We start from the raw sequence: 57,671 nt of genomic DNA, 5'->3' as shown, positions 1-57,671 counted from the left end.
TTGGATCCTGGAGATCTGAGCGGTTAGAAAATCGGACCAGACATGTAACCTTCTGATCTTCTCCCTTCTCTTTTGATAGGCGGATAATAAACGATAGAATACGGCTAAGATAAGAATAGAAGGCAAATAATATAGATCGGGAATAGTACGTAAAAGATAAACTCCAACGATCCAAGAGATAAAGAATAAGAAGGAAAGTATTCTGAAAGTGGATAATAGGGAAAGGGTGGATTCTTCCTTTTGGATGATCCTGCCCAGGCGGGAAATTTCGGATCCAAGTCGAAGGACCCTAGTAGGGGCGTTCATACCGCTAAAGTAACGTTCTCGTAATTTTCGGTCTCTCTTTTGTATATTTCATGGTCCAAAAGACGAACCAAAGAGCCTACATCTTGCATCAACCATGTGGAGACCATTTTGCCTTTATCGCGGCCCAAAAATTTGTCCACATAGACATAGCCGAATAGATCCGTGCCGTACTCGTATACGACGAATCTTCCCGATCTTTTGCCGGTCCTATTTTCCAGACGGATCTGCATTTTACCGAATTTACTCCGCACTTTCTTTTCGTACAAGAAAAAAAATATCTCAAGTATTTTCGCAAAGTCCCGAAGTACAGTTTGGGAGAAAGCTTCCTTTCCAAGGATGGAAAACCCGGAACTTTCTCCCTTTTTTCCCGAATGGGGTCGCACGGAGGCGATTTATGATATATCCCGAAATGGATCCGGATCTACGGAGTTCCTTCGCAAAAATCGGAAAAACCTTTGCCAATCTTACAAACGACACTGCTTTACCTGAATTCGGTCTAAAAGCTGGGAATTTGCTGGATAGAAGACAAATGAAAATCCTAGTCGAAATTAGAAAAAGAAGGATCAATTCCAAACAATGGAATAGTTTCCAAAAAGATTAAAACCCAAACCAGGAACAAAAAAGCCCCTCGATCTCTCGAGAGGCTCTCTTCCTGAAAACTAAATATTCCGATTTCTTAATATTTAGTCTTGGTAGAAGGAAGTTTCACATTCAGGATAATATCCACTTCAGTAACTTCTCCCTCTCTCACCTTAATATCAGCATTATTCAAGTTCAGATCTTCCGCGAAGGTAGCCTTGATCTCATACTCTCCCGGTTTTAAATTCGTAAACCAGAAATTACCGTTTTGGTCGGTATTCAATTTTTGGATACCGCTTACGCTTGTAATAGTAGGCATGAAGATCGGCTGATTGATCACAGGGTTATCCAAGGTTCTGTAGAATACTTTTCCTCGGATCGCTCCATAACCTGTCATAGAAGTCACAACCTCTAGATCATTTCTCTTATTAGGAAGAACCGCCTGTGTCTTTTGAACTTCAGGATAATCATCCGCTTGGATAGTTACCTTATGAACTCCGGCAGGTACACCTTTTACGGTTAAAGTATAGGTCGCACCTGGGATCAATTTACCCATTCTTTTGACCGCTCCCCAATAGTTTGAAGATTCGGTTGTGATCGTCTTATCCACTTCTTTATCGTCGATCAGCACTCTGATAGAACGATTTCCCACTCTCTTCTTACCGGAAGTTATACGGATCTCAGGAGGAAGATCTGACACAGCATAAGCTCTATCTTGGATGATGGTGGTTTTGATCACCAGATCACCTTTCAGATTTGTAGGAACAACTGGAGGCTCTTCGTTAGTGACCACAGGCGCTTCAGGTTCCGGTTTAGGAGGTTGAACATCCGGAATCGGAGTAGGATTTACGGGAGGTTTAACAGGCTCCACAGGTTTTGGAGGCTCAGGCTTTTTTTCTCCGGCTAAGAAGATACCTGACGCGTTACCCGAAATTTGAGGCACTTGTTCGTGATCGTACTTTTTAGCCATATTCACTGTTTCATCTTTAGAAGCGAAGAATGCTTCGAGCGCAGTGATTACATTATCCTGGTTTAAGTCCCCGTTAGAAAGAGCCTTTCCGAAATTATAAGTAAAGATCCCGTGATTGATCGTTCCGCCGACTTCGATCGCAGTTTGGTTATCATCCGCACTGGAAATGATCGCTTTATCTTGAAAGAAGAAGTCCTGAGAGTCTTGTTTAACAGTTCCATCACTTCCCTCCGGAATTGGAACGTTAGCAGAACCTCTGGTTGCCTTTCCTTTTTTAGCGATCCCTCCGGAGAAGCAGCAGTCGAAAACGAAAACTGTTTTAGGAGATTTGATCCCTTCTAGATAATCATTCAACTCGTCGTCTGAAAGGTGAGGCCTATCATAACAGATGATTAGGTTTCTCATTCCATTCTTTGCTTTTTCATCTCTTTGAAAAGCGCCGTGACCCGAGAAATAAAGAAATACCGTATCATCCGCTTTTGCTTTGGAAGCAAGAGACTTAATTTCTTTTTGGATATTGTCTTTGGTAACATCTTTACCCAGAACAATTTTGATCTCGTCGAATTTTCCTACACGTTTGATCTCATCGTGTAAGTATTTGGCGTCTGCTTCACAAAGATTTAATTCAGGGATTCCGGCTTTGTTTCCTTTATAGTTGGATCCGAAGATAAGGCCGAACCTTTTCTGCGCGAATACATCTGTAGAAAACAAAAAGAGGGAAATTCCGATTATGGAAATTAAGGATTTCAATCAGAGCCTCCTGGCTTGGGTGTCTCAAAATAGCAAAAAGCTAGGCTTTGTCATTATTTTTTTGCCCTAAGGATAGATACCTTCTTTGAGAGAATACCAGACTTAAGACCTGGGATTTTCCGATTTTTTTTCCAAACTTAGAACGATTTTAAGGATTTGGGCAAGAAATTTCCAAAAATTATGCCGTATAAACAAAAAAGGCCGGAAAACTTCCGGCCTTTTAAATCCAAGTATTAGGATTTTATTATTTACTCAGCCATTTCATCATGCTGCGTAATTTTTTACCTACGTCTTCGATTGGGTGTCCTGCGTTTTTCTCTCTCATTTTATTGAACTCAGGATAACCAGCTTTGGTCTCTGCGATCCAAGCTTTTGCGAACTTGGAACCGTTTGCTTTTTGGATGTCCGCAAGAACATCTTTCATGCGAGCTTTCACACCTGCATCGATGATACGAGGTCCGGAAACATAGTCTCCGTATTCTGCAGTTCCGGAAATGGAATAACGCATACGAGCTAATCCACCTTCGTAGATAAGGTCGGTGATCAATTTAACTTCGTGTAAACATTCGAAGTAAGCGATCTCAGGATCGTATCCTGCTTCAGTAAGAGTTTCGAATCCTGCCATGATCAGGTTAGAAAGACCGCCACAAAGAACTACTTGCTCTCCGAAAAGATCCGTTTCTGTCTCTTCTCTGAAAGAAGTTTCTAGGATTCCTGCTCTTCCTCCACCTACTCCGGCTGCGTGAGCGAGTGCTCTTTGTTTTGCTGTTCCAGTTGCATCTTGGTTTACAGCGATCAAACAAGGAACTCCGCCGCCTTCTACATATACTCTGCGAACCAAGTGTCCCGGTCCCTTTGGAGCTACCATGTAAACGTCTACTGTTTTAGGAGGTTGGATGAATTCGAAATGGATATTGAATCCATGAGAGAAAACTAATGCATCTCCATCTTTCAGGTTAGGCTCGATATCAGCTTTGTAGATATCACCTTGGATCTCGTCCGGAGCTAAGATTTGGATAATGTCCGCTTTTTTTGCAGCTTCGGCAACGGAGAATACTTCGAAACCTGCTTCTTCGGCTTCTTTTTTGGATTTGGATCCTTCTTTCAGACCGATGATAACTTTCAGCCCGGAATCTTTCATGTTTTGGGCTTGTGCGTGACCTTGGCTTCCGTATCCGATTACGGCGATGGTCTTCCCTTTTAATACGGAAAGGTCCGTATCTTTATCATAGTATAAATTAGCCATTATGGTACCTCGAATTTTAGTAAACGGGAGTCGAGCCGGTTCCTAAAAGGGTCTTTTTTACAAAACATTGTGAAATGGCCGATTCCACAATCTAAATTTGTTTCAGTAGCCCTTCGATTTCAATAGTTCGTCCAGCTTTCGGACTCCCGGGCTTTCTCCATCTATGGATTCCGCAGCTTCCAGGATCGAACGTGCCTCGTTAAAGCGACCTAATAATCTATAATTATCCGTAAGGTTGATCAGGTTCGCTAGACGATGAGGTTGGGATGAACGGACCTTCTCCGCCGCTTGGCTGGACTTAGTATATTCTTTTAAATGTTTATAACATACCGAAAGTAAGAACCATATGTTCGGAGAATCCGGATCGAACTCTAAATATTTTTCAAACCAACGAGAAGAAGATCCATATTCCTTTCGATCGTAGTACACTTGTCCCAATAATCTTGCGGCGGCTTTGAAAGAAGGAACGGATTGTAATGCTTCTTCCAATAATACTACCGCGGTGCCTATCTCTCTTTGTTGTAGAAGAGCCTTAGCTTCGGTGTATTTTCTTAGTATCGATTCAGGGATCCCTGTCTTAGATTCAGTAATATTCGTAGAAAGTTTTTCATGAAATCCGATACGTATCAAAGAAAGGTCATCGGATAAAGCGCCCAAACTATGGATATGATCCACTAAGTAATCCAGATCTCCTTTGGATTCCTCCACCGTTTTGAGAAACATATTCTCGTCGGAATTCATGATCCAATTTACACCGTCTTCGGTTAAATTTATATCGTCTCTTCCGTCGGAGCCTATATAAAGAATATCGCCAGGCATTAGATCGAATTCCAAGATCCTAAAACTCATCTCGGAAGGAGAACCTAGTTTACGCAAAGTTAATTCTCTTTCTAAGAAAGAAGCTTTTCCATCTCGGAGAAGTACCGCCCAAGGATGTTCCGCATTAAAATAGTACATCTTTCCGGTTTTTTCATTTATGAGCCCGAGAATTGCGGAAGCCATCATCACTCCGTCGAATGTTCTAAAAATATCATCCAATTCTCGATATGCTTCTCTCACCCAATCTTCCGGAGAGATATTTAAAACTTTTCCTTGGCTCGCTGATCTTGCCATGATGTTGTTCATAGCCGTTCCGAGTACGATGGCTCCTCCAGCTCCTTGCATGGATTTTCCCATCGCGTCCCCGTTCAGGAATACGGACCATCTTTCTTTTTCAGGACCGAATAGAAGGTTTCCGCTGATACAAATATCTCCTCCTATCTCCGATTCTTTACTCTTGAAGACGAATTTTTTCTTTTGTTCAATATAGAAGTTAGTCGTAACAGTAGAGGAACGATTCCAATTCGTCATCAAAGGTTTGCTTAATAGAGAAGTTAGAAAATAATCTCCGTCCTGCTGCACCTTTAAGGAATGGATCTCTTCCATTTTTTCGGTAACTTCTTTTGTACGGGCATCCACCTTTTCTTCCAAAGTGTCCGCATATTCTTCCAACTTTGTTCTTCCTTCTAGAATACTTCCCACCATCTTGTTGAAAGATTCCGAAAGATAACCTATCTCATCCTGTACAAGTACAGGAATTCGGATCGTAAGATTTCCTAAATTTACTTCTCCCACTCCTCGGATCAAAGTGTTCAAAGGACGTACCAAACTTCGATTGAAGAAGAATGGGAACAAAACTAAGATCACAAAAACAAGAGAAAGAGTTAAGAATACCAGCCAGCTATTCGTTTCATCCAAAAACTTTCTGTAATGTAGATAAGGAAATGCAACAAGCAGTGTCCTTTCTTCTGCCTCATCTCTCAGATAATAAGAATAAAACAGATCGTTTGGAGAAGGTACGTAATCTTCAGAACTTGTCCTAGGAATATTCGTAGTAGGAGTTCTTTTCAGGAAATTTCCAGACTTTCTATTTTCTAAAATTTCCTTTTGGGCCAGATTTAGGTTCGGTTCTATACCAGCAGATTTTATCAGAACCTTAGGTTTATTGGAAGAATCTCCCAAAGAAACGGCATACGCGATAGAAGAACCTTCCGATTTGCCCGTATTCAAAAATGTAATAGCTTCTTTAATACTGATCTCATCGAATAAGGACTCATTCTTCAAATTCACTACGGTAGAAAATGCCTGGGCGAAAACCAAACAGGTCGCCACGGTTATCCCGATGATCTTGGTCATAAAAGAGGTTTTATCTACCGTATTATTAATAAATAATATAGTTAGAGTAAAATACCCCAAGATCATGAATCCAACGTACAATTGCTGGAATGTATTGAAGGTAATCACTCCTTCACGAAGAAGTAGATTGGAAACTACCGGAACAGTATAAGTGATGTCCATTCCTATGGACATCTGTACCAGTGCCTTTCTCTCTTCTTTATCCGCGCGGAGAATTTTTCTGACCTGGATAAAGATCATTACTAAAAGGAATGCAAGTAAAGAAGCAGCGAGTAGATTACCCACCTTTTGTTGATAATTATATATTTGCCCCTTAAAATCGAATAAAGGTTTGTTCGTAAAAATTTGAAAGTAGGAATAGGAGATCGTAATTAAAGAAATCCCGAGTAAAATTCCGATCACATATCTTGTTTCTTTTGAACGATCGTTCCTTGGATATAAATATGCGAAAATACAAAGAAAGATCGTACCGAATACTGCCGCCGGACCGGTAACAAGTCTATGATACGAAGCGGTTGGATAAGGAAATATCGCAGATATAAAGAATCCGAAATTGATCAGAAAGACGAAAAAGAAAAGAAGAGAGAAGGCACTCGTATAATTCGCCTTCTTCTTTAGCGCGGCTAAAAAAGCAAAGATGATAAAGGTAAAAAGGGAACAGATAAGCGTAGAGATCGCCCAAGAGTTAAAGTAAACCATGGAGCGACTTTTCTAATCCTTAGTGTTTAGAATTCAAGATATTTCCGAACAAACTAGTTCGGAAATTTTATCGAAAGATAACTAACCTTTCGATGCCAATGTTTGAGCTTCGGTTTCCAAAATTTTTATGGTTTCAGCCAACATTTCGCTCTTTCTTAACAAAGAATCCATAGAACTCTGTAAAGAAGATACGGACGTCATGATCGCATTCGCTCCTAACGACTGTTCTTTAGAACCCGCTTCGATATCCGAAGATAAATTTCTTAAAACGGAAAGGCTGTTCAAAAAACGCTCGTTCACTATCTTCTGCTCGCTCAATAATTGATTCAATTGTTTAAAGCTATCTAAAAAGTTTGTGAACAAAGTATCCTGCTCTTTCACTTTTTCATTCGCGGTATGAGCGGACTTTTGTCCGTCTTGGACATACTTAGTACTTTCGTTTATGATTTTAGAAATACGATCCGCATTTTCAGAGCTACTTTCTGCGAGTTTGGAGACCTCCGTCGCGACTACTGCGAATCCTCTTCCTGCTGCCCCGGCTCTTGCAGCTTCAATAGATGCGTTTAAAGATAGAAGGTTCGTTCTATCAGCAACATCCGACATGATCTGGTTCACTTCTCCCACGGAACGGAAAGAGCTTCCTAAAGATTCCAAAGAAGTTCTAAGACCGTCTACGAATTCACTTACCGCTTTTCCTGCATCCAGCACTATATCCATATTACGATTCAAGTCGTTAGAATGTCCCGAGATCCGATCAATCAGAGTATTTAGATTTCTACTTTCTCCCAATAATCCCTCGATCTTTGTGAATTGGTCTTTTACGGTTTCTGTAGATTGTTCCGTTTGAGCCAAAAATTCTTCCATAGTGGAACTGATCTCTTCGAAAGAAGCGGCATGATTACTTATTACTTCCGAAAAATCATCCGAGAAGTCTTTTAACTTTTTGGAATTCTCTTTTAACGAAACTGCGGATTCGGTCATTCTGATCCGGCCATGCTCCAGGTCTTCTTTGGACTTTTCGATGGCTTGGGATTTTTCTTCTTCTACACTTTTTAACTGTAGAAAGATCCGGATCACCGCAACTACGATAAACGCAGTGGTCATTAAGAATAACATCTTAGTGATCTGTTCGGACATAGCAGCATAACCAGGAGTGATCGAAGTAATACTATCTTCCGTAAAAATAACTCCGGTATAAGCTGCATTCACAGTTACTAAACTTTGGCATAGGATGGTTAAAAATCCGGTCAAGTATACGAATCTAGGAGAAAGTAAGAGCCCAGCGTAAACTATGTAAATAACATTGATCGTATAGAGCACAACTTGTTTGATTACGTTCGAAGCAAGCTTTGCATCCTCTGTGGTCGCACCGATCATCACCAAACAAAGAACGATCACATCGGCCACTATAAAAACTTTTCCTAAAAAGGGAGATACTCCGCTCCCGAATCTATTCTTGAGGAAAGAATAAGTGACGTACATCACCATAATAGAAGTCCCTATAATATAGAGCGAGTTTTGGAATATTGTACTTCTTTTATAACCCATAGCAATGGAGGCGAAGTACAATAATGTCAGCCCAAATCTGATTCGATTGATCGTGATCGGACCTTGAGCGAGAATTTTTTCCGTTTCAGAACGTGCTACCATATTAGAAAAACCCGACTTAGGAACATTTTTATTAACTAATATCCAAGACGGTAAAAGGGCGAATAAATCGATCCTTTTTCGGATTTCATTCGTGGAAAATTTATTGCAAAAGAAAGTTAACGTTGTCCTTAATTAACGAGTCACTAATATAATCGATCGTTTAACTGATATAGATCAATGTTCTGTTCCGAGAAGTTCTGCTTCCTCTTCAAGTACTTTTATTGTGTCCGATAAAAGTTCACTCTTTCTCAATAAAGAATCCATCGAGCCCTGCAATTCAGATATCGCTCCCATAATCATAGAGGCTCCGGTGTTTTGTTCATTTGAAGAAGTCTCTATCCCTGCTGAAAGTTTACGTAATTCTGATAAACTAGCCAGAAACTGATCGTTTATTTTCATCTGATCCTCAAGGAGTCCATTCAATTCGTTGAATCTACCTAAGAAAGCGGCAAATTGATCCTCCTGATCCCTGACCTTCTCCGATGTTACCGAGGCTCTATTTCTGCCCTTGTCCACATAATCATTGGATTCACCGATTATTTTAGAGATCCTTGCGGCATTTTGTCCGCTGCTCTCCGCAAGTTTAGAAACTTCAGTAGCAACCACCGCGAAACCTCTTCCTGCAACTCCCGCTCTTGCAGCTTCTATAGAAGCGTTTAAAGAAAGCAGATTGGTACGATCTGCGACCTCGGCCATTATTACAGTAACTTCTCCCACGGAACGGAAAGATTCTCCAAGAGATTCCAATGATTCGGAAAGACCTGAAACAAATTCGGTTACTTCTTTACCTGTATTCAAAACGGAATGAATGCGGCCGTTTAACTCCGAAGAATAACCTGAAATTTTATCGATCAAAGATCTTAAATTTTGACTTTCCTTTACAAGCAGCTCTATCCTTCCGAATTGATCCTTAACACTAGAGGCAGCACTTTCAATTTGAGACAAAAATTCGGTTAAAGTACTTCCTATCTCATCAAAAGAAGCAGCATGATTATTGATCACATCGAAAAATTCATTGGAGAAATTCCGTAAGGATCTGGATTTTTCTTTTAAGGAAACCGCGGCAGAATCCATTCTCTCCTTACTTCTTTTCAATTCGTTCCCGGATATTATGATCGTGTTTAATTTTTCCTCTTCTGCGTCACGCATGAGTCCGAATATATTGATCACACTTCGAACTATAAAAGCGATAACGATCAGGAAAATTAATTTTAAGATTTGTTCGGAGATAGAAGCGAATCCCGGAGAAAGCACCTCTAAAGGTTCTTCCGAAAATACCACTCCGTGAAAATAACAATTTAATACCACTATGCCTTGGGCAATTGCCGACACTAACCCTGCAATAACCACAAATCTCGGCAATAGAAGTAATCCCGAATATACTATTAATATTACATTAATTGCATATAATATAATCTGCCTAATGATGCCGGAAGACATGTTCTTTTCCGTAGAAGCGGCGAAAAACATAACACTAGCGAGTATTAATATATCTAAAATGACCGAGATCATCCCGATCGATTTCGGGATCCTTCCGTTTCGATAAGAAAAGAACAAATTCAACAAAGAGACGACCGCCATAGAGATCGTCCCTCCCAAGTAAGCCATATTTTGTTCAAAAGAACTTTGTTCCCAAGAGGCAGCAAGGGAGGCTAGGATCAAAAAAACTAGTCCGATGCGGATCCGATTGATAGTCAAAGGGCCTAACGCCGCGATCTTTTCCGTGGTTCGTTCGTCATTCATTGGCGCCCCCAATAATGTTTGGTTTTATCTAAAGAATACTCTAAATTCAAACCGAAGGCACATAGAATCGATCTTATTTTTTATAAAGTGAGCAAAAACTCACATTTTAATTCGGTATTCTAAGGACTATATCTTTAAAAGTTGATATTAATCAGAATTCTAAGTGTGTTAACGCCAATTTTTCCTTAGAACATCTCTGATCCTGAGTACTGCCTCGTTTTCAGGTTCTATATGCAGAGCGGATTGGACCATATACATCGCTCTTTCATAATTTTTTAAAGCGATATAAACTTGGGCCAGATTCATTAGGTTTTTAAAATGATCTGGCTCTCTTAATCTCAATCTCTCCCCAAAGTCTAGCGCTTTTTTTAACTGACCTGCCTTTCTTGCTGCAAAGGAGGCGACATATAAAATTTCCTTATCGACAGGCTTGATATTCAGATAGTCTTCCGCGTAATGTGCCGCTTTGGAATAATCTTTAAGTTTTAAGAATAATTTTACGAAATTTTTCTTCACTTCAGGGATGCGGCTGTCCAGGTTCTCCGCCTCTTCCAAATAAGTAATCGCTTCCGCCACATCTTTGTTTTGAGAAGTTTCTTTAGCTCTATTTAACAGTTCTTTTATTTTTTGTTTTTGTTCATTATGAAGTTTCTGATCCGAATCAGCTTCTTTAAATGAAAGCCTGATAAGAGAAAGGTCGTCGGTTAAAGGACCTCTTCCAGTAATACAATTATAAATTCCACCTAGGTCGCCTTTGCCTTCTTCCACAACGCGAAGGAAAAGTTTTTCATCATCATTGATGATCCTTCCCCCGTCTGCGTCCGTTCCGATCAAAATATCATCTCTACCGTCGGATCCCGCAATGATCACATCTCCAGGCTCTAATTGGAATGTTTTGATATAAATACGACCTTCCATTCCGGTGGTTCCCAGTTTTCGGAACATCAACTCGTCTTCTATAAAACTTGCAATGCCATCCCTGTACAAAACCGTCCAAGGATGTTCTGCATTAATAAAATATAAAATACCGACTTCATCGTCCACAAGGCCCATTACGGAAGAAACCAACATGGAACCGTCAAAACTTTCGAAAACTTTATGAAGTTCAGTAAACGCATTTTTCAACCAGCGTTCCGGAGACTGATTTTTCATATTATCCGCAAGTCTTGTTCTTTCTATGATGGATTCAAAAACGGATCCAAGAACGAGAGCACCGCCTGCACCCTGCATGGATTTTCCCATTGCATCCGCGTTCAAGAATACTGTATAAGATCTGCCTATTAATTCTATATGATTGGAGATATTTAAGTCCCCGCCGATCTCATCATGATATCTTCTGAAAGTGAATTTTTTCTTTTGTTCCAGTAAAAAATCCACCTTTACGTTTTCATGAACTGCTTTATTCGCACCTAAAGGTTTGATCAAAAGAGAAGTTAAGAAATAATCCCCGTCCTGTTGTTGTTTGAGTTCTTGCACTTCCCCCAAGGTTTGTTCTAATTCCTTGGTACGTTCCTTTACTTTTTCTTCCAGTTCGTTAGCATATTGTTCTAATCTTTTTCGGGCCGCTTGGATGGACCTTGCCATTCTGTTAAAAGATCTGGCGATAAATCCGATCTCATCTTCTACTCTTGGTTCCAGTCTATAATCCAAGTTTCCTGAATTCACTTCAGTTAAACCTACTACTACTTCGTCCATAGGTTTGATAAGAGCATTTTGGAAGAAGAACCTAAATCCTAGACTGATCACTAACATGATCGCGAGTAAACATACTACTAAGATCAATGCAGGCTCATGTATAAATTTGCGGAAAGATACGTATGTAAAACCTACTTCGTAAACATTTCCGTTTGTAGGGTGTACAACCAGGTAAGAAACATAGTATTGCGGTTTCTCATCCCCGACTTTATAATATTTCGTTCCTCTATAGATCCTTTCCCCCACCTCTCGGATAGGAGTTAAGGGTAGAAGGATCGTTTTATCCAGATCCGATTCCGATATATCCGCCTTAAGATCCGCTTCCGCTTTTATTTTGACTTTTTCTAAAATAGCGGAAAGGCCGACTTCTTCCGATCTTAAAAGTTTATAAATTGCAGGCGCATCCGATTTAGAAGGCAGGTGAGAATATTTGCTTCGAACTACTTTTAATCTTTTGTTCAAATGTCTGAAAAATTCATGTACATCTTCGTCTGAAACCGGATCGCTCCCTTTAGATTCTAAAAATTGTTTCAGTCCTTCTTGGTATGCATAAAACTCTTTGGGAGAATTTTCTAAAATCGTTTTGGATCTTTCCCATCTAGATTTTGCGGGAAGACTTCCTAAACTAGTGAGATTTTTAGAAATATAAAAGAATTTTATCTCTAATCTATCTTCAGAATCGGATCTTGGATCCTTAAAACCTTTTTCCGTTTGAAAACGATTTTCGTTCGGATCATAAGAAGTTAAATACGCGAATCCGCCCGGGGTCTCTCCCTGTAAAACGACCAGTTTAGCTTCTTCTCTTTTTATTAGATCGAAAGAAGAATCATAACCGTTTAATATTGCAAATCCGACCAACTGGAATGCGAGAAGGAAGGTTGCCATACTCACTCCCACGATCCTACTTAAGATCGTAGTTCTTTCCTTGGTCGCGTTTACATAAACGATAAGAATTAAAAATAATCCGGCTACAAGAAGAATGTCCGCTGTTTGCTGATAAACAGCTCTGGATACGGTACCTTCTCTACTTAAAGCATTTGTAATGCCCGGTAAAAGTGTGATGGTAAGGTAGGCGAGAGTGATATAGATTACCGACCTTCTCTCTCCTCCTTTCTCTACGATCGCTCTCCAAATTGCCGCTATCAAAAAGATAAAATTATAAAGGAAAACTATTAGAGAGAAAATTTTATAAAATAAATGAGTTTCGAAATCCCAATAATGGCTCCCCATCACGAAACTTCGGGTGGATTTTAAAGAAAGAAGAATATAAAAGATCGCTAAAGTGATCACTCCCACATACAAAAGAGAATAAAGTGCAAGTCCTAACTTTTCCCTTTTAGGAGTAGGGAAATAGAAGAAGAATATAAAAAGCTGAGTATACCCCACCATCGGGAATGGGATCACGATCCATCTATGAAAGATCGTCCAATCTTCAGGCGAGCAAAAGGCTACCAAATACCCGAAATGAAAAATAGTAGTGGATAAACTCGAAAGTCCTAAGTGAAATGCAGCCTTACTTCTTTCCTTGATGGTCAGAAAGAAAAAAGATACGTATAAGGAAAATAAGGAAGCGAGTAAAGATCCGAAGAAGTAGAAGTTAAAATAAAAAGGGTCCATAAAAAGGGCAGCCTAAGAAATTGATCCGGAGGACCCCTAAGTCAAGGAAAATGCAAAAAGAAGTCCGAACTCTAAGGACGAAAATTTTTTTACAAAACTAACAGAGAGAATTCGAAGTTTTTAAGATCAGCCTTGTCCGCCCCAGCAGATATATTTTATTTCCTGATACTCTTCTATCCCGTATTTGGAACCTTCTCTGCCCATACCGGACTCTTTTACTCCTCCAAAAGGCACCTGTTCAGTGGATAATATGCCTTCGTTTACGGAAACCATCCCTGCTTCCAAGGCTTCTGAAATTCTCCAGATCCTGGCAGGATCGTTTGTATATACGTAAGATGCCAAACCGACGTCGCTTGCGTTTGCAATTTGTAATGCTTCTTCTTCCGTTTTGAAACTTTTGATAGGTGCGAGTGGACCGAATGTTTCTTCTTGGAAACATAATGATTTTTCTGAAATTCCCGATAGAACGCTCGGTTCGTAAAAGTTCCCACCAAGAGAATGTGATTTACCTCCGATCAGAAGTTTTCCTCCTTTTTCGAGAGCATCTTTTAAATGTGAATCCACTTTTTTGACCGCGGCAGAATGGATCAAGGGGCCAATATTCACTCCTTCTTCAAAACCGTTCCCTACTTTAAATTTGGAAACTTCTTCCGATAAACCGTGAGCGAATTCTTCCGCGATCTTTTCTTCTACCAAAAATCTGTTCGTGCAAACACAGGTTTGTCCTGCATTACGAAATTTTGATACAATTCCACCTCGGATCGCTTCTTTAATATTTGAATCCGCGAATACTATAAAAGGAGCGTTGCCCCCTAACTCTAAAGAAATTCTTTTCACTTGGTTTGCTGATCTTTCTAAGAGTATTTTTCCCACTCTTGTAGAGCCCGTAAAACTGATCTTACGAACGATTTTGTTTTCTAAAAATTCATTTGCGATCGGTTCAGGCTGCCCAGTTACGACTTGAAAAACTCCGGAAGGAATTCCTGCTTCTTCTGCAAGAACAGCTAACGCGATTGCGGAATAAGGAGTAAGTTCGGAAGGTTTAGATATCACAACACATCCCGCCGCAAGCGCAGGTCCTATCTTTCGAGTGATCATGGAAGAAGGAAAATTCCAAGGAGTTAAAATCCCTGTAACGCCCACCGGCTCTTTCCAAGCCATCAATCTAAGTTCTTTTCTATGAGTGGGGATCAAATCTCCGTACGCACGTTTTGCTTCTTCTGAAAACCATTCCAGATAAGAAGCAGCGTAATCAATCTCTCCTCTGGATTCAGCTAAAGGTTTTCCCTGTTCCCAGGTCATAATTTTTGCTAAGTCTTCTTTGTTTTGGATCATTAGATCCGCCCAATTCCTGAGAAATCTGGCTCTTTGTTTAGGGATTGTTTTGGACCATTCTTTTTGGGACTTCTCCGCAAACTCCAATGCTTTTCTTACTTCTTCGCGGGGAAGATCGGGCACTTCTCCTATCTTCTCACCTGTTGCCGGATCAAATACAGGGATCGTTTTAGAAAAGGTTCTCCATTCTCCCGAATAAAAATTAGAATTTTTGAATAAAGAAGGTCGATTGAGTTGGATCATATTTTTGCCTGAAAGAAGCTCTTTCTCCAAAGATACATCTTTGTTAGGATGCTGAAAACCGAATTTTATACGGACTAAAAATACAAAATAGTTTAAGGATCAAATCTTCGTGGGACTCTTAAGAGAAGAAAAAGTTCATGGCATTTCGGAAAATAAGGATTGTTATACATCAGTTAAGGGATTAGCAAATAAATGATTACAAATGTATGTGTATTGAAGAAACTCCCCCATTTTTAATAATGGTTGTATGGGAAGAATTTTTGGTATTTCCTCAATCCTCCTACTGATCCTCACTTTTCCTCTCGAATCAATTTTAGCAGTAACGATCCAAATGAATGCGGGTCGCATTTTCAAAAAAGTTTCCATTCAAAAAGAGTCGGAAACCGAGATAGAGGTGGTTGATCCGGACGGAGTCATATATAGAATCCGCAAAGATAAAATAAAACAAATCACGGAAGATACTCCGGATACTATTCCGGAATTTGCCTCCGACGAAAGTGTTCCGACTGGAGCGGTCAAGACGCCTTCTCCAAAAGATTCACTTCCGGAACATTCTATCTTACTTTCTCAATCCTTATCCAATGACGGTGCCTTCCAAGGTTCCGATCTATTCGGAGAAAGACAGGCGAGAAGGAACGGAACTTCTTACAAAGATTTTTACGAAGCTTATTTCTTAACTACCAGCGTGGAAATATTAGGTTTGCCTAAACAATTTAAACTTGGGCTTACCGTTATGAACCCTTTGGTGGACAGAAGTAACACCGACTCGGATCTGAGATTACAATCCGCGCCCGGAGGTCCTGATCAAACTTATCTGTTAGATAAGTCACTTGCCGCTGGAACTTTACAATTCGATCCGAACGAAGTAAAAACCAGAAAGGAAAAAAACGGGCTTTTTGATTACGTCTTCACTAGAGCGATGTACGATCATGAGACCAGACTTGGTACATTCTCCGCTGGATTCTTATTCATCAATCAGAACGATCCTACTTATGTAATGAGAGGATATTGGGTGATCGGATGGAAGGCTCCTTTTTGGGAATGGCTCAATCCTCAGTTCTCGATTAACAATAAAATGTTAAACGATTACGGCGGGACTTTCCAAGGAACTCATAATTATCGTCTCACTCTATCTCATGAATTTTTTAAAGGTGAAACTTTCAGGATCACTCCAAGTTTGGTGGTAGGTTATGCGGAAGTGAACGATAACACGGATCGAAAAAAAGGGATCAGCGATATTAGCCCTAGACTCCAATTCGATTATGGAAAGTTTTTTTTCGCTGCGAATATGATGTATAGAGCTACACCTGCATTGGTGGATAATCCGACTTATACACCGAATATCGGCGCGTATCCGGATAGTAATTCTAACGATGGATTAACTATCGATCCTGCGAAAGCTTATGGATATAAGAATGAACTGATCGTTAACTATCTTTCTTCCTTATCGGATGATCCTGCGGTAAAAAGGGCCTTGGTGGACCATTATCAGCAGCAGCATATAGTTCATGTGATCTTCTTCTATAATATCGGATATACGATCCGAATTTGAGTCTTGTCTCCGGTTCTATCTGAGCCGGAGAATATCATTCCATAAAATATAAAAACTGCAAAGTAGCGGCAAGTTCCATTGCCAGCGCGACACCTATATGTATCAAAATTCCTGCATATACTGATTTAGTCCGATAAGAGATCATTCCTAAGATAAAACCTCCGAAAAAGGAACCCAATGCCTCGAAAGAAGGTTTTGTAAAATGTAAAAGGCCGTACATGAATGCCATGCCCAAAACTGCAGGTTTACTTCCTGCTCTGGAAGCCAGAGGAAAAACCATAAACCCTCTAAAGAAAGTTTCTAAAACCGCAAAGTCTGCTGCATAAGAAATTTCGAACAGAATGATCCATAAAGCGGGAGGATAGATCAAATAACCGTCCGACAGTCTTCCTGCAAATCTAGGATAAACGGAAAGAAAAGAAAGGGAGAAGGATGCGATCGCAATTACAGGAAGCATCAATCCTAATAAGAATAATACCTCACCGAACTTTGGAGATCTACTTAGTCCTAAAAATCTGTCAGGAGAATTTTTGCGGAGAAGGATCCAAGCCAAAGGTAATGCAGTGTACGCAAGGATAGTCCCTACATAATTCAGAGTAAGCATTGCAATCTCTACGGAAGAAGAACCCGCCCAGCGGAATAATTCAGAATCTCTGATCCTTGCGGAACATACGATTGCAAGAACAACTACATAACCTAAGATCAAAGGAATAGAAGGTTTGAATTCGTTTAGTTTTCCATAAAATGCGAGAACGATCGGATAGATGACCATTGCACCTGCGGCAAAAAATAAAAAGTAAAATAGGCTTAAACCTATCTGATTATCTTTTAGAGCCTGGGTAAAAAGCGGAGCAAATCGAAAGGAATAATTATAAGACCAGAAAATCAAAAATAGAAAGAACACTCCCCCGAAAGAGATCCAATCCTTTTTAGTTTGAAAAAAATCCTTTAGACTTTCTTTTAATAGGCTCAAAATCCTTCTCCGGATCGGTGATGTCCGATACGGAGAGAATTTCTTTTAGCTAAGTCTAGGTCTATCGTTTTCGGATCAGATTTTAGGAAACACTACGGATGTGATCCCGAATTGTTTTTCAAATTCAAAACTAGAGACCGGCTTATTCTCTTTGGGAGGGATCATGGACATTGCTCTTTCAGTCATTGCAGTTATCGAAAGAGAAGGATTTACTCCTAGGTTCACAGGGATCATAGAACTGTCACAAACTCTTAAATTTTTATAACCGTAAACCTTGTTCTCAAAATCGATCACACCTTCTTCCGGATCGGAACCCATTACACAACCGCCCATGATATGCCCGGTGATAGGTGCATTCAAAAGAACATCATTTAATGAACTTCTAGGAATACCTCCTATCTTCTTCGCAACCTGTCTAGCTGTTTGGTTTGCGATCGGAATATAAGAAGGTACTTTCTCGCCCGAACTGATAGTGGAGGTCATTGACTTCTCGAAAGGCCAGGACATTCTTCTTTGTCTAACTAACTTTACCTTATTATCCAATGTTTGCATGACTAGAAGAATAAGAGAATTTTTAGCAAAACCGAAAGGCCACGATGCTTTCAAAAAATAAATAGGTTGAGTGAACATTGTAAAAAAATATTTAAGAGGTCTAGGAAAGAGTCCTCCACCATCGGTCAAGACGCTCGCAAGAGTTCCAAAAAAGTCGGAACCTTTAGAATAACGGACCGGTTCTATATGTGTATGTTCATCCGGATGAATAGAAGAAGTAATCGCAACTCCCCTGGAAAAATCCACATCCTTTCCGAATTTAGTAACTCCTAAAACTGTTTCACTATTCGTACGAACATCATCTCCTAAACGAACTGAAAGACGTTTCATATGTCCTGCTTCTCTAGAACGTAAAAGTAAACCTACAGTTCCCATCACCGCGGCAGAAAGTACAACGGACCTGGCTTTAAATTTTCTTTTAGGAGAACCGAACCAGCCTGTAGTAGATCTGGTAGAAAGTTGGTAACCGAATTCTCCATTCGCATCCGGATCCGCTTCTCCATATTCGTTTAATGGAACTATATCGGTTACTTTTGTTTCAGGAAGTACTTTAGTTCCTAATTTCTCCGCAAAAAATAGATAATTTTTATCTAATGTGTTTTTAGAATTAAAACGGCATCCTACCATACAACCTCCGCAAAGATTGCATGTAGTTCTATCCGGACCATCTCCCAGAAAGTAGGGATCTTTCACTGTTTGTCCTTGTTTTTCTCCGAAGAATACTCCTACAGGAGTTGCGGAAAAAGTTTCTCCTCTTCCCATTTCTTGTGCGATCTCTTTTAAGACCGCATCGGACCTATCCAAGTGCGGATTTTGAACGACTCCCAGCATTCTGGAGGCGACTTTATAAAAAGGGAGCATTCCATCCTTACCGCCGATCTTTTTATATGTAGGGTGATTTAACGTTTTATCGGAAGGAACGTAAAGTGTGTTAGCATATACTAAAGAACCTCCTCCTACCCCGGCACCACTGACTAAGAAAAAATCTTTTAGAAGATTGAGTCTTTGGATCCCATAAAAACCTAATCTAGGCATCCATAAATATTTATGAACGGACCAATTCGTTTTAGGAAATTCTTTTGCAGTCCATCTCTTACCGGACTCGATCACTAAGACAGAATACCCTTTTTGGCTTAACCTCATTGCAGAAACACTTCCGCCAAAGCCAGAACCTACTATGATATAGTCGTAATCAAAATGAACGTTTGTTTTCTCTTCTGTCTTCATAAGTCCGACCTAAACATATCGATTTATTAGCTCAATCCATTTTCGGACTTGACTATGCGTTTGAAAAACTTCTACTACTAATTCGTTTTATCAACCTCATAAAAAGATCGGAGAACTATATGCAAGAGCTGCCGAAAGTCTGCGTTATTGGCGCCGGCTCTAGTGGAATCACTGTTTGTAAATCATTGCAGGACAAAGGGATCCCCTATGACTGTTACGAAAAAGGAAGCGATGTAGGAGGTAACTGGAGATATAAAAACGACAACGGTCTGAGTAATATTTATAAGTCGCTACACATCAATACTCATAGAGACAGAATGGAATATAGAGATTATCCGATGCCGGATTGGTATGCGGATTATCCGAATCATGAACCTATCCAAAAATATTTCGTGGACTATGTAGAACACTTTGGACTCCGCAAACATATTAAATTCAAGAATGGTGTCGCAAAAATAGAACCTCAAGACGACGGAACTTATTTAGTTACCAGCGAGAAGGGAGAAAAAATATTTTACGATGCAGTCATAGTCGCAAACGGACATCATTGGTCCCCGCGTTGGCCTGAACCCGACTTTCCAGGTAAATTTAACGGAAAGATAATACACTCTCACGACTATGTAGATCCGGAACACCCGGTCCAATTAACGGGCAAAAGAGTCGTAGTACTCGGCATGGGAAACAGCGCCATGGATATTTCCGTAGAACTAAGTCGTCCCGGAGTCGCCAAAAAAGTTTTCTTAAGTTCCAGAAGAGGTGCTTGGGTGATCCCGAATTATCTTTTCGGGAAACCTTTGGACAAACAAACAGAGCTGCTTCCTCCTGGAACACCTTTTTGGTTAAAACAATTTCTGTTTGGGACCATGTTAAAGATAGGAGTCGGTAAGATGGAAGATTTTGGTCTTCCTAAACCGGATCATAAACCTGGAGAAGCACATCCTACCATCTCCCAAGATATTTTAGTACGACTCGGAAGAGGAGATATCAAATACAAACCTGTGATCCAAGAATATAATGGAAACAAGGTAAAATTTGCGGACGGATCCGAAGAAGAGATCGATGCGATCATTTATTGTACTGGATATAACGTTAAGTTCCCATTCTTCAAACCCGAGTTTATTTCCGCACCGGATAATCATCTACCTTTGTTCCATAGAACTTTTAAACCGGATCTGAATAATTTATTCTTTGTGGGATTGTACCAGCCGTTGGGCGCGATCATGCCTCTTGCAGAATTCCAAGGGAAATGGCTGGCAGAATATCTCACAGGAAATTACAGTCTGCCCACTGCACCGGAAATGCAAAAACAGATCCAAGACTACGAAAAGAAAATGAAGAAAAGATACGTAACTTCTGCAAGACATACGATGCAGGTGGATTACGAAGACTTTTTATATTATATGCAGAAGGAGCTAAAGGCAGGAAAAAAAAGGGCCTCCAAAAGTTTACAAACATTGCCTGTTCCATCCAAAGCAAAATACAAACAATCCGGAAAACAAAGCTCTTCTAACGGAAAATCAGAACCAAGGAAAAAAAGTGCTCTGGCAAAAGTTTGAAACCCTAGCGGCCAGAGCCTTACTTTCACTTCCGAATTCTATACTTAGGATTTTTGGAAAGGATACCAAAAGAGGAAGAACCTTAGATCCAAAGGTCAGAACCGCTTTACTTTTAGCTAAAATAAAACCGAAACCTGAAAATCTCCCTCCACCCAAAGCAAGGGAACTTTTCAAAAACATAATGAGCTTTTTCGATCTGAAAAAAGAAGAAGTTCCCAGGGTGGAGAATTTTTCCATACCTGGGACCGGCCCGAGGATCAAAGTCAGATTATATTCTTCTAATATAACTAAAGAACTGGAGCCTTGTTTACTCTATTTTCACGGAGGAGGATTTGTGATCGGGGATCTGGAATCCCACGATGCGCCTCTGAGATATTTAGCGAAAACTTCGGGTAGAGCGATACTTGCAGTCGACTATAGATTGGGCCCTGAACATACTTATCCTTCTTCTTGGGAAGATGCATACTCTGCTTATAAATGGGTAAAGGAAAATGGAAAGTCAGTCGGTATTGACCCGAAAAAGATCGCTGTGGCAGGGGATTCTGCAGGAGGAAATTTAGCGATTTCCATTTCCACTCGAGCCAAAAAGGAAAAACTCGCTCTTCCCCAATTCCAAATACTCATCTATCCTTGGATCGATCTAATCCAAGAAAGAAAAAGTGTGGAAGAATTCGAAAATGGATATGCTCTCACTCGAGATCTGCTTCGCTATTTTAAATATCATAGTGTGCCAAATTCGAAAGATTGGAAGGACCCAAGAGTCACACCTTTCCAACAAACGAATTTTTCCCATACACCTAAAACCTATATGTTGATAGCAGGCTTTGACCCGCTGCAGGACGAGGGTCTCGCATATACGGACCTTCTTCGGAAAGCAAAAGTAAAACTGGAGATCAAAACCTATGAAACTTTGATCCATGGTTTTTTTAATTTAGGAAGAAGTGTCCCGGAAGCCAAAAATGCCTTGGACCAAATCGCAAAATGGATCCAGACGGGGTTTTTAGGAAAATAACATTAAGCTATTATAAAGTTTATCGCAGTTATTTTTAAAAAGCCCTGTATATCAAATTATGTTGGACTGATTCTACAAAACCGGATTTGGCAGAAGTATTCTTAAGAATATCCAAACCCGGATCGGATTTATATTTAACCCTATATGTATCTTCCATGATCAGTTCTATATTTAGGATCGTAGAATTAGGAGCTAACTCCTTTATTCTTTCCGAACTAGTTCCTGGAACCAATCTAAAAATATACTCATTCGGGACAACTCTCCCAGGCTTCACATATTTACCTTTACCATTAGGAAGATCCTTAGGAAACCTTTGTGCGAATATAGAAAACGCAGATATCGATATAAAAACAAGGACCGAAATCGTTTTTAAAAAAATCTTAAGGAACATCTACACTCAAATTAGTAGGAGCTTCCAAATTTCGGATCGCTCCATTTCCATTCGCGGCCTTACCATATTTAGTAATATTTTGGATAGAACTAGTCGCAGTGCCGCCTGCAACAATTGCATTAATCGTGTCTGCATATGTAAATTTCGGATTAAATGATCTTAATAAAGCGGCAAGCCCAGCCACATGAGGAGTAGCCATAGAAGTTCCGTTAATCGTATTGTACTGAGCTATATTATCAACGTCCAATGTAATAAAATTAAATACGGTAATGGCCACACCCGCCCTATTAATAGTGGAATCCGAAATAAATTCATATCCGAAAGTACAATTCGAGGAGTGAACACAATTCGGTGCAGCAACTTCCAAGTTAGAAATTATATTCCCATCTCTTTCTCCGGAAAGACTTCCTACAACATTTGCCGAATTGAACACTACTGATTCGGACGTTGAACTAGATGCGTACATATTAATTCCGTCATAACCTGCCTCCGTATCTATAAATAGATTCATTCGAGCAGTGACAGCTTCCGCACCTGAAGTAATTGGGATCGAACCGTAAGCCAGAGCATAAGTGTTCGATAAGTATCCCGAATTGGAAATTCCATTGATCGCAGTAGAACAACTAGTGGATAAATATAGAACCAGTGAATAAGGAGCGCAAATTGCCGTACTCCAGCTAGTTCCAAACATATTATCTGCTAGCCAACTAGTGAAGGGAAGATTATAAACAGCTTCTGCACCTGCCCAAGAGCTTCTAATATTTGTGCCTGGGGCACCTATATCCACATTCTTTTTAGAAGAATCATAATTAGAAAAACTCGCTAACTGGAATTTTTGATCCAAGGCAGCCACACAAAGAATATTAGCTTCGTCATATTCGCAAGGGTAAGAGTTATCCGAACTCAAATCACTACCGTCATTCCCTGCAGCAACTACAAATAACGCGTCATATTTGCTTCCAGCTTCTGAGATCGCGGAACGCATAGCGGAATCATAATCCGGACCGCCTAGACTTAAATTCAAAACTTTAGCTCCGTTCCTTACTGCAAAATTAATCCCTTTGATAATGGTGGCTGTATCTCCGGAACCTGATTGATCTAAAACTCGGACCGCCATAATTTTAGCAGTCCAACAAACTCCTACAACCCCGGTTGCATTATTTCCTTTGGCTCCAATCGTACCAGCCACATGAGTTCCATGACCGTTCAAGTCCATAGGATCGGAATTATTATTTACATAATTCCAACCGTTAGAGCAGGAACCTAAAGAAACTCCTTTATCGGAAACACAAGAACCGGAACTCCACATATTCGCGCTTAGATCTTGGTGATTATAATTCACGCCGGAATCCACAACAGCTACAATAGTATTCGTACAATCCGTATTTACATCCCAAGCGCTTTCCATCCTCATATCACTTGCACTTGTTCCAGGATTATTTGTGGGATAAGTATAAGTTATAACGCTCTGGCCCGTATTATTCATTCCCCATAGCTGGTTGTAAATCGGATCATTCGGAGTATTGTTTGCATGATAAATATAATTCGGCTGTACGTATTCCACATCAGGATGAGTAGAATATTCAGCGATAGCCTCTTCTACAGTTTGACCTTCTCTCAATTCTACTTGAGAAATTCCTGTCTCACCTAGATCGTTCAGGACTTTCCCATTAAAAGAACTAACTGCATAAGATTTTACGGAGTCGCCCGCTTTATCTTTGAACTTAACCAAGACCTCGGAAGATTTGAATTTTATTTTGGAGTTTCTTTTATAATACTTTTTATTATCGGTATTTCCCGCCGGATCCAAAAGTTTAGACAAGCCCGAAGCAATATTCTTTTGTTTTTCGGCAAAAAGATAACCGATAGACAAGATCGAAAAAATAAGAGCAAATAAGGTGAATTTATTCTTCATAAGATTTATTTAATATCCTGGAGAACTTACTATAGCTTGGATCGGCTTCGAAAATGCCGATCCTGTTAGATTAAATTGAGAAAACGATCTCACTCGAATATACCAAGTTCCGGCGGAACTTACCGTAATTGTTTTATAATTCGGAGTATACGGATCTCCCGCATACACTACATCCGGATCACAAACCACGGAACCTCCTTCAGAACTAAAATCAGAACCTTTATTATAACAAACTCTATAAGCACCCGAAGCCATATGGACCGCGTGTTCTTTAGAATGTGCCCAGGTTACTATAATATCCCTTCTTCCTCCCGCACCTGAAACATTCAGAACGGAACTCGAAGGATTTCCTCCTTTTCCTGTAGTGGTATTTAAAGTAACGGTCGCAGACTTGGAACCGGTGCTTGCAGGACTAAACTTGACCAAGAAGGTAGCAGAAGCATTTGGAGCGAGGTTAGCGGAAGAAGGCTGGGTTATCGCAAATTCTGCCGAATCTGTTCCACTTAAGGACACTGGAGTTCCGGAAAGATCTAAATTAGAACTTCCTAAATTACGGATCGTAATCGTTTTACTCGAAGAGATAACTCCAGGAAAAACACTTCCAAAAGAATAAGAAAATCCGGTGCTGCTTGTAATATCTCTAGAAATATTATTATTATCGGAGTAAGTCACTGAGATCTGAGGAACATTCCCTGAAGTCCCTACTCCGGAAAGACCGATAGAATAACTTGCTATATTCGGATCATTACTATCGATCGAGATAGAAGCGGAGAACGTGGAAGCAGAAGGAGGACTAAATGAAATCGTAAACGTATACGTTTTTTTAGGAGAGATCGTAACACCGGAACCGGTTTCGCTAAACAAGGCAGCATCCGTCCCACTTAAAGAAATATTAGAAATTACTAAATCTTGATCTCCGCTATTTTTAACGGTAATCGTTTTTGAAGAAGTTCCTCCGGATGCGGCATAAAAGTTCGTCTGCGCATTCGGAATAAAATTAAAACTACCTTCCGAAACCTGAATAGCAGGGGCTGGAGCCTCCGTGCCGGTTCCTTTCAAATACAGAATATATGTGCCTATATTCGGATCATCCGAATTGATGATCAGATACGCGGATTTTACACCGGCTGAACTAGGTTGAAAACCGATCTGAAAAGAACTAAAATCTCCATCCGCCAAACTAGTACTCGAAGGTTGGGAATTGATTGTATACTGAGAAGAATGGATCCCACCTTTAGAGACTGCATCCGGGTTTCCCGTCAAAGTAACGGTAAAGTTCCCGTCATTCTCGATCTTCAAATTATTAGAAGAGGAAGAACTAATTAAAACGGAACCTAAAGAAAGTGTAGAACCGGAAGAATATCTATTGCCTGCCGAATCTGAAACGTGTAGTCCCTTGATACCGGAAGGAGAAAAAAATGGAAATAATTTCATTCCACCGCCCCCTCCTCCGCAATTCAATTGAGGAAGGAGTCCCGCTAAAACACATAAGATAAAAATAAAACGATAATTACCTGAGCCCAATCTCTAATCCTTAATATGTTGGAATTCCTACAAGGAACCCAATATAGGTATGATATTATAAACAACTGGAGACAACGTTTCTCCCATTCTATTGCCAAATGTTTGGAAAGGTACGTCCAGAAAAATATAATCTTAAACTCAGTAAGAATTGGCAGAATAATCCTAAAAAACAGCGAAAAAAGGGAACTTATAAGGGAAAAATCAGCCCACTTATGACTCCAAATAAAAAAGCCGCAGAACCTAGATCCTGCGGCCTTTTAAAACTTCGCAAACAGCTGAGTTTATTTTTTTTCTAAAGGTTTATTCCTTCTGTATTTTTCGAAATCCTCTTTGGACGGAAGAGTTTTCTTTTTAAAAGCGGAATATCTTGCTTCTTGCAAAGAAGAATCTACAGTCTTACCGATCGATTTGTCGTCCTTAAAAGTTCCCAAAAAGATTTCAGCTTTCTGAGGATCTTTTCCGTAAAATGCGGAAGAGTAACTTCTTACGGACAAATTGCGCAAGGATTTATGCAAATTTCCATCTTCTATCTTACCCCTTAGAACCAATTCAGATTCTTCGGTTGGATAAAACTCAAGAAGAGAGATTGCTTTCTCCTTCACATAGATCCTAATAGAAGGATCTTCCGTAATGGCTTTCAAATACGGGATCGGATCCGAAACAATCCTTTCCAAAGAAGTTTTAAACTCCGCCTTAGATTTATGCCTGCTGATCGTAAGATCCGATTTTACTTTGGAGTATATCGAAGGATCGATCGACTGAGCAGTTACCGGCAGCGTAAAAGCTGCCAGTAAGAGAATGAGTAAAGTTTTCTTAATATTCATTTTTGACTCCATTAATATGCCAACGGGTTACTTCTTAGGACCCAACCTTGTTCGCCTGTAAGTTGGATTTGAGGAGTTACTCCGTCCCCCGCCCAGAACATCAGGTTTGAGGCACCAGAGTTGGTGAATCCTGATCCGGAACATTCCGAGATGGATACGAAACCGTCAGTGTTAATATCCTGGGAACTCAAGCAGTAAGGAGTTTCGATCAAAGCATCTCTCGCATTCAGACCGAACATGCTCAACGTGGAGCTTGCTCCTTTTCTTTCGTTCGTATGGAAAAGTCCCAAGAAGTGACCTGCTTCGTGAGCGATCGTATCACCCAAGAACTGTTGGTCAGCCGCGCTTAAAGCAGTCGCAGCGGATCCGGAAGTTCTATGAGGTTCGATCAACACGATCATTCCAGCCTTCTTCGTAGCTACTATTCCAGGAACTCCAGGGATACCCGCGGCCATTCCAAGTAATCCTGCATAATTCGTATTAGAAGTATCCGAAGTTAGGAAGATATTCAAGGAATTAGCATTTTGAGAAGAACCGGTCGTAGTGTACAACTTAGTCAAAGAACTTGCAAGTGTTCCAGTCTCATCTTCGAAATCCGTAAGATCCAAGAACTCGGAAGCATTTACACTCGTAGCCGTGAATTGAACGTCTATTTTCACTGAATCTTGAGAATAGATGCTGGTAATTCTATCAACCGCGTCTTGTAATCCTGCAACGGTATAAGTAGGGTAAGAACCTTGAACGAATATCAATCTGATATTCAATTTCTTTCTGTAAGTCCAAACCTTAGACAAACCGCTGGTACTTGTAGTACCTGTAGTGGTAGTAAATGTTCTTTCTTCGTTCAGTCTTGCATGACATCCTTTCACGATCGAGTAGCTTGCGTTAGTTGCAGCAAAGCTGACCGGAGAATTCACGTCGAAATAAACAGCTTGAGAAGCATTAGGAGTGATTGTGATCGCTCCGGAACCTCCCAGAAGATTTAAGAACTGAGAAGAAGTTGTTCCGTATGGTAACAATCCGGAGAAATTCGTAAGTCCTACTCCATCCCTTGTCTCATAAAGAGCTGTCTGAGTAGAATTATAAATCCCGCTGAACATTCCGAACAATGTAGAAGTCATGCTATGCGGTTGATTGATATAATAGATCGCCGCAGGGTTCGAAGGCCCGATAATTATCGGGATCGTGCTTGAATAATACAATGTTTGGCCGCTTCCACCATAGTTCGCAATACTTCCTAAGTTAGAACTAATGGTTTGATTGGTGATATCGAAACAAGGGGCACTTGGCTCAATTCCATTTGCAGACAAATTGATCACATAACTACCTTCATCCGAATCGTTATTTGCGATCGTTAAAGTCGCAGTTTTAGTTCCGGTAGAAGTAGGAGAGAATGTTACCGTGAAAGTAGATGTTCCACTCGCTGCAACAGTAGCAGCAGGTTGAGAAGCCACAGTGAACAGAGAAGAATCCGTTCCCCCTACGACTACACGAGTGCCTCCTGTTAAGTTCAAGGTTGCGGTTCCAGTGTTTTCAACGGTAAATGTTGTAGTTGCACTAGTAGTACCAATTCTCGTATCAGCCATACCCGAATATGTTCCAGAACTTGCGATACTTGTAGAACCTTGTTTCAAATTAATTTCAGGAGCAGGTGTTGGAGTTCCGGTACCTGTGATCGTAAAATCATAAGGATTCTCGTCTGAGTCGTTATTCGCTATCGAGATAGAAGCGGTTTTTGCTCCGGTAGAAGTAGGAACAAATCGAACGGAGAAAGTAGCGGTTCCGGCGGAAGCAATACTTGAGGTGCTTGGCTGAATAGTAACTTCGAACTGATTCGAATTTGTTCCGGTGACTTCCACAATAGGAGTTCCGGATAAAGTCAATGCAGCAGTACCCAAATTTTGGATCCTGAATTGAACTGCGGAACCTGCAACATTCTCCACTTGGCTTCCAAAATCGAAAGAACCACTTCCATCTGCGATATTTACGGAACCTGTAACTCTTTGGACGTTCATTTCAGGAACAGGAGTTGGATTCCCGGTTCCGGAAAGACCGAAAGTGTAATTAGGAGTTCCGGCATCGTCACTCGGAATAGTGATCGTTGCAGTTTTCGCTCCTGTAGAAGTAGGAGAGAATGTTACGGAGAATGTTGTGGAACCGGAAGCTGCAACAGTGCTGCTTATTCCGGTTGTGTCCAAACTGAACTGATTCGCATTCGTTCCGGTTAGAGTAATCGTACTTAAATTTAAAGCAGCATCTCCGATATTATTGATCGTAAAAGATACGGCAGTTCCGCTCGTATTCTCTTGAACACTTGTAAACGTATGAACGCTAGAACCACTCGTAAAAGTAGTGGATCCTCTTTTTACTTGGATATCCGGAGCAGGTGCAGGATTTGCAGTTCCGCTCAAGTTCAAAATAAAAGTAGGAGTGTTCGGATCGTTAGACGCTATTTGCAGCTGAGCGGATTTAGTACCAGTTGATCCGGAAGGGGAGAAGGTCACTGAAAACTCAGTAGTTTCTCCAGGATCCAAAACATTATCGGTACCTGATTGATCCACAGTAAATTGCGCAGCATCTGCTCCTGTCTTTGCGACGATCGGAGTGCTGGTAAGATTTAAAGTTTGCTCACCGTTATTTTGGATCGTGAAAACTCTAGCAGTACTGCTTTGAGTAATTTTCACACTTCCCAAACTTTCGGTAGAAGTATCCGGTACAGAAGTTACAGTACCACTTCCTCTATAAACTCGAATGGTAGGATCAGGATTGGGAGTTTCTGCAGTTTCGCCGGGCGGCAAAAGCAGAGGCCCCTTTCCTCCGCCCTTCGGACAATTTACGAAGGAGAAAAGAATAACAAGAGTTAATAAACTCTTGAGAAAAAATGTCGTGAGCCGTTTCATATCGGAACTTTTCGACCTCTCTGTTTCCAATTTTATAAGCACCAATCCCGAAAAGGATGAATAATGCCTTCTTTCTACGTTAGCCAGAATTGTATACAATACAGACAAAGGTTCCCAAAAAATTATCAAAAATGTATTATCCAACTTGTTTTATCTAAGTTTTTTCCCTAAACCGCTTAGTATACGAAAAGTTATTCTCTCCTTGATTGATTTTTCTTAAAAATACATACCCCAAATTGGATAAACATAAAAGACGTGTCGGATAACGTATAAAGGAAAATAAGGACCATTCAGAAGAAGGGGCACCTATGCCGAACCAAACGGGCCATCTCCGAGGAGAACCTTTACCCGCAAAAACCCCCAAATTAAGGGGATTTTGAAACCTGATTGTGATAAATTTGGAAAGAAAAATTTCGATATTTTGCTTCGGATCGGCTTATAAAGGGAAAATACTTAAACCTTCGGGGTCGGCATATGCCGATAGATAGTAACAGCCCAAAAACCTCGTCCAATAGAGATTTATGACCCTCAGAAAATATTCCGTTTTTGTTTATATTTCGGTTTTATTCTTCCATTCCCCTACTTTTGCCCTGGGAACCTATTCGGAAGGCTGGACGGTCGCCAAATTAATCCAATTCGAAAGCCGAGGGATCGTATACGAGTCCTATGAGGGAGTGATAGAGGTAATTACCTATGATCCGGCCCAAGAATGTGAAGAAACTCGGGATGAATGTTATGTGCCAATGCGTAAAAAGGCAAATTTCAGCGTTCGTCCGGAAAATGCGGATGCGGTTAACTTCTTAATGAAAAATCTGAATCAGACCATACTGATCCAGTTCAATATCCACAGAATACAGCCAATCGCACTTTCCAGCAGTGTAGAAGTAATCCACGCCCAATATCAAGAAAACATAATACCACATACTGCTCCGGTAAAAGATCCAAGCGGAAGAATTACCGTTTGGGTCCAAGCTCACGATACTTCTCATCCGATCGATAAGATGGTAAGTAAGAAGACCGGAGGAAAAAGGAATTTCTCCGTAATGGGAAGAATACTCAGCCTAGAATATAAGGGCACGATCGTAGGTACTTACGAAGGTCTTTATATGGATGAATCTAAAGGTAGGATACATCCATTCTCCATTACTTCCGAAGAAATGGCTGAGTATGCATGGAAGGCGATGAAGTATACAGGCAAATATTATTTGGGAGTCTCTGTAGCATTCGTGACTGGAGTCAGAGAATCACATTACGATATATTCGAGATCAATTTCAGGGAACCTGCAGGCTCCCAAGAAAAACCTAAAAACTAAAATTGCTTAAGTAAGATTTAGAATCCGAAGTAAATTGCCTGCTGACTAGATAACCTTCACTTCCGTTTCCGGTTAGAACAAGCACCTCTAGATTACCTGAAAAATTTCCTGACAGATCTTCTCTAATATAAACTTGAGCATCCCCAAGTTCTAGAGGAGCTTCCAATCCAAAATGAAGAATGTCCCAAGCCAATTCTTCTTTCCAAAAATTCTCATCAACTGGATTGCTCTTCTTCCAACCTTCTTTCAAAAAAAGTTCGGGAGAAACTTTCAAATTAAAATGAACGTACACATTATGATCGGAAGGCTCGGCAAAAATTCTCAAATTCCGAGTGTCTGTCAACTTGTGAGTCTCTACGTAATAGGCCGCGTCTTTCACCATTCCTAAGGAAGGATCTTGGATCTCGTACAAATCACCCTCACAATTCGAACTCAATATAAAAGAGAGAACGAAAAGCAGGGAATAAAAGAAATGTCTAAACGAAAGTCCCATATCTAAATAATCTTAACATGAATGAATGGAGGTTTTTTCAGAATTTTCGAAGAAAAACCATTTTGGAAATAAATTTCTGAACTTCGAAAGAGACTAAATACTAATCCAAATTATGTAGAAAATGAGACCCCTAAGTATTAGAAATCCCTCCCTTTTTTTTCTTGACAAAACTTTTCAACTATTTCGATGTCTAAATAAATGAAACCGGAGTATGTAATTCATTTATTATCCAGGACCAGGGATCGGATCCAAAAACATTTGTCTGAAGAATTTCTGAAGCAGGGAATCCAAGATTTGGTTCCAGCTCACGGAGGTGTGCTCTTTGTTTTGGGTAAAGAAGGTCCTCTCACTATGAGCGAATTAGCAAAACTGCTGGATAGGACAAACTCTACTGTGACTGCTCTTTTGGATAAAATGGAAGAATTCGGCTATGTTAAAAGATCCAAACCATATGAAGACGAAAGAGTAACTTCTGCGGAATTAACGGATAAAGGAAAACAAACTTTAGAGAAGGTTCAAAGAGCTTCTAAGGCCACACTTACAAAACTTAGCCAAAATTTAGAGCAAAGGGAAAAGGAAGAATTCATGCGAATTTTAACTAAAATCCATTCGAATTTTGATCTGTGATGTAAATTTTTTTGCATCAATATTTCGACATCGAAATAATTAGGAGAGCGTATATGTTAGAAGGTAAAACTGCGGTGATCACCGGATCGGCGAGAGGAATCGGCAAAGAGATCGCAAAAATGTTTTTAGAAAGAGGTTCAAAAGTTATTCTTTCTGATCTAGAAAATTCCAATTGTAAGGAAACGGCAGAAGAGTTAGCAAAATACGATCCGGAAGGAGTTTTCTGGAAAACTTGCGATGTTACTTCTAAGATCCAAAACAAAGAATTGGCTGAATTTGCAATAGAGAAAACCGGAGCCTTGGATATTTGGATCAATAATGCAGGAGTAGTTCAGGACGATCTTCTCTTAAGAATGTCCGAGGAAAAATGGGAGAAGGTACATTCCGTAAATTTGAAAGCCGCCTTCTTCGGCATCCAGACTGCTGCAAAGTTCATGTTAAAGAAAAGTTCAGGTAGGATTGTAAACATCGGATCGGTTTCCGGATTTTACGGTAATGCAGGGCAGGCAAACTATTCTTCCGCAAAGGCAGGACTATTTGCTCTTACTAAGTCCGCGGCCAGAGAACTTGCTTCTAGAAATATCACGGTGAATTGTGTTGCTTCCGGCTTTATCAATAACCGATTTGCCGAGCATGTTCCGGAAGAAATTAGAAATTCTATCTTGGATTCTATTCCTTTAAAGATCAAAAGAAATCCGGAAGAAGCCGTTGCCTCTGCTGTCGCGTTCCTTTCTTCGGAGGAGGCGGATTGGATTACAGGAGCGACTCTTAGAGTGGATGGGGGAATGTTGATCGGTTTTTAGACCGAATACATGTTTTATAGTTTTACGAACAGGCAAGAGAAGAATTCGAAAAATTTCTTGCCTGTTCTTTTGTTAGAAGCGACCTAATTCATAGGATCTTCTTCTTATCATATGAATTCTCTTACAAAATATTGCCATTATGTTCTTTCTCTCGAAAAGGACAAAGATCCTGAAAACAAGATCTATCACGACACAGAGTACGGTTTCACTTTAAGATCGGACGACGAACTATTCGGCAGGCTTATATTAGAGATCAACCAAGCCGGACTTTCCTGGACCACGATCTTAAGAAAAAAGGAAAACTTTCGCAAGGCTTACAAAGACTTTTCCATTAAAAAGATCTCTAAGTTTTCTGAAAAAGATTTTGATCGGCTTTTGAACGATGCGGGTATCATTCGGAACAGGCTTAAAATAAGCGCTGCCATTCATAATGCAAATGTGATTGTCGGCCTGCAAAAAGAATTCGGAAGCTTTCAAGATTGGCTGGCTTCTCATCATCCTAAATCATTAGAAGAATGGACCAAACTATTCAAAAAAACTTTTGTATTCGTAGGCGGAGAGATAGTGAATGAATTTTTAATGAGCACCGGATATTTAGAAGGCGCTCACGGACCAGGCTGTCCCATCTATAAAAAAGTATTAAAGTCCAAGCCTGCATGGAATTCTAAAAAGAAAAAATAGATCTCTCCCGATCTAAAATTATTCCGGAAAAAATTCGATCCTTCTCTTTTAGAGGAATTCGCGAAAGACATCCGAAAATTGGAAGCAAAGAGCAATAAGTAATGCTAAATCTGTAATGAAAAGCAGGTTTTTCTGCTGGCAGACTATCCTAACCCATTATAAAATATCTTTCAGACAAATGAAAGTTAAGTTGTTTTCGTTCTCCATTCTACTTTGTTTCGCACTCAGTTTTCCTTTTTTCTTAGGAGCTCAGTCGGAAAGTAAGACTATATGTTTAAACTGGGAAAAAAATTTTCCCAAAATTGATTCCAAACTTTATTTAGAGATCAGCGGATTAGAATTGATCCTCAGTCCTCCTACAAGTGCCGTAATGAGAAGCAGAAGACCTGGAGAATTAGTACCTATCATACGTGGATCTTATAAGACCGAAGGAAATAAAGAAGTACTGGTCGAATTTCCGTATGAACCTTCCGATCCGGACGAATGTTCTTTCAACTGTAAAGAACAATCACATACTCTTCGTGCCAATCAAAACGTCGAAGAAGAATACGATAGTTGTTTTAAATCATGTAAAAACAATACTAGTTTCAAATTCGGAAAGGATAAATTCAAACTTCATTTAAAATTCAAAATTTACAGGGACGAATCGGATACCCTAAGAATAGATTCCGTTTCTTATAAAGATCTAAACCCGATCATGGGAAAATTAGCATATTCTTTCCCTCATTATTTCGCGGGCGATCTAGTCGAATGTGCTAACTCTATTTGGGATTAATATATTCTAAAAAGATATTATTTATCTAAGGATAAAAGCGCTTTTTCCAATCGATGTATATGTTTGAAATCTCCGGACATTCCATATAACTGTAAAGCGCCTTGGTAATAAAAAAGGATACTTTCGGAAATTTCCTTTAACTCGGATCCGGTTTTGGACTTTTTAGAATTCCAAGTAATATCTTTTAAACAATTTTCGAAATCCTGGACCCAGCGATTTAATGCGACCTTTACGAAATCCGATATCTCGGGCTCGTCATGGGTTTGGTTGGATAAATTCGCGTAAGGGCAGCCGTAAATATAAGTATTTTTAAGTCCTCTTCTCAACATCCTCATCCAAGATTTAATGAAATCCGAATACTTATTTTCTTTTTTAGCGATCCTTTTAACAAAACCTAATATTGCTTCTTCTTGTTCCAAAAGATAAGCCTTACCCAAATCCTTTTTGGAAGGAAAGTGGATGTACAAACTTTTCTTAAAGGCTCCCGCTTCTTCCAAAATTTCATTTATTCCTGTATTGGGATAACCCTTGGAATAGAATAATTTGAAAGCTGCCTTTAGGATCCTGTCCTTTGCAGGGTCTTCCGACCGAATTAAGTCCTTCTGGATTCTCATCTTTTTTCAATTTTGATTATAATTATGGTAGACCGATCTGTCTACCATAATTTATCCTGAATCTTATCGAGTAGACCACTTTGTCTACCGGAGGCTTTTTATGAGACTCATGGAAAAAACGGATAAGATTATCACCTCTTTTGCCGTTCCTGTCCGCAAATCAGATATAGACGTAAACGGACACGTAAACAACGGGACTTACCAAAGTTATTTTGAAGAAGCAAGGATCAAAACCTTCCAACTTTTAAAAGAAGAAGGGGAAACAATCCCGAATTCAGACGGCTTAGTAGTTCGCCAATGCGAGATAGAATATAAAGCGGAGTTAAAATATCCGGAAGATGCGGTCGTTACTACGGACATTCTTAGCACCGATCCTGAATCCACTGAGATTATGCAGGAAATTTTCCGAGCTTCCGATTCGGCGTTAGTATGTAAGGCAAGATTCGTATTAAGTCTTTCCGACAGTTCGGAAGAAGTCTTCTATTCGGAAGAAGATTATCCATATGCGTTCTATCATCCAATCAGCGTAGGATGGGCGGAAATGGATCCGAAAGGTAAGGTAAATTTAGAAACTATCCAATATTATTTGGATGATGCAAGGATCCGTTCTTCTTACCAATGCGGACTAGATTTACATTCATTACAGGCAAAAGGGATCGGCCCGGTAGTTTACAAAGCTGAGTTGAATTATTTCGACACTATGGGTTTTCCGGATGATTTTGTGATCGTTACAGTTTATCAAAAAGCGGAGAAGAATCGATTGGCTTTCCGACATGACGTATTCTCTAAAAAGACCAAAAAGTTGATCCTTACCTCTATGGTGCATGGGCTCTTTATGGATCTTAAAAGAAAAAGACCTCATCAATTCACTGAAGAGGAAATGAAAATGATCTTCAGCGTTAAAACTAAGCCGCTCTTTGATTGAATAATGATTTGAAATTTCACTAACGTAAGGAGAGGGTATCTTCGATGAGATTCGAACATTGGAGCCCTCTCCATTTTATTATACTTTTTCTTACTACATTTCTCGGATTCGGTCTGCCTTATTTCGGCAGAAAGTTCGCTTCTACCAAACTCAAGAACAATATCGGTTATACTTTAGGGGCCATTCTAGTTTTAAACTATTTAGTTTATGTAATATATAGGATCGATTCGGGCTATTGGCAAATTCGTTACGACCTGCCCATGGAGTTTTGTAATTGGTCGGCCATCGTAACTTCTCTGGCATTATTTACCCGAAATAGAACTCTTGCAGAGCTGTCTTATTTCTGGGTGATTGCAGGCTCTATGCAGGGAGTGATCACTCCTGACCTTTCGGTTACCTTTCCTCATATTTACTTTTTTATATTTTTCATCGCACATTCCGGACTGGTGATTTCCGCTCTTTATGTTGTGTTCGGTTTGGAGTTAACTCCTAGAAAAGGAGCAGTGATCCGATCCGTTCTTTACAGTCAGATTTACGTTGTGGCTGCTTTAGTTATAGATTTTGCTTTGGATGCAAATTACGGATATATGAGAGAAAAATCCGCTGCAGGTTCTCTGATGGATTATTTAGGCCCTTGGCCGATTTACATTCTCTGGATGCAAGCACTCGGAATGATCCTATTTACTATATTATACCTTCCATTTTGGAAGAAGAACGTAAGGGTTAATTAAAAAAGAATATAACGAATCCAGACTAAGCGAGAGGATTCGATTCGTATCACGATGCCCGTTAATATATGAACAAATATTATTCGGATTCTATTTTTTCTACAGCGTCTACAGGGATAATCAAGTTTCCATCCGGTCTTAAGACCACATAGAAGCTGTCTTGCTGGTAAACGATCCCTCTTTCCGTAGATCCGTCTTTTAGATAAAGAATACGAACTTGTTGAGAGACAACTTGAGGTGGACCCCCCGGAACTTTGTTATTTAAGATATCCGTAATGGATGCCTTGTCCACCTTCTTGACCATCTCCATCAATTGTTCTCTTTCTTTCAGATCTTTTGGAGGGAAACGGACCATACCCGCAAACTTTCTTTCCAGATCCGCTTTTTCATCCGGAAGTATTTTTTTAAGAGAGTTCTTAAGCTCCTTAGGAGAGATCAAGAATGGATCTTTAGGGAGAGAATCCACATGAGGTTTTAAACTCTTGATCAAAGTCTCATCCAGTTGAGCGCTGGACTGGGACTTTTTGCTGGCCTTGATCGAATCTTCGATCTTTTTAAGACCTTTCATTCTTGCAGGAGATAATCCTTTCCATGCAAGCTGTTGTCCTGATTCTATCGTTAGTTGTTGTTTATCGAATAAGATAGGATATTCTTTTGCGAGAAGTGCAATTTCTTCTTTGGTTAACCAACTTGATACCGATTCCAAGAAGATAGTATCTCCGGATTCTAATCTGACTTTTCCTTCGAGCACTTTTACGGAAAGAGAAGAATCCGTACGCCCTTTGTTGACCGAAACCTTAGTACCTTCTAAGATCAGCCTGAAATCATTAGAACCGATTGAGACATTTTCTCCATCCTTAGGGCCTTGGCTGTCCAAAAGAATTGTGCCGTATCCAAGAGAAACATGGATCTCATTTTCTTTACGTTCGGCAGTGAAGTCCGTATTAGGTAAAGCTCTAACAGCTACACTCTTTTTTCCTTCTAACTGAACGTCACATACGGAAGATTTTCCGGAAACGATCCTTTTACCGGAAACATCATCTCCGGCTTGTGAAGTTTTACCTTCGATAGAACAATCACCGTAAGAATAAGTGAACTTATCTAAAGTGGCCTCGCCCTTTTTGATCGAAGAATTTTGATAGAAGTATATTCCAAAAGACACGAATACCAAGGCTGCCGCCGCGAGATAGACCACAGGTTTAGGAAAAGGTAGGATTTTTTTAGAAGAAGTCTGTGGGGAAAGGTTCTCTAACTCTTTGGATGCACTAGGGGCCCTGAGTTGGGATTGGATCTGAGTGATCTTTCTGTATTCGGCCGCTTTTTCAGGGTCCTTTAATACGATCTCCAAAAGTTGCTTTTTCCCGGCAGCGTCAAGTTCGCCGGAAAGATAAGACTCTAGCAGGTCTTCGAAACTATTTGACTGTTGGATATGTAATGCCATCTTATAGTCCGATCCCTTCCGCTTCAAGATACGTTCTCAATAATCTGAACGCACTAAGCAAGCGACGACTAACGGTCCTCTCGGATATCCCGAGAGCATCCGCAGTCTCTTTGAGAGTTTTCTTTTGGATTTCCTTCAGTAGTATTATACTCTTTTCAGGCTCAGGAAGACGGGAAACTCCATCTTTTAAAGCTAAATTGAGAGAATTTTTCTCTAGTTCCAGAGGATCTTCATGATTTCCGCCGGAAAGTTCGGGAAAGTTCTCTACATTAATTGAGACGTTCCCCGTTTCCTTCTTTGTACGATTGAAATGTTTAAAATAAAGGTTTTTAGCGATCGTACAAGACCAAGAAGAGAAGCTTCCCCTGTCTGGGTCAAAACGATCCATGACCTCAAAGGCTTTTAAAAATGTCTCTTGGGTCAAATCTTCGGCAATTTCTGGATTTCCTGAGAGTTTGAGCAGGAAATGATACACTGTATTCTTGCAGGAGTCGTATAGATTGATGAATTCCGGCTGAGAAAGACCTTGCATTTTTAGTTCAGTTGGACCGAAAAAAAGGATTTCTGCTAATTTTTGGGATATTCCGATTCTGCGGAAGCAGAAAAAATAAGGCCCCCGGAAATCGGGAGCCTTACCTTTCATATAACGCGGCGGATTACCCCGCCCCGGATTTTAGCGCAAGAACTGGAACTTTTCGTTATCAGTCCAAGCACAAGGCCACTGGATCAAGAGACCTCCGTCTCCGGTCGCACCGCCTGCAATATCCAAACACTGGCTGCTATGTTTTGCCTGCAGAGCAAAGAATCCGTCTCCGTAAGAGAGTAATTGGAATCTTTGGTTATTTCCCCCGCCGCAAGAATATTGGATCACATTCATTCCTGCCGCAGTAGATCCTCCCTTTACATCGAAACATTTGCCGCTATGTTTTGCGATAAATCTAAAGTATCCGTCACCTGTAGACTCAAGTGCCCATTTCTGATTGTCTTGGTTTACATTGGTCCATTGGTATAGGTTGACACTGTCAGCAGTACTAATTCCTGGAACATCGATCACCTTACCGCTGTGTTTCGCCATGATCGCTGAATAATCGGAACCTGTAGGATCGTTTACGAAAGGAATGTTCCCTCCCACGGAAGATTTTCCACAACCATCGGATCCGCAGCCTGCGTTAGAACGCCAGTCCCCTCTTTCCATTGGGTGACCGATCCCGTCAAAACATCCGCTTCCTTGGCAATTCATCCAGCTAGGAGCATCTCCGCCTCTTCTCAGCCTCACTAGGTTGTTCCAAGTGTCTTGGTGATAATCGTTTCCGCCTGGATTTCTGAAGTCTTCGAAATATAAACAACCGCCGGATCCGCCGCTGTCATGAAAAGATCCATGTGCGTTTTTACCAACGTATGCAACCGGGTGAGTACCATCTGCAATTTCAAAGTTACCGATCTCTTTGGAATACCATCCGGAGTGCTGCGACCAAGCAACTCGTTTCATTTGTCCATTTACTACTAGGACGCTCATTCCTTCCCAGTCAGCCGCATGGCTTCCGAAACTTAGGAAACAAGTACTTTGCCAAGCGTAGAAGAACCAGTATCTGATCAGAACTGCATTCGTTCCAACTAGAGAAGTCTCATAGAAAATAGGAACTTGGTTATTTGAAATTGTAGAATAATCTTTATTACAAAGATCTTGAGGAGCAACTCCTGCAGCTCTTTGAGTGTAATAAGTCTGAGGATCGCTAGTAAAACATTTTCCAGAATCTCCGGAACCTGTAGTAGTCTCTTGATCGAATCTCAAACGAGGTGCAAATTGTTGTGCAAGTGCATCCTGATCAACGCTTGGTCCGCCGTTATCAGCTTGGCAAAGATATAAGTTCTTATTGTCGCAATAACGACCATTACAACTTACACCTGCGATGTACATTGATTCTGGAGCTACGAATTTTCCACCGTCCTCTTCGGAGATTGTGCCACTCCAATAACATCCTGTTCTTACACCGTTATTGTTCAATTGAGAACATTTTAAGGAAATATTATCACAATAACTTCCGGAACATTTGATACCTGTTACGAATCCGTTATTATCACAAATGCGGGAGTTATTTCCTTCTTCAGAAAACCAATCCGTCCACCAGCTATTAGTCTGAGTGTATCCGGATTCGCTTGCGAGAAGATTTACATCATCGCAATAACGACCGCTACATTTCATACCGCGGGTCAAGAAAGTAGGTCCCGTCTCGATTGGGTTCGCTCCATCGGTGGTCCAATTCAACCAATGTGGAGGAAAAATCTCGTTATGAAAATAAGTGCTGGCTGTGCTCGTTAACTTAGATCCAATTCCGCTTTTAGAAGGAAGAAGGCTGGAAAGCACTCCTAACTCCGCTCCGTTCGACGAAGACTTATCGCTGCAGGCCATGAATGACCCGCCGAGAAGTCCTATGATAACCAGAGTATATACACCCCGGATGATGATTCTCTTCATTATGATCCCTCTTTAGTTTTAATGTGGAGGTTTTATGTATTTAAACGACAAGGTAATATAAGCGTCTTAATTCTCACTTATTTTCGAAACGAGATAATATAATTTCTGAAATAAATAAAATTTTTATTTCTAAAGAGCGTTCGATTTTAATAAGTAAAGTTTGTTCTATAATTTATAAAGAAGAAGGATTGGATCACTAAAGGGATGTATTAAGGCTTGCGGCCCTTCTTCTTTGGAGAAGCAGCTTTTAGATTTTTGGTATCCGTATCTTTACTCATTCGGATCAATTGTGGTCCCATAAATTTTAGGAATTCTTCTAAGAAGGTAACAAATCCTTTAGAAGCTCTATTCTCGCTTATGAAAATTAATATCCTGCGAATTGCGGGATCTTCCGTTAGATCGCCAAGTGCAGTTTCGTGAATATTTTTCTTATCTTTATCTATAAATGCTTTGAGCTCCAAACGAAAGAATAAGCAAAGATTAATAAAATCATGAGTAAGTAGTCTGGATTCTCCTCTTTCAATTTTTCCTAAAAGGTTCGGATTGAATGGAACTCCATATTCTTTTTTAAGAGCGTCCGCAAGTTCCTTTAAAGAGAGTCCTTTATCCATCCGGCAATATCGGAAGACTTCGCCTATTTTTACATAAATTGATTCGATGGAGCCGTTTTCCATATTTTGAACGTTCTGAAAACGTTTAGAATAGAATATGATCTGCGAAGCGGCCCTGCTTCGAATCGAATTATTTTTCTCCGGATTGACTTAGCACTATTTACGCTGAATTTTTTATTCTAGGAGTATTTTTGCTACTTTTGTAAATTTTTTATTCTTTTTATTACTTTTAGGATTTTTATAGAAGTTGTTCGTTCCCTAAATCTTAGGGATTATTTCTTTCCAAGGAAAAATTTCAGACTTCAGAATTTAAGATTCAAAATTTGGTTTGGGGCTTTGTTGTATAATTAGAATGGAAACAGATACAAAAACACTAGACCGTATTATCTCTCATCCTTCCATCTGCGGAGGTAAACCGGTCATCCGGGGGACCTCTATCCGAGTTTTAGAAATATTAGATATGATCTTTTTAGGATTCGGATATAGAGAGATCCTAAATGAATATCCTAATATTAAGGTTTTGGATATCGAAGCTTGTTTGGAATACGCTTCTAAAAGATTACATTCTCCGATATTAGATAAAGCGAATCGAGAACTTCCGAGAGAATTTGCTTCTGAATTAAGGTTAGAGCCTTTCTCCTAAGATCGGTCCTCCGACTTTTTGCATCATTCTTTCTTTAGTTAAGATCAGATCTTCTCTATTGTCCGCAGCCATCTCTGCAGGTCCGTCCAAATAGATCGCGCCCTTAGGACATGCCTCTTCGCACATTCCACAGAATATACAACGTAATAGATCTATTTCGAACTTCTTAGCAAACTTGTCTTCCGGATGAAGATGTTGTAGTTCAGGAGTTACATGTCCTGCTTCTATTTTGATAGCGTCCGCAGGACAGATCCACATACAGCAGAAACAACTGGTACATCTTTCTCTTCCCAGTTCGTCACGTTTCATAGTGTGCATTCCGCGGAAACGAGTAGAGAACTTTCTTTTCTTTTCAGGGAATTCTAATGTGACTGCACCTTTTAGAAAAGCTGCTTTGATAAAATGTTTTAGAGTGATCCAAAGTCCATTCGCAATAGAATACGAATATAATCTTTGGTACCAAGCGGGCTTATGTTTTGCCGCTACATTAATTACATTAACGGTTCCCAACGGCTGCCTCTCTCGTGTTAGAACGTAATTCTAAAGTTTTTGTTACCAATAAGGAAAAAATTTCCTCGGAGCTTGATAACCCCTTTGGCGCTTCCATAGACTTGCTAAAGTTCTGGATCCATCCCTTCTTATTCGTAAAACTTCCGCTTTGTTCCGAATATGCTTTGATCGGTACGGAATATTTTGCCTTAGTCGTATCTTCCGTAAGATTCGTTTCTAAGACTACTATAGATTCGGAAGGAGCACCGGCTAAGATTTCGGAAACTTTTTCTTTGATTACAAAGATCAGATCGAATTCTCCTTTTGCCGCAGCAGAACGAATGGAATCGATCCCTTCGGAAGAAACAAATCCCGCATCTACAGCTCCTTTAGTGTTCGGTCTTTTATCTGTAGTGTACTGGAAATCCACTTGTTCAGGTTCTTTGTATTGTTCAGGGCTTACTCTAGCTTCCGTTACAAATGGAACTCCTAGCTTAGACAAGGATTCTTTGATAGACTTTAAGTTCTGATCAGACTCATGAGCCCCGCCGATCACCGCGATCTTTTTGGATTTGGAAATTTTTTCGGAAATTTCATCCAAAACAGCGGCACTCTTACTTGCTTCTCCATTTTTGTAGAAGGAGAACAATCTATTCGTATTCAACCAATCTACGTTGAATCTTCCTTTGTCACAAAGGAAATACTGGTCCTTCTCCTCATCTATACGAGGCATATAGCGGAACATTTTGTTGTCTCTTACGTTTGTATAAGTTTTACAACCGGTACTGCATCCTGGGCAAACGGATTCTTCGGATTTGTACCACCAAACCCTGGACTTGAATAATGTTTTATGATTTAATAATGCACCAACAGGGCAAATATCCGCAAGAGCGCCCTGGTAATTATGATTGATCGGTTCTTCTTTTGCGAGACCTATAATGGAATGATATCCCCGCTCGAAGAGCCCTAGATTGGATTCTCCCACCATCTCTTCTTCGAAACGGACACAACGATAGCATACGATACAGCGATTATGGTTGATGATCAGGTTGGAGCCGATCTCTTCCTGAGGAATATTCCTTTTTTCTAATGTAAATCTGGAATTCCCTTTTCCTGAACCGAAAGAATTATCCTGAAGCTGGCATTCTCCAGCCTTATCGCAGACCGGACAATCTAAAGGGTGGTTCGCGAGTAGGAATTCCATCGTTCCTTCTCTCGCTTCTTTTACTCTATCGCTCTTTGTGACGATAGAAAGTCCTTCGGTAACTTTAGTATTGCAGGCAACTTGTAAGCGGGGGATCCCTTCTATCTCGATGAGGCACATGCGACACATGCCCACCACCGATAATTTAGGATGATAACAGAAAAACGGAATATCCACTCCGGCATCTTTAGCCGCGGATATTAGATTTTTTTTCTCGTCGACCTCGTATTCGATCCCGTCTATCTTTATCTTGACCACTCGAACCTCCGTTTTTCTAAACAAACCAGGGCGCCAAATTTCATTTGAAACGTACTATTCAAAGTTGGCAACCCGTTTCTAGATCGCAAAGATATGAGAGTCTGTCTCAGGCGCGAAGTCCGCAGAGCGAACTGTAAGACAAGTTTAGAGTTTTAAATCTCTGTAATAATCCGGAACTTTGGCCCATTTCTGGAACCACTGAGGATTCATCGCCCTTTGGTACAGATATGCGTCTACTAGAACTAGGTTTATCGCTGCTTCTACAATCGGAACTGCTCTAGGTAAAACGCATGGATCATGCCTGCCTTTCGCTTCCAATGTAGTTTCTTTTCCGTCGATATTTACAGTATTTTGTTTTTTGAAAATGGTAGAAGTAGGTTTAAACGCAGCTCGAACCACCAAAGTTTCTCCGTTGGAGATCCCACCTTGGAGTCCTCCGGAATTATTTGTGCGAGTACGGACTCTTCCACTTCCTTCTTCCACATAAAACTCGTCGTTATGAGTGCTTCCGGTTAGAAGAGTTCCAGAAAATCCGGAACCTACTTCGAAACCTTTGCAGGCTGGAATGGATAGAATTGCCTTTGCTATGTCCCCATCCAGCTTATCATACACCGGATCTCCAAGACCTGGAGGAAGATTATAAGAAGCAGAGCGGATAATTCCACCAACGCTGTCTCCAGCTTCTTTCATTTGAAGAATAAGAGAACGCATTTTGTCCGCGGCCTGAATATCAGGACAACGAACCTCGTTTACATCCACTTCTTCTCTGGTTTGAGGATATTTGTTTTCTGCAATTTCAGAAGAGATGGTGCCGATCGTGTCCACCCAAGCGACCGTTTTGACTCCCAAATCATCTTCTAGGATCATTCTGGCAATCGCACCTGCGGCCACTCTTGCGATTGTTTCACGCACGGAGGATCTTCCTCCTCCTACGTGAGCACGGAATCCGTACTTGGTTTGATAAGTATAATCTGCGTGAGAAGGACGGAAAGTTTCCCTTAGATTTTCGTAATCTTTGGAGATCGTGTTCTGATTGTTTACGATCAATGCGATCGGACTTCCGATCGTTTTTCCTTCAAATACCCCGGAAAGAACTCGAACGGTATCCGATTCGTCCCTAGGAGTGGTGAGTTTACTTTGTCCGGGTCTTCTTCTGTTTAGATCCTTTTGGATCTCATCCAATCGGATCGGAATTCCTGCAGGAACTCCTTCAACAACAACTCCCACGGCTTCGCCATGAGATTCACCGAACGTACTGACTTTGAATATTTTACCCCAACTGGAAGGCATACAGTACCAGAAAACAGGAGACCACCAACGGAAGAAAGTAGGATTCCGAAGTGAGAAGGAAAAGAAGACTGTTTACGCGACAGATTTCGGAGCTGTTTTGCGGTAACTTTTATCGATCAGATCGAACAAAGGTGGATCTAATTCCGGATCGATAGAATAAATCACCCTTCTTGGGTCCACTGCGTTGGCTAGATTGAAGACAGCCTTTCTAATATCAGGACGGAAAGTTTTACGATCGTAACCTACGATCTTAAGTTTTCCTTTATTGGAGAAAACAGGTCTGATCGTTCCAACCCTTTCTAGAAGAGGGCGGGTTTGATTTTTATTAATCTCTTTGATCACACAGGTCTCGAAGTGGATCTTATGCTGTGAATCCGTGGAAACCACGATCACATAGTCTCCCTCATTCAGAACACTTTTGTTCTCGCATAAACTCAGAGCCATAAAATCGAAAAATTCCTTAACCACTCTTTCATTATATGAAAAAAAGCTGTTATTCAAGATCAGCTTCATGGCGGTAATAGGAGAATATGCCGATCTCCAATGTTGCTGGCTGCTGAGAGATGCAAATTCTCCCGCGATGGAAATAATAGCAGGATCATCTTCACTATAAGAATTATTTTGAAGAATATACAATTGTCTTTGCATATCTTCTACAAGTACACTTCTAGAAGGGTCGTTTTTATATTTTTCGTAATATTCTCCCAGTTTTTTTACCAGGAATGTCGTAGAAGGATAGTTATTGTTTAATCCTTCTCCCCTATACGGCCTATGACTATTTAATACCGCGGTTTTTACTGGGCTTTGTATTGAAGCCATATTCCCTATCATCAAGTAACTAATGATCGGATGATTTTTTACGTATTCGAATTCTTCGGTACTTAAGTTCCCATGCACAGGGAATTTCATTCTGACCTTGCCTATATCCACCATATAAGCTGCCATCATTAGATTCAATTGTTGGGCTTTAGAATTTTCACTGTCCTTGATGGAGATCGCTTTTAAACTCCGAAGTTTCATCGCCATAGAGATGACGGTTCTTTTGGTAAGTACTTCGGAATCTGTTTCGACTCCCGCGGATTTCATTACTTCGATTACGTTGACTAAACCTAATTCAACGTCTTGGCTGTTCGCAAAATCATCTAAGATCCCGTCGATCGCCTTCGCAACATTTTTCACATGATTTCCGTTTAAAGGATAATCTCTCAGGTCTTTGAGAAGATCGGAAGCCTGTCTTGCCATCTGCAAGGTAAGATCAGGATTCACTAATTTGATATAAGAGACTTTTTTGCCGTTTACCGAGTCCGGCTGCTCTACTTGGATCCCGACTTTATGTCTTTCGGATAGAAGGTAATAAATCCCTTGTAGTTCGAACTTTTGCAGCTTATTAATATCCGCTTCGCTAGCGCTGTCTTTGCGGTGGATTAAGATCTGTCCGTTCTTATTGTAAAAATCGACCGGGATGGATTGGCTTTCCTTAAACTGCCTGATTACTTCCGCATTGAACTCAAATCTTTCAAGCCTGAGAGGATCGATTGGGCCGCTTTGGAATTGAGTCATAATAAAAATCCATACGCATTATCAGAGGGCCGAAAATATATGCCCAAAGTATATAACGTTTAAGTAAGATATATGTTTAGTAACAAAGAAATGATTTAACCTTGCTAGTAGGCAAGAATAAATTTCCGAAATTGTGTCAATCGCTTAAGAAACAGGCGCTTTAGAGGCGGAATCCGAATCAGAAGAAGTCCTAGAGGGATATGTTTCCCTAACTTTACGATCCAATGAGTCAAAAAACTCAGGATCTATTTCAGGATCCACTAGATAGATGATCCTTCTAGGGTCGGCATTACGTTCCAAATTGAATATCGCCCTTCTTCTATCCACGGTCAAGCTCCCCATTTCGAAGCCTGAGATCCTGACTTTACCGTTATTTGCAAACTTCGGTCGGATGGTTCCGATCCTTTCTAACATCGGTCGGATGGAATTTTTATGGGATTCTTTGATAATGCAGATCTCGAAGAATACCTTACGATTTGAATCTTGAGAAGCTACAATAACATAATCTCCGATTTTCACGAACGGCTGGTTATCGCATAAGGATAGACCCACATGATCGAAGAAGTCTTTGAGTGTTTTTTCGTTATAAGCAAAGAAACTATTATTCAAGATTAGTTTCATGGCCTTGAGACCGTCCATCGGTTCTCTCCAAGGCTGAGGAGTCGTTAAAGAAGCAAACTCTCCCGCAATGGATAGTATCCCGATATCTTCGTAAGAGATCGCGTTAGTAAGAATAGACTTTACTTGTCTTTGGATATCGCTAGCTAAAAGATTTTTGCGAAAATCGTCTTTGTATTTTTCTCTATAACCTTGGAGCTTTTGTACCAAAGGTTTGGTTTGGGGATAATTATTATTCATCCCTTCTCCGCGGTGAGGTCTATGATGATTCAGGACCACCGATTTGACCGGATCTTCGATCTCAGGAAGATTAGCGATCATCAAGTAGCTGATGATCGGATGGTTCTTGATATATTCCAACTCTTCCGGTTTTAGATTCGCGTGAGTCGGTATCTTCATCTGAGTATAGCCGATATCCGCAAGATAAGAAGCCATCATCAGATTCATCTGCTCTGTCTTCTTCTGCTCCATATCTACTTTGGTAAAAACTTTTGCGGCCCTTACCTTCAATGCCATTGCGATCACAGTTCTTTTAGTAAGAACTTCCGAGTCCACGGGCATTCCGGCATTCTTCATAACTTCTATAATATTGACTAGTCCAGTCTCCATATTCGGAGAGGATTTAAAATCATCTAAGACCGCGTTAATGGATTTATTGATCTCTTTAACATGCTCTCCATTTAAGGGAAACTTTTTGATATCGGATAATAGATCGGTCGCTCCTCTGGACATATCCAAAGTAAGAGTAGGATTAATCAGTTTATCGAAAGAAGGATCTAAAGAACTTTTTTTACCGGAGCCTGGATGGATCTTAGCGATCTCAGCAGTTAAAAAATAGATCCCTTGTTTTTCGAATTTTTGAAGACGACTGATATCGTCTCCGGTGGCCATATCTTTTTTATGAATTAGGATCTGCCCGTGTTTATTATAAAAATCGACAGGTATAATTCTATTTTCTCGAAAGTGTTGGATCACTTCTTCCGTAAAATCGAATTTTTGTAAATCTCTGGCTGCGTCCATCGTCAGGTGGAAGGAACTCCTGCAGTATACTATCGGCAAATTGATCCGATGAATCGAATCATTCCGATACCATAATACATTTCTTTATGGGTTTAATAGTTTGGACGTTTCAAATTTGCCCGATCAAACTTGATTTAGGCTGCTTTGCAGAATATATCTACGGATCCGTTCTTCTGTGGAGCTGCCGGCAAACCCGAGTCCTGTACGAGAGTCGGTTAGTATGAATGTATCCTGGGCTTTTAAGGACTTACCGTCAGTTCTAACTTCGCCGGAGAGAATATTGATCCCCAGATCCTTTAAAACTCCGGTTACAAAGTATAATAATCCTTTTCTATCCGGAGCTTCTAAGTAGAACTTCGTAGCAGAATTACCGGGTAAGTCTTCAAACTCCAATTGAGAATCTTGTCCTAGATAAAATGTATTTCGAATATCTATTTCACTTGAGGTTTGGATCATCTCTTCCAGAGCATTATCATCGGAAAAGACGGAAGACATTAAGACTCCTAGTTTGGATGCCTTAATTTTAGAATCTGTTTCAGGGGATTTAAGAAGAAACTCGTCGTAGCTGATCATGGAGTCGCCGTCTTTGATCGTACGAATATCTCCGGAAAGGATCTCGAATCCCATAAAGAACATTGCCTTCACCATTTTATGAAGTGTTCCAGGGGCAGTTTCAGAAGTCTTAAGAGTAACCCTATAGACTCCATATTCTTCTTTGTAGTTAAATTCTATCATGGTTTCCGCTTTCCTACAAAGCCTGCATATTCCTTGAAAAATAACACTCAAAAACCCTAGTTTTTGAGGAATGTTTTCGAAGTCTAAATGAGTAGTAGCTCCTTTTTAAATATTCTGTCTCCTAAAATTTTTCATCAATGAGACAGAAGTTCTAAGAAAATCCGCTGCTACAGGATATACGCCGAAAGGCCTCCCGAATACACTGGGGAAATCGGAGAAATTTTTTTACTAAACCGATACGCCCTTCTTCCCCCTGGGGATACATATATGACAAATAAACAGAAATTTACCGAAGGATTCAAATTCGGAAAAACACAAGCGACGTACTCTAACTCAAAAGCTGCCGGACCTAAGGTTCCTCCAGGAAGTCAGGCCGCTAGAGGCTCTTATTCTTCTTCTTTAGGACCAAGTTTTGGGGGAAATGAACCTTCTTCCGAATCTCCTTTTCTAGTTCTTCTAGGATTAGGAAGATATTTTAAAAATTATAAAGTACGCTTGGGAATCGTTTTAGGCCTTCTTTTTACCGAAATCATCGTTTATTCCGCGATTCCTTTCTCTTTTAAGTTTTTGATCGACGAAGCTTTGATCGGAAAGAATGAAACGGTTCTTTATATCACCGGTGCACTTTTGATCGGAGGTACGATCTTAATCACCGCCGCAGGAACAGTCAGGGATTATTTATACAATTGGGTCTCCGCTCGTGCCATAAGAGACATGAGAGAAGAGTTATTCATTCATTTACAAAGAGTAAATCTGGACTTTTATGCAAATACTCGTTTGGGAGATGTTCTCTCAAGATTCTCCACAGACTTGTCCGCATTAGAGAACGCAGTACTTGCATTGATCCCTTGGGGAATCTCTCCATTATTAGAAGCAATTTTTGGAACTGCATTATTATTCGCTTTGGATTGGAAGTTAGGCGCAATTGCGACCTTGATCTGGCCGATCACTTTTTTAGGACCTGTATTCTTCTCCACTAGATCTACAGCAGCAAGCTACGAAAGAAAGATAGAAGAAGCCAAGGTCCTCACCGCCGTTGAAGAATCTATCTCCGCTCAGAACCTGATCCGTGTTTATGACTTGGACGGAGCTTTTTGGGACAAATTTAAGGGCAACTGTGAAAAACTATTTCATGTTTCCTTAAGATTAGGATTAACGAATTCTTATTTGGAACGTTCTGCTTCCGGTGGGATTTTACTTTTACAAGCGGTACTTTTGATCTCGGGTGCATGGTTTGCATTCCATGGAATGGTGAGCGTGGGAGCTTTGGCGGCTTTTCTTCCTCCATTCTTGAATTTGTCTTATTCTCTACTTTATGTGTCCCAGTATTTTCCTACAATGAACCAAGCAAGCGGTTCCGCTAGAAGAATATTAGAGATCTTAAGAACTCCAACCTTTGAATCGGAAGGAGAACGTCCGTTTGCGCCTTCTGAATTGCAAAATTCCATCAAACTGGAAGATTTACATTTCCGTTATAAAGGTAGAACTAAAAACCTAAGCGGTGTAAACCTGGAGATCAAAAAAGGAACTTATACTGTGATCCTTGGACCAAGCGGTTCCGGAAAAAGTACCATTCTTAAGTTTATCCTAGGAATGATGGAACCGAACCAAGGAAAAGTTACCTTGGACGGAGTCGCAATGGAGAAAATCCGTTTGGATGCGCTTCATTCCATGATCGGGATCGTATTCCAAGATACTTTCTTATTCCATACTAGCATTCTGGAAAACATTCGTATGGGACGTCCTGACGCAACTCCTGAAGAAGCGATCGAAGCTGCAAAACTTGCAGAGATCCATGAATTCATTTCTGCACTTCCTGATGGATACGAAACGATTGCAGGAGACAAGGGTTCTAAACTTTCAGGCGGAGAAAAACAAAGGATCGCACTTGCGAGAGCATTAGTGAGAAATCCTCAAATCCTTCTCTTGGATGAGGCGACTTCCGCATTGGATCCGATCACAGAAGCAAGGATCTTAAAAACTCTCCAAAAATTGAGAGAAGGAAGAACGATCGTTTCCGTAACCCATAGACTGACCGGTTTGCATGCTGCAGACCAAGTAGTTGTCTTGAAAAATGGAAGTCTGGAACCTTATCCTTCTCCGGAAAATGATTCACTTTCCGCTGCCGCTATCGGATTATAGAAATATGCTAAAAGTACCAACTTATGTTTCCGAGTCTCCAATTGGGGGCCTTGGAGTTTTTGCAGGTAGAGATATAGAAGAAGGCGAACTCGTGTGGGAGTTCCATCCTAAAACCGTTTGGACCCTGACAGAAGAAGAAGTCCAAGCTCTTCCGGAAAGACTTCAAAATCTGATCTATATTTATTCCTATCTATTCGAAGGGCAATGGTACTTCTGCGTGGATAATTCCCGCTTTATGAACCATAGCGATCAAGCAAACACCTTGGAAGATAAAAGTGGAGTCCAGGGAGAAAGTAATCCTTTAGGAAGGGACAGAGCTGTCCGCAAGATCCTAAAGGACGAAGAATTGACCTGTAACTATAAACAATTCGATCAGAACTGGAAGGAAAAACTTCCTTCTTAATAATCTATCTTAAGATCTTTGATCTTCTTATCTAAGGTATTTCTGTTGATGCCCAAGAACTTGGCAACTCTGGTCTTGGTGTATTTGAATTTTTTCATTGCATACTTGATCAGTCTTGCTTCAACTTCGCCAACCACAACTTCCATAGCTCTTCCGTCCAACGCATCCAAATGAGCAGGGGAGAACTTGGAACTTGCAACTTCGGAAGAAGCTTCCGGATCTACGCCGACTTCCACATCTTCTCCCTCATCACCGTAAAGGATACGTCCGCTGATCTCCGAGAAGTCTTGTATATCCAACATTTCGGATTGAGAAAGTACAACTGCTCTTTCGATCACGTTCTCTAATTCACGAACGTTACCCGGCCAGCTATAACTCATCAGAAGTTTATGAGCTTCTCTAGTGATCCCTTTGATCTTCTTAATATTCTCGGAAGTGTACTTGCTGATAAAGTGATTGATCAAAAGAGGAATATCTTCCGGTCTTTCGCGAAGTGGAGGGGTCAGCATATTGACCACATTCAAACGATAATATAGATCCGCTCTGAATAGTTTTTGAGAGATCAGATCTTCTAGATCCGCGTTAGTCGCAGCTATGATCCGTACATCGATCTTTTTAGGTTTAACGGAACCTACCGCTTCTATTTCCTTTTCTTGAAGAACTCTCAAAAGTTTGGACTGAAGATTGAGATCCATCTCTCCGATCTCATCCAAGAAGATGGTACCTGTATCGGCCATCTCGAACTTTCCTTTTTTATCTGCGACTGCACCGGTAAACGATCCTTTTTTATGACCGAATAATTCGGACTCTAAAAGATTTTCAGGAATAGCGGCACAGTTGATCTTGATAAAAGGTTTATCACCTCTGGAAGAGTTGTAATGGATCGCAGATGCGATCATCTCTTTTCCGGTCCCGGATTCACCTGTGATCAGGATCGAAGCGCGAGAATCGGAAACAAGCTGGATCATCTCGAAAAGTTTTTCCATAGACTTGGACTTTCCGATCAAGGAACCGAACTTATACTTATTCTTAAGTTCTCGTTTTAGTAAGATGTTCTCTCTGGAAATCTCTCGTTTTTCTTCATCGATCAGTTTTTGGATGCGGATCGCTTGGTAAATTACGGAGGCAACAACCTGGAGGAAGTCCAAATACGTTTTTAGATCTACGTATTTTTTATGAACGAAGAATACGCTGACTACACCCAATACATCCGTGTCCGACTTAATAGGCGCAGCAAGGAAACTAACGTTCTCAGGATTGTTTTTAAAATGGCTGGCGTTATTGAGCCTATTCAGGAAATTTTCATCGCTTACGATCGATTCAACAATGACTGCTTCTCCGGATTCGTAAACTTTTCCAGTGACTCCTTCTCCTGGAAGATATACTCCCTTCTCCATTTCTTCCGCGGTAAGTCCGGAAGCCGCACTGAGTTTCAGTATATTTTTCTCGGAATCAAATAGAACGATGGAACCCCTTTCCAAATTCAGAGATTTATCCAATCGATCCATCACATCGTCGAAAATTTCCTGGAGAACCAAGGTAGAAGTTACGGTTCTAGAAATATCTATGAGTACTTGTTGGATCTTATTCTTCTGCTCCAATTGTCTGAAGGTTTGGAGGTTCTTAAAGATCTGAGCCGCCATATTGGCCAGAGTGGAAACAAGTTCCAGGTGCTCATCGCTGAAGGCCTGCTTTCTGCTCGAGTCGAGAGAGATAACTCCGATCACCTCGTCTTCCACAATCATCGGAACCGCAAGCTCGGAAAGAATATCGTCCTTAATAGAAATGTAATGTGGGTTTTGGGTAACATCGTTAACGATCATCCCTTCACCGGAAGCAGCAACGATACCGGTAATACCTTCTCCCACTCTAAGCTTAACTTTTGTACGAACGGAAGGATTCATCCCTCTGAAGGTAACGATGTCCAAAACCTCGTCCGATCTACTGATCAGCATAAGGGAACCGGAACCAACCTCACAAATTTGGATACATCTCTCCAAAATTAGGTCCAGTAAACGATCTGGATCTAAGGTCGAGTTCATTGCGGTTGCCACTTCTTGTATATGGCGGAGAGGGCTGGGTTTTATGTAACCGGACATCTGCTTAAAAAAGGTGCTGATTGATGATTTTGCGGTCAAGGAAAAAAACTTAAAATCCAAGCAACTCGCTTTGTTTACAGCAAGGAATGCAAAATTTGCGTCAGAATCGATGTATGCTTAAGATTTCAAATGACATAATATTACGAATGATCGATATACTTTGGAATTTTAGAATAAGATAAACTTCAAAATTTAGAACGAATTCTCATCATCTGATGATTTTATTTAAAATGAGATGAAAACGTCTTTCCTCTAGTAAACATTTTCTTTACCATTTTTCTCCGGATGTCCTGCGTATTTTGCGGAGAATTTTATCTGCCGGACGGTAAACTCAAAGATGGAAAATTTCTTTGTAATACCTGCGGAAGAGAATGGATCTTAGAAAAAAGAAAACGGAACAGGATCAAACCTCCGGAAGTTCACGCATTATCCAATGAGATATTATTAGAATTTCTTTCTCTATTTAATACTAGTCCGAATCTGGACGACCTTCTTCAAAACTTTACCAATCTAGCATTCAGAAAATTGAATCTTCCCGGGATCTCGGTTATGGTATACGAGCCTAGATTAGATCGAATCCTGGTAAAATCCTGTAAAAACAAAAAAGGTCCCGCATTAGAGAAGTTAGCCTTTCGAATGGAGATAAAAAAAGGGGACAACGGACCTCTAGGACAGGCAATCGAGACCTGCAAATCGATATATTATAGATTCGACGAACAACCTCATAAACAGATCAGACAATACGGCCGAGTAAACAAAGTAGAATCGGAACTTTCCGTTCCAATCCATCTCAAAAAGGAAGTATTAGGATTAATTAATGTAGATTATGAAAAAGACGATCCGATACAAGCGGAGAAGGATCGTTATTTTCTGGAATTGATCGCAAGTCAGTTCGCAACCACATTAAAGAACAGAATTCTTTTCGAGGTTTCCCAAACACAATCCAGGAATTTCAGAAATCTTCACTCTGCTGCTTTAAAACTGAGTAGTTTAGGATTCAAATATAGAACTGAAATTTTCCGGGTCATTCTTCTTTCCTTAACCGAATTCTCGGAAAGTAATCTTTTCGTTTTGTTAGAAAGAAAAATTGACGAGGCAGGACAAACAATCTCTACGGAAGGACATATACTAACAGGAAGTCCAAGAGCTCCGGAGATCAAATTAAATGTACAATTAAAGGGAGAATGGAACGTACTTAAAAAATCTACGGGATCCGCACTCCTAATGGATTCCTCGGATCTAAAAGAATGGAAAACCTTAGGCAGTAACGGAAAGAAAAAACATCTAGCGATCTTACCGGTATTACGTTCGGACAATTCTGAGATCTGGATACTTCTCGCCAAAGAAGAAGAACTACACTGGAGTCCTGAAGAAATAGATGTATTAAACGCATTTGCCGTCCAAGCAGGGATCTCGGTCCAAAACTTTCACTTATTCCATCAGAGAGCGGAAAAAGAAAGATTGGATAAGGAAATTGAGATCGCTAGAGATCTGCAAAGATCCTTACTCCCAAGAAAAATGCCGGATCATCCGGATTACGAATTCGGAGGGATTATGGTACCGGCAATCGGAGTAGGTGGAGACTATTACGATTTTATAACACATCCTACTAATAAAGAAACTTATGTTTGTATCGGAGATGTGAGCGGCAAAGGAGTTCCTGCCGGGATCGTGATGGCAACCGTTAGAACTGTGATCCATTCTCTCGTTCGGAAAAATCCAACTCCATGGGAAATTTTAGTAACGGTAAATACCTATCTATATCAAAATTATTTTAAGGATATCGTATCTCCTCGTTTTATGTCATTGACGATTATTCATTGGGACCAAAACGAGAATCGTTTTGTTTTCAGCGGCGGCGGCCAGGGAAACATTCTAGTTTATCGTAAAAAAGAAAATCGTTTGGAAGAAATCCCTACAGGAGGAGTTGTTTTGGGTATAGATCCTGACATAGATCATTTTGAGAATAGCGGAGAATTTTACTTAGAGCCAGGGGATTTCTTCCTAATGTTTACGGATGGTGTTTGGGAAGCTATGGATCCTTCCGAAGACTTTTTCGAAATGGATCGTTTGCATAAATGTGTTTTTGAAGCTAGAAAAGAAAGTCTCCCTCTTCTTTTGGAAACCGTCTTAAAAAAGATAAAAAACTTTACCGGAGAAAGGGAACAGACAGATGATATTACTTTAATAGGCGTAAAACGCTTACAATAAGAATGAACGAAACCTTAGAATCCATTTTTCAATCTGCTTGGTCCAATTTAAAAAACTACCAAGACCTTATGAAAACTAAACCCGCAGTGATCGCTTTTTCCGGCGGAAAAGATTCTTCCTTACTTCTCCAATTTTATCTTTGGCTTCATAATAAAAATCTAATCTCTCATTTTCCTACGATTTACCATTTGGATCATTCTATCCGTGATAATTCCGAACAAGAATCCGAAATTTTAAAATATATCCGCTCTATCGCTCCTAATTCCACCTTTAAAAAAAAAACGTTCCGAAGTTTGCAGCTAAGACAAAACTAAGCTTAGAAGAAGCAGGAAGAGTTCTTAGATTCAGAGATCTAGAAAAAATTTCCGAAAGGATCGGCGGCTATATCACAACCGGTCATCATGCTGAAGATTATTTAGAAACTGTACTTTTACAACTTATCAGAGGCGGCGGTTGGAATTCACTTCGCACCTTAGGTGTTTTAGAGAATAATAGATTCAGACCGTTAATACTATTCGGAGAAGAAGATCGTAAAACAGCTTTGGCAAAAGCGGATTGGCCCGTATTCGAAGACGAATCCAATTATTCTTCACGTTTTCTTAGGAATCGTATCCGATCAGAACTTCTTCCTGTACTTTTGAAAGAAGGTGCAGACCCGGATAAAATTTTTCATAATTTTCACGATTCGGATACGCCTAGAAGCGGCACAACAAACCGTAAAATTAACGAAGACGAGATTAGAACAGTATCCAGACGTATTTTGGAAGAAGAGCCAGCATCCGTTTGTAAACAAGTTCTGGACTTATATTTAAAAAGTTTAGGCCTTCATCCGCTGAATTCCCAGTTTCTTGCGGACCTTCTTCATAACCTAGACAGAAAAGTTTCCTTTTCTCTCGAAAACAAAGAAGTTTGGTTTTGGAAAAGTGTTTCGTCAGATTTGTACATCTTACCTAAAAACGCTTCCTATTTGAAACCGTTCAGTTATAACTCTGACTCTTTCTTTTTGAAATGGAACGGTAAGACCAAAAAGATCCCTAAAAATTGCGAGCCGTCTAACGACGGAGAAGGAGAAAAAATCCTGCTTGGAGGAATCCATCGAGACGTTTCCGAAATCCTTAGAGAGAAAGAGATTCCGGTTCCGGTCAGAAAAATGCTACCCATTCTAAAACGGGAAGGGAAAACTGTATTGGTTTGTCTTCGTATGTGGGATGCCCGTTTGGATGATATTCGATCGGATGATTTCCTTCAAGATTAGAGAGTCCAGAGGTTTATGGAAGAACTCCAAGAATTAAAGCCGGACCCATTCTTTAGAGAAGTTAGATTTCTATCTTCTTATGCGGACGCTTCTAAAGTTCCTTCCAAAGGTATTCCTCATATCGCATTCGCAGGCCGTTCCAACTCCGGAAAGTCCAGATTATTAAACGCAATCGTAGAAAGAAAATCCTTAGCTAAAGTTTCCGCGACTCCAGGTAAAACCAAACTTCTTAACTTTTTTTTAGTTTCTAAATCCTTATTCTTAGTGGATACGCCCGGTTTCGGTTATTCCGCAAATTCTCATAAAGATCATGAGCAGATGATGGATCTTTTGATGAACTATCTGAACTCGGCTAAAGATCTAAAATGTCTGTTCTTATTATCAGATGCTCAAAGAGAATTGCCCGACGAAGAATTAGAATTGATCGGCACCTGTTTCGAAAAAGGAACTAAACCCGTTTTAATCCGTACTAAAGTAGATAAACTCAATCAGTCCGAACTTTCCAAACTTAGAAAAAAAATGAAAAACATCCAAGGATTATATCCTATGTTGGAAATCGTTTTTGTTTCTCCTAAGTACGGAAAAGGACTGCCCGAACTCAGAAAGATCATAGAGAATATGATGAAATCCTTGATCATTCCTCCAATGGAAGAAGACACGATCCCGCAAGAGATCAACGAACAAGGTTAAAATTAAGCGTGAGTTTCTAAGAGGTTGCCTGCGGAGTTGATTGCATCTCCGTAATATACTTGTCCGGCAAATTGGATCTGTTTTTGATTCAGTTCTTGGATCGTTTTTAGGGTCTCTTCCAAAAGAGCTTTCA

46 protein-coding genes and 1 pseudogene (2 of these 47 cut by a window edge) are annotated in these 57,671 nt (G+C 40.3%); 17 read left to right on the top strand and 30 right to left on the bottom strand.

The window, feature by feature from the left end; genetic code table 11:
• Together EHR06_RS16560 and EHR06_RS16555 are read right to left on the bottom strand one after the other, a co-directional pair.
• Window positions 1–306: the 5' portion of a MutS-related protein gene (locus EHR06_RS16560; RefSeq protein ID WP_135757998.1), read on the bottom strand. 1,605 nt of this gene lie to the left of the window's left edge; 306 of the gene's 1,911 nt are visible here — the first part of the coding sequence; the start codon lies at window positions 304–306; the stop codon falls past the left edge of the window.
• Window positions 303–536 carry a hypothetical protein gene (locus EHR06_RS16555; protein ID WP_086448584.1) on the bottom strand — a complete coding sequence of 78 codons (234 nt, stop codon included), beginning with the start codon at window positions 534–536 and terminating at the stop codon, window positions 303–305. Before EHR06_RS16555 ends, EHR06_RS16560 begins: the two co-directional genes overlap by 4 nt.
• A 164-nt stretch (window positions 537–700) precedes the next feature.
• Here EHR06_RS16555 and EHR06_RS16550 point away from each other — a divergent pair, with 164 nt between their 5' ends.
• Complete coding sequence (locus EHR06_RS16550; protein ID WP_100767051.1) at window positions 701–907, top strand: hypothetical protein; 207 nt, start codon at window positions 701–703, stop codon at window positions 905–907.
• A 75-nt stretch (window positions 908–982) separates the two neighbouring features.
• On the opposite strand, the gene EHR06_RS16545 is transcribed toward EHR06_RS16550, so the two are convergent.
• The 7 genes from EHR06_RS16545 to EHR06_RS16515 form a co-directional block, all read right to left on the bottom strand.
• Complete coding sequence (locus tag EHR06_RS16545; RefSeq protein WP_135757997.1) at window positions 983–2,605, bottom strand: caspase family protein; 1,623 nt, start codon at window positions 2,603–2,605, stop codon at window positions 983–985.
• Window positions 2,606–2,849: 244 nt separating this feature from the next.
• Entirely contained in the window at window positions 2,850–3,851 is a 1,002-nt protein-coding gene (ilvC, locus tag EHR06_RS16540) for a ketol-acid reductoisomerase (protein WP_135757996.1), read from the bottom strand.
• Window positions 3,852–3,953: 102 nt separating this feature from the next.
• The gene (locus tag EHR06_RS16535) at window positions 3,954–6,725 is read right to left on the bottom strand and encodes a SpoIIE family protein phosphatase (protein ID WP_135757995.1); all 2,772 of its coding nucleotides are present in this window, start codon (window positions 6,723–6,725) and stop codon (window positions 3,954–3,956) included.
• An 81-nt stretch (window positions 6,726–6,806) separates the two neighbouring features.
• On the bottom strand, window positions 6,807–8,375 hold the full coding sequence (locus EHR06_RS16530) for a methyl-accepting chemotaxis protein (RefSeq protein ID WP_135757994.1): 1,569 nt from the start codon (window positions 8,373–8,375) through the stop codon (window positions 6,807–6,809).
• Window positions 8,376–8,549: 174 nt separating this feature from the next.
• A complete protein-coding gene (locus EHR06_RS16525; protein ID WP_135757993.1) occupies window positions 8,550–10,118 on the bottom strand; it encodes a methyl-accepting chemotaxis protein in 1,569 nt (522 codons plus the stop codon).
• Between the two features lie 168 nt (window positions 10,119–10,286).
• Window positions 10,287–13,430 carry a SpoIIE family protein phosphatase gene (locus EHR06_RS16520; protein WP_135757992.1) on the bottom strand — a complete coding sequence of 1,048 codons (3,144 nt, stop codon included), beginning with the start codon at window positions 13,428–13,430 and terminating at the stop codon, window positions 10,287–10,289.
• Window positions 13,431–13,556: 126 nt separating this feature from the next.
• Window positions 13,557–15,008 carry an NAD-dependent succinate-semialdehyde dehydrogenase gene (locus EHR06_RS16515; RefSeq protein WP_244288641.1) on the bottom strand — a complete coding sequence of 484 codons (1,452 nt, stop codon included), beginning with the start codon at window positions 15,006–15,008 and terminating at the stop codon, window positions 13,557–13,559.
• Window positions 15,009–15,255: 247 nt separating this feature from the next.
• On the opposite strand from EHR06_RS16515, the gene EHR06_RS16510 reads away from it, so the two are divergent.
• Window positions 15,256–16,560 carry a hypothetical protein gene (locus EHR06_RS16510; protein WP_135757990.1) on the top strand — a complete coding sequence of 435 codons (1,305 nt, stop codon included), beginning with the start codon at window positions 15,256–15,258 and terminating at the stop codon, window positions 16,558–16,560.
• A gap of 34 nt (window positions 16,561–16,594) precedes the next feature.
• Here EHR06_RS16510 and EHR06_RS16505 read toward each other — a convergent pair whose 3' ends face one another.
• Together EHR06_RS16505 and EHR06_RS16500 are read right to left on the bottom strand one after the other, a co-directional pair.
• Window positions 16,595–17,533 (bottom strand): CPBP family intramembrane glutamic endopeptidase, encoded by a 939-nt coding sequence (locus EHR06_RS16505; protein ID WP_135757989.1) that lies wholly within the window; start codon window positions 17,531–17,533, stop codon window positions 16,595–16,597.
• A 75-nt stretch (window positions 17,534–17,608) separates the two neighbouring features.
• Window positions 17,609–19,312 (bottom strand): GMC family oxidoreductase, encoded by a 1,704-nt coding sequence (locus EHR06_RS16500; RefSeq protein WP_135757988.1) that lies wholly within the window; start codon window positions 19,310–19,312, stop codon window positions 17,609–17,611.
• Window positions 19,313–19,431: 119 nt separating this feature from the next.
• Between EHR06_RS16500 and EHR06_RS16495 the strand changes: the two genes are divergently transcribed.
• Both EHR06_RS16495 and EHR06_RS16490 read left to right on the top strand, forming a co-directional pair.
• Entirely contained in the window at window positions 19,432–20,868 is a 1,437-nt protein-coding gene (locus tag EHR06_RS16495) for a flavin-containing monooxygenase (RefSeq protein WP_135757987.1), read from the top strand.
• Window positions 20,849–21,880 (top strand): alpha/beta hydrolase, encoded by a 1,032-nt coding sequence (locus EHR06_RS16490; protein ID WP_135757986.1) that lies wholly within the window; start codon window positions 20,849–20,851, stop codon window positions 21,878–21,880. The genes EHR06_RS16495 and EHR06_RS16490 overlap by 20 nt, the downstream gene beginning before the upstream one ends.
• A 34-nt stretch (window positions 21,881–21,914) precedes the next feature.
• Here the strand turns inward: EHR06_RS16490 and EHR06_RS16485 are convergent, their stop codons facing one another.
• From EHR06_RS16485 to EHR06_RS16465, 5 genes are all read right to left on the bottom strand, one after another.
• Window positions 21,915–22,271 (bottom strand): hypothetical protein, encoded by a 357-nt coding sequence (locus EHR06_RS16485; RefSeq protein ID WP_135757985.1) that lies wholly within the window; start codon window positions 22,269–22,271, stop codon window positions 21,915–21,917.
• Window positions 22,261–24,186 (bottom strand): S8 family serine peptidase, encoded by a 1,926-nt coding sequence (locus EHR06_RS16480; protein ID WP_135757984.1) that lies wholly within the window; start codon window positions 24,184–24,186, stop codon window positions 22,261–22,263. The genes EHR06_RS16485 and EHR06_RS16480 overlap by 11 nt, the downstream gene beginning before the upstream one ends.
• A 9-nt stretch (window positions 24,187–24,195) precedes the next feature.
• Window positions 24,196–25,710, bottom strand: a complete 1,515-nt coding sequence (locus tag EHR06_RS16475; protein ID WP_135757983.1) for a choice-of-anchor D domain-containing protein — start codon at window positions 25,708–25,710, stop codon at window positions 24,196–24,198.
• A gap of 281 nt (window positions 25,711–25,991) precedes the next feature.
• Window positions 25,992–26,534 (bottom strand): hypothetical protein, encoded by a 543-nt coding sequence (locus tag EHR06_RS16470; RefSeq protein ID WP_135757982.1) that lies wholly within the window; start codon window positions 26,532–26,534, stop codon window positions 25,992–25,994.
• 11 nt (window positions 26,535–26,545) lie between these two features.
• A complete protein-coding gene (locus EHR06_RS16465; RefSeq protein WP_135757981.1) occupies window positions 26,546–29,434 on the bottom strand; it encodes a choice-of-anchor D domain-containing protein in 2,889 nt (962 codons plus the stop codon).
• A gap of 521 nt (window positions 29,435–29,955) precedes the next feature.
• On the opposite strand from EHR06_RS16465, the gene lsa26 reads away from it, so the two are divergent.
• Entirely contained in the window at window positions 29,956–30,747 is a 792-nt protein-coding gene (gene lsa26 / locus EHR06_RS16460) for a surface adhesion protein Lsa26 (RefSeq protein WP_135757980.1), read from the top strand.
• On the opposite strand, the gene EHR06_RS16455 is transcribed toward lsa26, so the two are convergent.
• Complete coding sequence (locus EHR06_RS16455; RefSeq protein WP_244288630.1) at window positions 30,737–31,159, bottom strand: hypothetical protein; 423 nt, start codon at window positions 31,157–31,159, stop codon at window positions 30,737–30,739. The two genes, lsa26 and EHR06_RS16455, sit on opposite strands and share 11 nt — an antisense overlap.
• A 279-nt stretch (window positions 31,160–31,438) precedes the next feature.
• Here EHR06_RS16455 and EHR06_RS16450 point away from each other — a divergent pair, with 279 nt between their 5' ends.
• The 4 genes from EHR06_RS16450 (at window position 31,439) to EHR06_RS16430 (ending at window position 34,126) form a co-directional block, all read left to right on the top strand.
• On the top strand, window positions 31,439–31,867 hold the full coding sequence (locus EHR06_RS16450) for a MarR family winged helix-turn-helix transcriptional regulator (protein ID WP_135757978.1): 429 nt from the start codon (window positions 31,439–31,441) through the stop codon (window positions 31,865–31,867).
• A 53-nt stretch (window positions 31,868–31,920) separates the two neighbouring features.
• Window positions 31,921–32,670 (top strand): glucose 1-dehydrogenase, encoded by a 750-nt coding sequence (locus EHR06_RS16445; protein ID WP_135757977.1) that lies wholly within the window; start codon window positions 31,921–31,923, stop codon window positions 32,668–32,670.
• A 111-nt stretch (window positions 32,671–32,781) separates the two neighbouring features.
• A complete protein-coding gene (locus EHR06_RS16440; protein ID WP_135757976.1) occupies window positions 32,782–33,351 on the top strand; it encodes a DNA-3-methyladenine glycosylase I in 570 nt (189 codons plus the stop codon).
• 178 nt (window positions 33,352–33,529) lie between these two features.
• On the top strand, window positions 33,530–34,126 hold the full coding sequence (locus tag EHR06_RS16430) for a hypothetical protein (RefSeq protein WP_135757975.1): 597 nt from the start codon (window positions 33,530–33,532) through the stop codon (window positions 34,124–34,126).
• A 17-nt stretch (window positions 34,127–34,143) separates the two neighbouring features.
• Here EHR06_RS16430 and EHR06_RS16425 read toward each other — a convergent pair whose 3' ends face one another.
• Window positions 34,144–34,740, bottom strand: coding sequence for a TetR/AcrR family transcriptional regulator (locus EHR06_RS16425; RefSeq protein WP_135757974.1), 597 nt, complete (start codon window positions 34,738–34,740; stop codon window positions 34,144–34,146).
• Between the two features lie 100 nt (window positions 34,741–34,840).
• Between EHR06_RS16425 and EHR06_RS16420 the strand changes: the two genes are divergently transcribed.
• Together EHR06_RS16420 and EHR06_RS16415 are read left to right on the top strand one after the other, a co-directional pair.
• The gene (locus EHR06_RS16420) at window positions 34,841–35,665 is read left to right on the top strand and encodes an acyl-CoA thioesterase (protein WP_135757973.1); all 825 of its coding nucleotides are present in this window, start codon (window positions 34,841–34,843) and stop codon (window positions 35,663–35,665) included.
• A 44-nt stretch (window positions 35,666–35,709) separates the two neighbouring features.
• The gene (locus EHR06_RS16415; protein WP_135757972.1) at window positions 35,710–36,396 is read left to right on the top strand and encodes a YwaF family protein; all 687 of its coding nucleotides are present in this window, start codon (window positions 35,710–35,712) and stop codon (window positions 36,394–36,396) included.
• 76 nt (window positions 36,397–36,472) lie between these two features.
• On the opposite strand, the gene rsx is transcribed toward EHR06_RS16415, so the two are convergent.
• The 4 genes from rsx to EHR06_RS16395 form a co-directional block, all read right to left on the bottom strand.
• Window positions 36,473–37,834, bottom strand: coding sequence for an LIMLP_03685 family anti-sigma factor (rsx, locus tag EHR06_RS16410; protein ID WP_135757971.1), 1,362 nt, complete (start codon window positions 37,832–37,834; stop codon window positions 36,473–36,475).
• Between the two features lies 1 nt (window position 37,835).
• Window positions 37,836–38,366, bottom strand: a complete 531-nt coding sequence (locus tag EHR06_RS16405) for an RNA polymerase sigma factor (RefSeq protein WP_135757970.1) — start codon at window positions 38,364–38,366, stop codon at window positions 37,836–37,838.
• A 141-nt stretch (window positions 38,367–38,507) separates the two neighbouring features.
• Complete coding sequence (locus tag EHR06_RS16400; protein ID WP_135758079.1) at window positions 38,508–40,199, bottom strand: RICIN domain-containing protein; 1,692 nt, start codon at window positions 40,197–40,199, stop codon at window positions 38,508–38,510.
• 320 nt (window positions 40,200–40,519) lie between these two features.
• Complete coding sequence (locus EHR06_RS16395; protein WP_135757969.1) at window positions 40,520–40,921, bottom strand: hypothetical protein; 402 nt, start codon at window positions 40,919–40,921, stop codon at window positions 40,520–40,522.
• Window positions 40,922–41,273: 352 nt separating this feature from the next.
• On the opposite strand from EHR06_RS16395, the gene EHR06_RS16390 reads away from it, so the two are divergent.
• Entirely contained in the window at window positions 41,274–41,564 is a 291-nt protein-coding gene (locus EHR06_RS16390) for a DUF433 domain-containing protein (protein WP_135757968.1), read from the top strand.
• On the opposite strand, the gene EHR06_RS16385 is transcribed toward EHR06_RS16390, so the two are convergent.
• From EHR06_RS16385 to EHR06_RS16360, 6 genes are all read right to left on the bottom strand, one after another.
• Window positions 41,547–42,074, bottom strand: a complete 528-nt coding sequence (locus tag EHR06_RS16385) for a NuoI/complex I 23 kDa subunit family protein (protein WP_135757967.1) — start codon at window positions 42,072–42,074, stop codon at window positions 41,547–41,549. The two genes, EHR06_RS16390 and EHR06_RS16385, sit on opposite strands and share 18 nt — an antisense overlap.
• A complete protein-coding gene (locus EHR06_RS16380; protein WP_135757966.1) occupies window positions 42,061–43,515 on the bottom strand; it encodes an NADH-quinone oxidoreductase subunit G in 1,455 nt (484 codons plus the stop codon). The genes EHR06_RS16385 and EHR06_RS16380 overlap by 14 nt, the downstream gene beginning before the upstream one ends.
• A gap of 144 nt (window positions 43,516–43,659) precedes the next feature.
• The gene (gene aroC / locus EHR06_RS16375) at window positions 43,660–44,805 is read right to left on the bottom strand and encodes a chorismate synthase (RefSeq protein ID WP_135757965.1); all 1,146 of its coding nucleotides are present in this window, start codon (window positions 44,803–44,805) and stop codon (window positions 43,660–43,662) included.
• 72 nt (window positions 44,806–44,877) lie between these two features.
• Window positions 44,878–46,365, bottom strand: coding sequence for an HD-GYP domain-containing protein (locus EHR06_RS16370; protein ID WP_135757964.1), 1,488 nt, complete (start codon window positions 46,363–46,365; stop codon window positions 44,878–44,880).
• 144 nt (window positions 46,366–46,509) lie between these two features.
• Complete coding sequence (locus EHR06_RS16365) at window positions 46,510–48,003, bottom strand: HD-GYP domain-containing protein (protein ID WP_135757963.1); 1,494 nt, start codon at window positions 48,001–48,003, stop codon at window positions 46,510–46,512.
• A 123-nt stretch (window positions 48,004–48,126) separates the two neighbouring features.
• On the bottom strand, window positions 48,127–48,738 hold the full coding sequence (locus EHR06_RS16360) for an ACT domain-containing protein (RefSeq protein WP_135757962.1): 612 nt from the start codon (window positions 48,736–48,738) through the stop codon (window positions 48,127–48,129).
• Between the two features lie 267 nt (window positions 48,739–49,005).
• On the opposite strand from EHR06_RS16360, the gene EHR06_RS16355 reads away from it, so the two are divergent.
• Complete coding sequence (locus EHR06_RS16355; protein WP_135757961.1) at window positions 49,006–50,880, top strand: ABC transporter ATP-binding protein; 1,875 nt, start codon at window positions 49,006–49,008, stop codon at window positions 50,878–50,880.
• A 4-nt stretch (window positions 50,881–50,884) separates the two neighbouring features.
• On the top strand, window positions 50,885–51,283 hold the full coding sequence (locus EHR06_RS16350; RefSeq protein WP_135757960.1) for an SET domain-containing protein: 399 nt from the start codon (window positions 50,885–50,887) through the stop codon (window positions 51,281–51,283).
• Here EHR06_RS16350 and EHR06_RS16345 read toward each other — a convergent pair.
• Window positions 51,280–53,325, bottom strand: coding sequence for a sigma-54-dependent Fis family transcriptional regulator (locus EHR06_RS16345; RefSeq protein WP_135757959.1), 2,046 nt, complete (start codon window positions 53,323–53,325; stop codon window positions 51,280–51,282). The two genes, EHR06_RS16350 and EHR06_RS16345, sit on opposite strands and share 4 nt — an antisense overlap.
• 342 nt (window positions 53,326–53,667) lie before the next feature.
• Here EHR06_RS16345 and EHR06_RS16340 point away from each other — a divergent pair, with 342 nt between their 5' ends.
• The 3 genes and pseudogenes from EHR06_RS16340 (at window position 53,668) to yihA (ending at window position 57,538) form a co-directional block, all read left to right on the top strand.
• Window positions 53,668–55,593: a GAF domain-containing SpoIIE family protein phosphatase gene (locus EHR06_RS16340; protein WP_135757958.1), complete on the top strand. Its 1,926-nt coding sequence runs from the start codon at window positions 53,668–53,670 to the stop codon at window positions 55,591–55,593.
• 2 nt (window positions 55,594–55,595) lie between these two features.
• Window positions 55,596–56,848, top strand: a pseudogene (gene tilS, locus EHR06_RS19445) (tRNA lysidine(34) synthetase TilS).
• A 15-nt stretch (window positions 56,849–56,863) separates the two neighbouring features.
• Window positions 56,864–57,538, top strand: a complete 675-nt coding sequence (yihA, locus tag EHR06_RS16325; RefSeq protein ID WP_100722303.1) for a ribosome biogenesis GTP-binding protein YihA/YsxC — start codon at window positions 56,864–56,866, stop codon at window positions 57,536–57,538.
• Between the two features lie 2 nt (window positions 57,539–57,540).
• Here the strand turns inward: yihA and EHR06_RS16320 are convergent, their stop codons facing one another.
• A protein-coding gene (locus EHR06_RS16320; protein WP_135757955.1) for a hypothetical protein crosses the window boundary here: on the bottom strand, window positions 57,541–57,671 show its 3' end. 574 nt of this gene lie beyond the right edge of the window; the window shows 131 of its 705 coding nt (coding positions 575–705); its start codon lies beyond the right edge, outside the window — the gene reads right to left on this strand; it ends in the stop codon at window positions 57,541–57,543.

The organism is Leptospira dzoumogneensis (assembly GCF_004770895.1).
Taxonomy (GTDB): domain Bacteria; phylum Spirochaetota; class Leptospiria; order Leptospirales; family Leptospiraceae; genus Leptospira_B; species Leptospira_B dzoumogneensis.
Note: the sequence above shows the minus strand (reverse complement) of the source record. Positions and strands in the feature narration are given on the sequence as shown.

Bases quoted from the DNA above. Each gene is read 5' to 3' on its own strand.
- EHR06_RS16555 (WP_086448584.1), bottom strand. From the start codon at position 536: ATGCAGATCCGTCTGGAAAATAGGACCGGCAAAAGATCGGGAAGATTC.
- EHR06_RS16550 (WP_100767051.1), top strand. From the start codon at position 701: ATGATATATCCCGAAATGGATCCGGATCTACGGAGTTCCTTCGCAAAA.
- ilvC (WP_135757996.1), bottom strand. From the start codon at position 3,851: ATGGCTAATTTATACTATGATAAAGATACGGACCTTTCCGTATTAAAA.
- EHR06_RS16535 (WP_135757995.1), bottom strand. From the start codon at position 6,725: ATGGTTTACTTTAACTCTTGGGCGATCTCTACGCTTATCTGTTCCCTT.
- EHR06_RS16530 (WP_135757994.1), bottom strand. From the start codon at position 8,375: ATGGTAGCACGTTCTGAAACGGAAAAAATTCTCGCTCAAGGTCCGATC.
- EHR06_RS16525 (WP_135757993.1), bottom strand. From the start codon at position 10,118: ATGAATGACGAACGAACCACGGAAAAGATCGCGGCGTTAGGCCCTTTG.
- EHR06_RS16520 (WP_135757992.1), bottom strand. From the start codon at position 13,430: ATGGACCCTTTTTATTTTAACTTCTACTTCTTCGGATCTTTACTCGCT.
- EHR06_RS16515 (WP_244288641.1), bottom strand. From the start codon at position 15,008: ATGATCCAACTCAATCGACCTTCTTTATTCAAAAATTCTAATTTTTAT.
- EHR06_RS16510 (WP_135757990.1), top strand. From the start codon at position 15,256: ATGGGAAGAATTTTTGGTATTTCCTCAATCCTCCTACTGATCCTCACT.
- EHR06_RS16500 (WP_135757988.1), bottom strand. From the start codon at position 19,312: ATGAAGACAGAAGAGAAAACAAACGTTCATTTTGATTACGACTATATC.
- EHR06_RS16495 (WP_135757987.1), top strand. From the start codon at position 19,432: ATGCAAGAGCTGCCGAAAGTCTGCGTTATTGGCGCCGGCTCTAGTGGA.
- EHR06_RS16485 (WP_135757985.1), bottom strand. From the start codon at position 22,271: ATGTTCCTTAAGATTTTTTTAAAAACGATTTCGGTCCTTGTTTTTATA.
- EHR06_RS16480 (WP_135757984.1), bottom strand. From the start codon at position 24,186: ATGAAGAATAAATTCACCTTATTTGCTCTTATTTTTTCGATCTTGTCT.
- EHR06_RS16470 (WP_135757982.1), bottom strand. From the start codon at position 26,534: ATGAATATTAAGAAAACTTTACTCATTCTCTTACTGGCAGCTTTTACG.
- EHR06_RS16465 (WP_135757981.1), bottom strand. From the start codon at position 29,434: ATGAAACGGCTCACGACATTTTTTCTCAAGAGTTTATTAACTCTTGTT.
- lsa26 (WP_135757980.1), top strand. From the start codon at position 29,956: ATGACCCTCAGAAAATATTCCGTTTTTGTTTATATTTCGGTTTTATTC.
- EHR06_RS16450 (WP_135757978.1), top strand. From the start codon at position 31,439: ATGAAACCGGAGTATGTAATTCATTTATTATCCAGGACCAGGGATCGG.
- EHR06_RS16445 (WP_135757977.1), top strand. From the start codon at position 31,921: ATGTTAGAAGGTAAAACTGCGGTGATCACCGGATCGGCGAGAGGAATC.
- EHR06_RS16440 (WP_135757976.1), top strand. From the start codon at position 32,782: ATGAATTCTCTTACAAAATATTGCCATTATGTTCTTTCTCTCGAAAAG.
- EHR06_RS16430 (WP_135757975.1), top strand. From the start codon at position 33,530: ATGAAAGTTAAGTTGTTTTCGTTCTCCATTCTACTTTGTTTCGCACTC.
- EHR06_RS16425 (WP_135757974.1), bottom strand. From the start codon at position 34,740: ATGAGAATCCAGAAGGACTTAATTCGGTCGGAAGACCCTGCAAAGGAC.
- EHR06_RS16420 (WP_135757973.1), top strand. From the start codon at position 34,841: ATGAGACTCATGGAAAAAACGGATAAGATTATCACCTCTTTTGCCGTT.
- EHR06_RS16415 (WP_135757972.1), top strand. From the start codon at position 35,710: ATGAGATTCGAACATTGGAGCCCTCTCCATTTTATTATACTTTTTCTT.
- rsx (WP_135757971.1), bottom strand. From the start codon at position 37,834: ATGGCATTACATATCCAACAGTCAAATAGTTTCGAAGACCTGCTAGAG.
- EHR06_RS16405 (WP_135757970.1), bottom strand. From the start codon at position 38,366: ATGCAAGGTCTTTCTCAGCCGGAATTCATCAATCTATACGACTCCTGC.
- EHR06_RS16395 (WP_135757969.1), bottom strand. From the start codon at position 40,921: ATGGATAAAGGACTCTCTTTAAAGGAACTTGCGGACGCTCTTAAAAAA.
- EHR06_RS16390 (WP_135757968.1), top strand. From the start codon at position 41,274: ATGGAAACAGATACAAAAACACTAGACCGTATTATCTCTCATCCTTCC.
- aroC (WP_135757965.1), bottom strand. From the start codon at position 44,805: ATGCCTTCCAGTTGGGGTAAAATATTCAAAGTCAGTACGTTCGGTGAA.
- EHR06_RS16370 (WP_135757964.1), bottom strand. From the start codon at position 46,365: ATGACTCAATTCCAAAGCGGCCCAATCGATCCTCTCAGGCTTGAAAGA.
- EHR06_RS16365 (WP_135757963.1), bottom strand. From the start codon at position 48,003: ATGGACGCAGCCAGAGATTTACAAAAATTCGATTTTACGGAAGAAGTG.
- EHR06_RS16360 (WP_135757962.1), bottom strand. From the start codon at position 48,738: ATGATAGAATTTAACTACAAAGAAGAATATGGAGTCTATAGGGTTACT.
- EHR06_RS16355 (WP_135757961.1), top strand. From the start codon at position 49,006: ATGACAAATAAACAGAAATTTACCGAAGGATTCAAATTCGGAAAAACA.
- EHR06_RS16350 (WP_135757960.1), top strand. From the start codon at position 50,885: ATGCTAAAAGTACCAACTTATGTTTCCGAGTCTCCAATTGGGGGCCTT.
- EHR06_RS16345 (WP_135757959.1), bottom strand. From the start codon at position 53,325: ATGAACTCGACCTTAGATCCAGATCGTTTACTGGACCTAATTTTGGAG.
- EHR06_RS16340 (WP_135757958.1), top strand. From the start codon at position 53,668: ATGTCCTGCGTATTTTGCGGAGAATTTTATCTGCCGGACGGTAAACTC.
- yihA (WP_100722303.1), top strand. From the start codon at position 56,864: ATGGAAGAACTCCAAGAATTAAAGCCGGACCCATTCTTTAGAGAAGTT.